This window comes from Sporosarcina sp. P29 (assembly GCF_002743265.1).
In the GTDB taxonomy this organism is placed as follows: Bacteria; Bacillota; Bacilli; order Bacillales_A; family Planococcaceae; genus Sporosarcina.
In genome coordinates this window covers 173,014-230,684 of sequence record NZ_PDYX01000001.1, presented here as the reverse complement: position 1 = coordinate 230,684, position 57,671 = coordinate 173,014, and the positions used below count along the sequence as shown (strand labels likewise).

Genomic DNA, 57,671 nt, shown 5'->3' with positions numbered 1-57,671 from the left:
AGTCGACCATGCACCGATGCCTCTTCCGGCTATCGAAGAATATTTTGCTTTTATTGAAAAACATAAAAGCGCAGGGTGGGTTGGGCACCATGTTAGTTTTGATGAAATGGTCATTAAGAAAGAATTAAGTCGTCAGAAATGTACATTTCAAACCCCTACATCATTCGATACGATGCATTTGATTAATTATTTGAATCCTACGGGTGAACAGCAGGACTTGGAAGACTATGCACGTTTATTCGGCACAGAGATTTTTGAACGCCATCGTGCATTAGGTGATGCGTTGACGACAGCGCATGTATTTACAGCATTACTAAGAAAACTCGATCGTCAAGGCGTGAAGACGCTGGCAGATTTACTACGTATTAAAAATGGTGGAGCACATACATTTGTTTCTCAATCTTAAATTCAGTGAACGGGTTCGTCATTCAATGAAACGTGAGTGACGGACTCGTTTGTTTATTATGATATAGTAGAAAGTAGAGAGTCGAATGGGTGGGGGACGTGAAGTAATGAATAAACGTCAAGCGATTTTATTGATCATCATTATAGTGGCTATTGCAGTGTATTGCTGGATACTATTTTTTGAGTTACCGACTAAGACAGTGGAAGGTGCAACAACATACATAGAATCACTAATTAGTTGATTCGTATAGAAAGGGAGCAGATACAAATGGATATTATCATCATTACAGGCGCTTCAAAAGGAATCGGTCAACAATTACTTAGTCAATTTAAAGAGACGGGAGCAACAGTGTACGGTATGGCACGGACGAATCCAGATCAGTTACATACGATGTATGAAGTAGATCTCGCAGACTGTGAGAGAGCGACTGCCATTCTTGGAGGAATAGTGAGTCAACATATGGATGAAGCTAGTTCATTCACATTGATCAATAATGCAGGTATGGTAGATCCGATCAGTTTGGTAGGTTCATTGGATGCTCAAAAAGTGGAGCAAGCGATTAAATTGAATTTAACGGCACCGATTCACTTAATGAATACATTTATCGATACATTGAAAGATTTCAAGGGAACAAAAAAGATCATGAATATTTCTTCTGGAGCCGGGCGCAGTGCGTATGAAGGTTGGGGGATTTATTGTACGACGAAGGCTGGACTTGATCAGTTTTCACGTGTCGTTGCAGAGGAGCAGAAAATGGCGGATTATCCAACTGGAATTGTATCGATTGCACCAGGCATTATCGATACAGGGATGCAAGAGACGATTCGTTCATCATCTGAACACCAATTTCCACACTTGAAGCGTTTTGAAGCGTATAAGCGGGAAGGCCAGTTAAGCTCAGCCTTTGAAACTGCAGAAAAACTAATGCGATTTGTGAATGAAGTAGACTTTTTAACAATTGATCCAATTGCAGATATCCGTAAATTTGATTAACTAAAACCCGTTGCCACCATGTTAGGTGGCAACGGGTTTTATGATTCTCCAGCTTCTACTGTACGCACTTCTGTAAAATCTTTCATTTTCTCGAGTGCAAGTAAAAATGGAGGGTTTCTTCTTTGATTTAGCAATTCATAGCGGATCGCATGCACATCACCTTGGTGCAAAGTCGAGACATAGTCAAGCAGTGCATCACGTTCTTCAGCTCCACCTTCATGCCCATCGTATACGGTGATTGTGATAATGCCGGACTTTTTTAGTAAACCAAGTAACGCATCGAGTGCGGCAATCGTAGATGAAGGCGTCGTGATGATACTGGGATCTTCACTGTATGGTAAATAGCCTAAGTTGAACATAGCTCCGCTAATTTCGCCCTCTACGTATTGACGGACATTCGCATGGCTATCATGAATGAGTGTAGCGCGACTGGCTAGCTCACCAAGATGTTGCTCCGTTGTTTTAAGGGCTTGTTGCTGAATATCAAATGCTAGTACTTGTCCTTCGTCACCGACTAAGTCAGCTAAGAAGAGTGTGTCGTTGCCGTTACCAGCGGTCGCATCGACGACTGTATCTCCAGGCTGCACGCGTTCAGTAATTAGCCGTTTCGCTATCGGCAATACGCGGTGCAGCAATATGTTTGTCACATTATTTCACCTCTTGCAAATATTTTTTCCCTTGCCAACTATTACGTCTCTCCAGTTCTTGATCAATTCCATTCAATACTTCCCATTTCGTGACGCTCCACATCGGTCCAATTAATAAATCGATTGGGCCGTCACCCGTGATGCGATGCACGATCATTTCAGGAGGCATGATTTCCAGTTGATCGACGACTAAATTAATATACGCTTCCTTCGTTAGGAATTCTAGTTTGCCTTTTTCGTATTGTTTGACCATAGGTGTTCCTTTTAATAAATGCAGTAAATGAATTTTAATACCTTGAACATCAAGTTCAGCAACGGCTTGAGCGGTTTCCATCATCATTTCCTCGGTTTCACCAGGTAAGCCGTTGATGATATGACTGCAAATATTAATATTATGTTTACGTAACTTGTCGACGCCTTCTTTGTAGCATTCGAAATCATGCGCGCGGTTGACGAGTTTTGCGGTAGATTCATGAACCGTTTGCAAGCCGAGTTCTACCCATAGATAGGTGCGTTCATTGAGCTCAGCTAAATACTCTACTACGTCATCCGGTAGGCAGTCAGGACGCGTCGCAATTGATAATGCCACAACGCCTTCTTGTGCCAACGCTGCTTCGAACTTTTCTTTTAGAACGGGAAGAGGGGCGTGTGTATTCGTATAGGCTTGAAAATACGCCATGTATTTCGCATCTTTCCATTTTCGTTGAGAACGTTCTTTGATTTCGGCAAATTGAACTTCAATGGCATCTACGCGATCGCCTGCGAAATCACCTGAGCCTGCCACGCTACAAAACGTACAGCCGCCATGTGCAACCGTACCGTCACGATTCGGGCAATCAAACCCCGCGTCGAGCGCTACTTTCGCAATTTTACAACCGAATGTATCCTTTAAATGTCTTGACCATGTATGGTATCGTTTCCCTTCACTTGGAAACGGAAGATTGATTTCATTCATTATGTACAGCTCCTTTACATCAGACATTGTACCACGGAATATACAGGGATATCACACAACAAACCGCAGGAACTATTTAGTATACGACAAAAAGCAACAGAGAAGGCTTGTATTCAGCTTGCGTTTCGGGTAAACTGAATAAAATAATGAAGGCCATGATGAGGAATAGTACTTCTTACGCTACTTTTTAGAGAACAGACGGTTAGTGCAAGTCTGTATGAGTGAAGAACGAACTCGCCTTTGAGCCTGTATTGGTGAATACTTGTAACTAATACCGTACTCCGCGTTAAGGAATCAAGTTGGACGGCATAATCCGTCAATTTGGGTGGTACCGCGGGAAACTATATAGACTCTCGTCCCTTTACAGAGGGACGGGAGTCTTTTTTATCTGTACGCGCCAATACATGAAGCAGAAATTGAATCTTATTGGAGGAGTTTTGGACATGAGTTATCAACACACGAAAATTGAAGAGAAATGGCAGAAGTATTGGAAAGATCACGATACATATAAAATGATTGATGATCCATCCAAGCCTAAATTTTATGCATTGGATATGTTCCCTTATCCGTCAGGCGCGGGTCTGCATGTTGGGCATCCGCTTGGCTATATCGCGACAGATATTTTAAGTGCATTCAAACGTAAGCAAGGATATAACGTATTGCACCCTATGGGATGGGATGCGTTCGGATTGCCTGCCGAGCAGTATGCGATTGATACAGGAAATGATCCAGCTGAATTCACAGCGAAGAACATTGCAACGTTCAAACGCCAAATGCAGGATCTCGGATTTTCTTATGACTGGTCTCGTGAAATCAATACAACGGATCCAAGCTATTACAAATGGACGCAGTGGATTTTCATTCAACTATATAAGCGTGGTCTCGCGTATATCGATGAAGTAGCTGTCAACTGGTGCCCAGCACTAGGGACAGTTCTTGCGAATGAAGAAGTCATCGATGGCTTGTCTGAGCGTGGAAATCACCCAGTTGAACGTCGTCCGATGCGCCAATGGGTTTTGCGTATTACGGAATATGCAGACCGTTTGTTAGAAGACTTAGATGATTTGGATTGGCCGGAGAGCTTAAAAGATATGCAACGTAACTGGATCGGTCGTTCTGAAGGTGCACAATTAAAGTTTGAAATTGCGGATACTGAGCATTCATTCGAAGCGTTCACTACACGTCCAGACACGATATTCGGCGCGACATATGCAGTATTGGCACCTGAACATAAATTAGTCAGTTCGATTACTACCGATGCACAGCGTAAAGCAGTCGAAGAATACATTGATTCAGTAAAATCAAAGAGTGATCTTGAGCGTACAGATTTGGCTAAAGACAAATCAGGCGTATTCACTGGAGCGTATGCAATCAACCCAGCAAGCGGTGAGAAAATGCCGATTTGGATCGCGGATTACGTCTTGGCTACTTATGGAACAGGTGCAATCATGGCGGTTCCTGCACATGATGAGCGTGACTATGAGTTTGCGAAGAAATTTGATTTGCCAATTGTGGAAGTAGTGGCAGGCGGCAACATTGAAGAAGAAGCCTATGCAGGGGAAGGCGAGCACGTGAACTCGGACTTCTTGAATGGTTTAGGAAAAGAAGAAGCCATCTCAAAATCGATCGAATGGTTCGAAGAGAATGGTACGGGCGAACGCAAAATTACGTATCGTCTGCGCGACTGGTTATTCTCCCGTCAGCGTTATTGGGGCGAGCCAATTCCTGTCATTCACTGGGAAGATGGCACGATGACTACTGTCGATGAATCGGAATTGCCATTGATGTTGCCGGTAACAGACAATATCAAGCCGAGTGGAACAGGTGAATCACCACTTGCAAACATTACGGAGTGGGTCAATGTAGTCGATCCGGAAACAGGTATGAAAGGTCGTCGTGAAACGAACACGATGCCACAATGGGCAGGAAGCTGCTGGTATTACTTGCGTTATATCGATCCGAATAACGATGACATGATCATTGATCCAACATTGGCTGAGCGTTGGTTGCCGGTTGATATTTACGTAGGTGGAGCGGAGCACGCGGTACTGCATTTACTATACGCTCGTTTCTGGCATAAAGTATTGTTCGATATCGGTGTTGTACAAACGAAAGAGCCGTTCCAAAAGCTCTTCAACCAAGGGATGATCTTAGGCGAAGGACACGTGAAAATGTCTAAGTCACTAGGTAACGTCATCAACCCGGATGATATCGTTCATTCACATGGTGCAGACACGTTGCGTATTTATGAAATGTTCATGGGACCACTTGACGCGTCGAAAGAATGGTCAACGAATGGTTTAGACGGATCCCGTCGTTTCCTAGATCGCATTTGGCGTCTCCTCGTTAATGAAGATGATACATTGACGGATAAATTGACGGATGAAACAGGTGGACCTCTAGAGAAAATCTATAATCAAACAGTGAAAAAAGTTACGGAAGATTACGAAGCTATGCGTAACAACACAGCAATTTCTCAATTGATGGTCTTCATCAATGAAAGCTATAAAGTGGAGAAGTTGCCAAAAGCATACATCGAAGGATTCTTGCTATTAATTTCACCGATCACGCCTCACTTAGCGGAAGAACTGTGGTCGAAACTAGGTCACACGGACACGATTGCTTATGCACAGTGGCCGACATTTGATGAAACAAAATTAGTAGACGACACAGTGGAAGTGGCGGTACAGATCAACGGTAAGATTCGTGCGAAAATTACTGTAGACAAAGATAGCTCGAAAGAAGAGTTAGAGCAAGTAGCTTTAGCGAACGAAGACGTGAAGCAGTGGATGGAAGGTAAGGAATTGAAGAAAATCATTGCGATTCCTGGACGCCTTGTCAATATTGTAGCGGGTTAATGAAATGCGGAAAGCCGGTTGGAGATTCATTTCTCCAACCGGCTTTTTTTGTTGTGATCGTATTTTTCGGTTATGTGCTCTAACATGCTGGTCAAGCGCTCTATCGGCCGGGCTAAGCGCTCAATGTGTCACGCTATCCGCTCTATCGGCGGGGCTGCTCGCTCAATGTGTCGTGCTATCCGCTCTATCGGCTGGGCTGCTCGCTCAAAGTGTCGTGCTATCCGCTCTATCGGCGGGGCTGCTCGCTCAAAGTGTCGTGCTGTCCGCTCTATCGGCGGGGCTAAGCGCTCAAAGTGTCACGCTATCCGCTCTATCGGCTGGGCTGCTCGCTCAATGTGTCATGCTATCCGCTCTATCAACCGGGCTGCTCGCTCAATGTGTCGTGCTATCCGCTCTATTGGCTGGGCTGCTCGCTCAATGTGTCGTGCTGTCCGCTCTATCGGCGGGGCTAAGCGCTCAATGTGCCATGCTATCCGCTCTATCAACCGGGCTGCTCGCTCAATGTGTCGTGCTATCCGCTCTATCGACCGGGCTGCTCGCTCAATGTGTCGTGCTATCCGCTCTATCAACCGGGCTAAGCGCTCAATGTATCACGCTATCCGCTCTATAAAACGATCCAACCGCTCATAAGACAATTCAAAGTTACTCCAATAATCCAGCATTCATCCCGGCCAGACGTCCTGTTACAAGCGCTGCGGTAATATTATAGCCGCCCGTGTATCCATGAATATCCAATATCTCTCCACAGAAAAACAAACCGATTTTCTTACGTGAAGCCATCGTCTTTGGCTCCACTTCTTTTACTGAAACACCGCCACCTGTAACGAACGCCTTCTCGATCGGTTGTGTCCCTGTAATATGGACAGGGAACGTCTTCAGAAGTTTGGCGAGTGTTCGTATAGCTTCACGTTTAATATCTATGCCGATTTCAGTTTCTTCGATTTCTGCTTTCTTCAATAAAAACAGCAACCACCGTTCAGGCACGAGACCTTTCAATGAAGTTTTCACTTGTTTTTTCGGTTCATCCTTTAAAATCTTCGCAATCGTCTGCGTTAATTGTTCTTCATGTTGATCAGGTATTGAATCAATTTGTAGTAAGACAGGCTGCTTGCCATTCTTCATCTGCTCTTTGACAACATATTGACTACAACGTAAAATCGCAGGACCACTTAATCCGAAATGGGTGAAGAGCATGTCCATGTGATGTGTCACAAGTGTTTTTCCCTTTTTATTCAATACGGATACTTTGACGTCGCGTAACGCAAGGCCTTGTAAATCTTTTGAGACGATAAATGGCTCGCGTGACAGTAACGGCACTTCTGTCGGATACAATGTCGTTACGGTATGACCCGCTCGTTCAGCCCAAGGGTATCCATCTCCTGTGCTACCTGTTTGTGGAACGGCTTTGCCTCCGACGGCAACGACGACTGCGTGTGCGCGTACTTCTTCACCGTCTTCTAACCGAACGCCTAGGATCTTTTCGTCATCCATTAATAATTTTTGTACTCGGCTTTCCAAGCGTATTTCCACGCCTAGTTCATCCATCTGATTCAAGAGCGCGTTTACGACATCTTTTGACTTATTGGAAACAGGGAACATCCGTCCGTGATCTTCTTCTTTTAAAGGCACGCCAAGGCCTTCGAAGTAGTGAATGATATCCTGGTTGTTAAAGACAGAGAACGGGCCATATAAAAACTTTCCGTTTCCTGGTATATGTTTAATAATTTCTTCTTGAGAAAGTCGATTTGTGACGTTACAGCGACCGCCGCCTGAAATGGCTAGTTTATTGCCGAGCTTCCGTCCTTTTTCAATTAATAGAACGCGCTTTTTTTGTTCGGCTGCTGCAATGGAGGCCATTAAACCTGAAGGACCGCCACCAATTACGATTACATCATACATTATAGAACCACTCTTTCATTTCATTTTGTCTCTCATTATACACCATATGGGCATGGTTGCTTTTTGATTTGGACTTTAGATAAAGATTGTGCAAAAGCGTGTCGAGGGGTAAACTATACAAGAATCTCTTTAGGAATGGAAGGAATCAATTATGGCATCGAATTTATTGAAAGGCACAGCCATTTTAACGATTGGCTTATTTTTATCGAAGGCACTCGGTTTGCTTTATGTAATTCCGTTTTACGCAATCGTTGGAGAAAAGAGTGTCGGTCTCTATCAATACGCATACATACCGTATAATCTAGCGCTGGCGGTCGCGGTATCCGGGGCACCGCTCGCCATATCGAAGTTTGTTTCTAAATACAATGCGTTAGGCGATTATGCGACCGGACGGAAGTTGATGAAATCGGGTATGGTCGTCATGTCTGTAACAGGCTTGCTGTCGTTTCTTGCGTTGTTTTTCCTTGCGACTCCGATCGCGGAACTTGTCATCAAGGACGAGGAACAGATTTTCACAGTTCAAGATATTGCGACTGTTATTCGCTGGGTTAGTTTTGCCTTGCTTGCGGTACCGTTACTTAGTATCGCTCGAGGATTTTTGCAAGGATATCAAAAATTCGAACCTACATCTGTCTCTCAATTAATTGAACAGATCGTACGGATCATCGTTGTGCTCGTTGGAGCGTTCGTGGTCGTCAATGTACTGGATCTATCCCCACGAATCGCTGTACAGTTTGCAGTGTTTGCTGCGTTTATTGGAGCGCTTGCTGGTTTATGGAGTCTCTACTATTACTGGAAAAAGTATCAGGATGAATTCGATTATTTGTTATCGAATAGTCCACCGGCGAGTTCGGTTTCCTTAAAACAAATTTATACGGAAGTCCTTGCGTACGTATTGCCGTTTGTATTGGTCGGAACGATTAATCCAATCTATCAATTCGTCGATATGATTACATTTAACGGCGCTATGAAATCAATCGGACTTTCCAGTGTCTCTGATTTATATTTAACAAAACTGAACTTTTTAACACATAAGATTGTGATGATACCTGTGATGGTCGCGACAGGATTTTCGATGGCGCTGATCTCTATTATCACGAAGGATTACACATCTAACAATCAAAAGGGCATCACACGTTCACTCGATCAGACGTATCAAATTATGTTGTTCTTGACGATTCCAATGGTTATTGGATTGATTGTCTTAAACAATGAAGTCTATCAATTCTTGTATGAGTATGATGTGGCGGGAGCAAGCGTCTTAGCTGCCTACGCACCGGTTGCGATTTTATTTGCGATGTTCACGGTAACGGCTGCAATCTTACAAGGAATCGATCATCATAAATGGATCGTCTTCACTTCATTGCTCGGATTGTTAGTGAAAATGCTGATCAATATTCCATTGATTAAACTGTTTGAAGTGAACGGCGCAATCATAGCCACCGCAATTGGCTACACGGTAGCAGTATGTATCAACTTGTTCGTTATCAAAAGAGCATTGAATTATAAATCTGAAATGGTCATTAGACGCTTGTTCTTGATTTTGGCTTTCAACGCAGTGATGTTTGCAGGTGTTTGGCTGACGAATAAAGGCTTGAACATGGCGCACATTCCAGTAGGACGTTGGCAAGCATTATTGTATGTCATGATTGGATCAGGTGTGGGAATGGTGATCTATGGATTCCTGGCTTTCAAATCAGGACTTGCACAACAATTATTTGGAGATCGTCTGACACGTATAATGAGACGTATCGGGTTTGGAGGCTAATACATGAGGTTAGATAAATTATTATCGAATACAGGTTATGGTTCACGTAAAGAAGTTCGGCAGTTGTTGAAAAAAGGAATGATCCGGGTGAATGGGGCAGTGGAAAAAGATCCTGCACAGCACGTGGATCCGGATGCAGACGCGATTTCATTGCTAGGTGAAGAAGTCATCTATAGGGAATTCATCTACTTGATGATGCATAAACCGCCTGGCGTGTTATCTGCGACAGAAGATAACCGGGATCAAACAGTCGTGGATTTACTTGGAAGTGAAGAACGTCATTTCGAACCGTTTCCGGTAGGTCGTTTGGATAAAGACACAGAAGGGTTATTGTTGCTGACGAACGATGGGAAGCTTGCACATAATCTGTTGTCACCGAAGAAAGAAGTGCCGAAAACGTATTATGCGAAAGTGGCGGGAGTTGTAACGGAAGAAGATACTGAAGCTTTTGCGCGCGGTGTAATTTTAGATGATGCCTACGAAACAAAGCCGGGCATTTTACACATAATACATTCTGCCGAAGAGTCGGAGATTGAACTGACGATTACAGAAGGAAAGTTTCATCAAGTGAAACGGATGTTTGAAGCGGTAGGAAAAAAAGTGGTATATTTGAAACGTTTAACGATGGGGCCGCTTGTTTTGGACCCAGATTTGGAATTAGGGGAATACCGCGAGTTAACAGAAGAAGAATTGCTGCAATTAAAAGAAGTAGATCGTTCCAAGCAAAAAGGCTGATGCAAAAGCGTCAGCCTTTTTGCTTTGTACACTTGTATATAGGAGGCTAAATCAGGAAGGTAATTTCACTTTCTTGGACGTCGTCGTCCATTCGCCGCGGACTGAGCTCTTAATCAATTCATTGTACTCCAGAACGTTTAAGTCACGTTGTGCCGTGCGTGATGAAATGTTGAATTCATCTGCCACGTCCTCCGTTGTTACTTTTCCGTTATCCCGAATGAACAGATAGACATCTTTGATACGAATTAACATGCGATCGGTAGCTGGGTTCATCTAAGAAACCACTCCTTCATCTTCATATTTTCACGCCAACATTGCAAAAGAAGACTGTTGGGGTATTCTCTGACATTACCTTTCCTGAATCGCTCCTTATATCTAAGTTATGCCAGAATAGTATGTGAATGATTCTGACAATAGTAGTATAACGTATTTTATGTAAAAGCGCACATGTTTTCGCTTATACTTTTGAATTAATTAGAATAAATAGATTACTAGTTACCTAGTTAGCACTAGTTTTGAAATGATTAAAAAAATGGTCTTCACTCTATTAAGGTCTAATTGATTTTATTCCATAAACATGTGAAAATAGAAAAAGAGGAAACTGGCAGTAGTTTGGCTTGAGGTTTCATAATAGAAGGGTGGCGGTTGTGTGATCTTTTTCAAAGATGGGGAATTCCTAACAGAAGATAAACTGAATGTGTCCGTGAATGATCGTGGCTATGTATTTGGCGATGGAGTCTATGAAGTAATTAAAGTGTATGATGGTGCTTTGTACACGGCGAAAGAACATTTGGAGAGATTACTTGAGAGTGCTGAAAAAATCCGCGTAAGCATGTCATATACACTTGATGAGTTACTGGAAATCGTACAAAAGCTTCAGTCCGATAATCAAATATCTGTTGGACATATTTACATACAAGTCACACGCGGTGTGGCGCCACGTGCCCATCATTTCCCGGAAGACAGTGTTCCTGTCATGATTGGCTATGCTGTAGAAAATGCACGTCCGTTAGAAATCCTTCAACAAGGTGCGGCTATGAAGTCTGTTGAAGATATGCGTTGGCTTCGTTGCGATATAAAAAGTTTAAATTTACTTGGCAATGTCATGGCGAAACAAGAGGCATTTGATCACGGATGTCAAGAAGCATTGTTTGTTCGAGACGGCTTAGTACGTGAAGGTTCTTCTTCTAATGCATTTGGTATTAAAGACGGAATTCTTTATACACATCCTGCCAATAATTTTATTTTGAACGGAATTACTCGTCGTGTCGTTTTACAGATTGCAGAGAATTTAGCGATTCCGGTTAAAGAGGAAGAATTCACATTGTTGCAAGCGCTAGATATGGATGAGTTTTTCTATACGTCGACGAATGCTGAAATTACACCGGTTGTAACAATAGATCAGCAACCTATTGGACAAGGAGTTCCTGGGCCGTTGACGAGAAAGTTGCAAACAGCATTTGAGGCGCAAATTCCGAAGTTGGTGGCTGCTGGTCATAATGAGGAAAGAGAATTAAATGGCCCAGCTAGTTAAACTCGCGGATTATATTTCCCGGTACGAGAATGACTTAACTCGCTACCCGACACAATTCATCCGTCTGAAACGCTATCAGTGGAAACGTATCAAAAACCAATGGGAGCATGGTGTTGATTTATATGCGGAGCAAGCGGCTACTTTTCCTGAGGATGTACAAGTGCCTTCGAAATGGTATACGTTATTATTCAAGAAATGGCGTAAGCAAGCAGATGTGGAATTGACAGATGAGGCCCCTGTTTCCGAGGAAGCAGTAGAAGATCGTGAGAATGATAGGAGTTTTTCGGCTTCGATTTCAGGTCAACCTTCGAATATTGAACAGTTAAAGAAAGCTTATCGTGATCAATTGTTTCAATTCCAATTAAAGTGGGCGAGTTCTACATTGTATGACCGGTCTCGTGTAGATCCAAAGTATTTCTCTGACCCCTTATTGAAACAGCTACTACTGCGTTTACCTGATAGCTTTTTGTTGTTATATTATCCAATCGTCAAAGTCAGTAAGGCACCTGTTGAGTTGGATATCATTTTATTGGCACCTACTACATGCTATTGCATCACGGTGCTCGAAGATGAAAGAATGGCCGCGTACATAGGTAGTGGCGAAAGGTTTTGGCTGAAGAAGTTCGGTGAGGAAGAAGTGAAAGTACTGAATCCTACTATCGCGCTTAGTAGGATGGAGAAAGTGGTTTCATCATTTTTCAGAGCGGCGAAAGTGGAGATCCCGATCAAGAAGCTGATAGTTTCTAGAAACGGCTATATTGATTATCCCGGAACTCCATTTGAAGTGACAACGATTGATCGCAAAACATATGAACAATGGCTGACCAAGTTATGCAGTAATCCGAGTCCGATGAAGCATACGCAATTTAAAGCGGCACAAGCGATTTTGGATCATGCACAAACTACAGCGATGAGTCGATTGTTTGATGCAGAAGAAATTGTGGATGAGCAATAGAATAGAAATTACAGAAAAAGTGAGAGTGTACTGATTATGCGTTTACGAAATAAGCCATGGGCTAAAGATTTCATGGCAGAGCATCCGGATGTATTGATTTTGGATCCGGAAGGTAAGAAAAATCGTTGGACTGAAGAGTTTGGAAACGATGCGCCAATTCATATTGAAGTAGGTACGGGTAAAGGGCAATTTGTTATTGGAATGGCATTGGCTAATCCAGAGATTAACTATATTGGCATCGAACACTTTGATAATGTAATTGTGTCCGCGTTAGAGAAAACAATTGAAGCAAAAAAGCCTTCAAATCTTCGTTTGATGCGTGTCAATGGAGAAGAGTTAGCTTCCATTTTCGCGGAATCAGAAATTGATCGTGTCTATTTAAACTTTTCTGATCCATGGCCAAAAGATCGCCATGAAAAGCGTCGTTTGACACATCCAAACTTTTTGGCGAAATATGAAGGTGTTTTGAAGGCCAATGGAGAAGTGCACTTTAAGACAGATAATCGTTCGCTGTTTGAATATTCTCTTGTCTCCATGACGGACTATGGAATGAAATTACAATCCGTTTCACTCGATTTACATGCAAATATGCCAGAGGATAATGTGTTAACCGAATATGAAGAAAAGTTCTCAAGTAAAGGTCAACCAATTTATCGTTTGGAAGCACAATATCAGAGCTAATTCTGGTGAGATAGAAAGCTGTTGGACGTTGTACTTTTCTGCTGGATCTTAAGAGTTCCGTGGAAAAGTACAACGTCAATACAACAGTTACTAAAGGATGTAGGGAGGAATTTTTTTGGATCAACTAACTTTTCATGATATGAAACTAACATGGCTAGACGGTGGCGTGAACTATTTAGACGGTGGTGCGATGTTCGGTGTCGTTCCGAAGGCTCTATGGTCAAGGCGCTATGAAGCAGATGAAAATAATGTGATTGAATTACGAACAGACCCAATCCTCATTCAATATCAAGGGACAAACTATTTAATTGATTCAGGTATCGGTAAAGGTAAGTTGGACGACAAGAAAAAGCGTAACTTAGGTGTACGGGCCGAAACACGCGTAGAGGAAAGTTTAGAAGAACTCGGTATGACACCGGATGATATCGATGTTGTGTTAATGTCTCATCTTCATAATGATCACGCGGCAGGTTTGACGCAGTGGGAAAACGATGAGCTTGTGTCGGTATTTAAGAATGCCAAGATCTACACATCGCAAGTCGAGTGGGATGAAATGAGAGAGCCAAATATCCGCTCACGAAATACGTATTGGAAAGAAAACTGGGAACCGATTCAAGATCAGGTTACGACGTTTGAAGAAGAGATTGAAGTGGTGCCAGGCATTAAGATGATTCATACGGGCGGTCATAGTGACGGTCATTGTGTGATTAAGCTGGAGCAAGAAGGCGAGACGCTGATTCATATGGCGGATATTATGCCGACGCATGCGCATACGAATCCTTTATGGGTACTTGCGTATGATGATTATCCGATGGACTCGATTTTTGCAAAAGAGCGCTTGATGAAGGAAGCGCTTCCAAATAACTATGGTTTTATTTTCTATCATGATGCGGTGTATCGCATGGCGAAATTTAGTGAAGATGGCAAGACGATTGTGGATAGCTTGCCACGTACTCGATGAGGTTTAAGTTTAAGTTCAAGTTCAAGTGATTTAGTAAGGGGAGTGCGCAGTTGATCGACGTTCCAGGCCGACGCTTTCCCATTATCCATTGAACGCCACTTCCGCCAGCGCCGAAGTGGCGTTCAATGTACTCTCCACTCCCATTGCTAGTCAAACTACAAACTGCATGTAGTGCTCGAATCGAAAATGCTCTCAATAGACCACCATATACTGCCGCTTCTTACTTACCAGGATGAAACGCAATACAACTCGCACTTAAAATTGACTCAAACAAAAAAAGAGGCTATCGCAAGAAGTAGATACTTCTCGGATAGCCTCTTTACGTATATTTGATTATTGATTACTGACGAACTAGCTCTACGACAGTGCCTGTTTTCGCATCTGCTGCGAATTCGAATTGCTCGAGCTTGCCATCTTTCATGCGTGAAACGCCACCACGGTAAACATCCATAGAAATTACGTGGTTTGTGAAAGGTTCTGGTTTCATAACGATCCAAGAACCATCGATTGGTCCTTCTTCTTTAAAAGCGTCTTTTACTTTTTTCAATACGTTGTCAGCAGGTACTTCTTCATTGTAACGATTAAATGCCTCATTCACTACTACGCCTGCAGCAACTCCGGTTAAAATTCCAGCTAAAAAGTCTTTTACTCTCATGGCTAATTGCAGCCTCCTTCGCAAATCTTTTCTTATAGTGTAACATAGTTTAAAAGTGCATGGCGATTCAAAAGTGTTTTCGACTTTATAAATCGGTAGAATATGGCACTTTTGTGTAAAGCAAATGCTTAACCTAATTAGTATTCATCTGTTTGGTATGTGGATATAATACATATAGACAATAAAAGAAGTGAGGGATTTAGATGAAAAAAGAAACGTTAGAACTATTTCGTACATTGACTGAACTTCCGGGCGCACCTGGTAATGAATACCGTGTCCGGGCTTTTATGCGTGAGCAGTTAGCACAGAACTCGGATGAGATTATTCAAGATGGTCTGGGTGGCGTGTTTGGTGTTCGGCACGGAAAAGAAGACCAGCCGAAAATTATGGTTGCGGGACATATGGATGAAGTCGGCTTCATGGTAACAGGTATTACGGATAACGGGATGCTTCGTTTTCAGCCTTTAGGTGGCTGGTGGAACCAAGTGCTACTTGCACAACGAGTCCAGATCATCACAGAAGATGCAGATATCCCAGGCGTCATTGGCTCTATTCCGCCGCATTTATTGAGTGACGCAGAGCGCAGCAAACCCATGGATATCAAAAACATGCTGATTGACGTCGGTGCTGACGATAAAGCGGACGCTGAAAGTTTCGGCATTCGTCCTGGTCAGCAAATCTTGCCGATATGTCCATTCACACCGATGGCTAATCCGAAAAAAATTATGGCCAAAGCATGGGATAATCGCTATGGTTGCGGACTCGCAGTGGAGCTATTGCAAGAAGTGAAGAATGACACGTTGCCGAATACATTGTATTCAGGTGCAACGGTTATGGAAGAAGTTGGGTTGCGTGGTGCGCAAACGGCAGCACGTATGATAGATCCAGATTTATTCTTCGCACTCGATGCGAGTCCTGCAAATGATGCAAGTGGCAATAAAAATGAATTCGGTCAGTTAGGTCAAGGAACGTTGTTGCGCATTATGGACCGCTCGATGGTCACACACCGTGGTATGCGCGAATTCATTCTAGACACTGCTGAAACTCACAATATACCGTATCAATACTTTGTCTCCCAAGGCGGTACGGATGCAGGGCAAGTCCATATCGCGAATGACGGCGTGCCAAGTGCTGTCATCGGAATTTGTTCTCGCTACATCCATACTGCGGCTTCCATTATCCACACAGATGATTATGCAGCAGCGAAAGAATTAATTACAAAATTAGTAAAAGCATGTGATAAAACGACTGTGGAAACGATTAAACAAAACTGCTAAACGATTAGAAATGAAATGAGGGTGCTGAATGAAATTTGTTCTTGGCTCTGAAAATCAGGCGAAAAAACGTGCGGTAGTTCGAGTCGTTGAACGCTATATGGAGAACAGTATCATTTCCTCAGCGCCCGTTCCGTCGGGTGTCCGCGCGCAACCGATGAGTGAAGAGGAAACTCGGCAAGGGGCTATCAATCGTTCAATCTCTGCAGCACACCATGCTTTTGGTATCGGTTTGGAAGGTGGTGTCCATATGATTGGTGACACGATGTACCTCTGTAATTGGGGCGCCCTCACCACGCCGGAAGGCAAAACGTTTACTGCGGCAGGTGCACAAATCCCTTTACCTGAGGACTTGGCCAATGAAATTCGTTGCGGCAAAGAGCTAGGTGATGCGGTCGATGCCTATTTTACAAAGCAAAATATCCGAATGTCTGAAGGGGCTATGGGTATGTTGACGGCACAACTCGTTCCAAGAGATGCGTTATTTGAACATATCATGCAATTATTGATCGGCCAGCTCTTGTATAGCACGTCACTACAGAGCTGACGATTGCAATAGCGTCGGGGTGCGATTAGAATAGGACTGATAGAAAATTGAACGAAAGTAGAGAAGGGGGGAACCTGAATGTTGCGAAGTGGAAAGGTTTTCTTGCTGTTGCTACTAGCTGTCGTATTGGTAGGCTGTAATCAGAAGGTGGAAGTCCGTACTGACGATGCATTTGTTTCAGCAAAAAAAGTATTCGAACTTAATAGTAAAAAAGCGAATCAAACGGTGGGCGATATTGAATTCTATAAACCGCCAACTCTACGAATAGATAAAGAATCAGTTTCACAAAAGATTGTTTTAACTAAACGAAATGATTCATTTTATCTAACCGTTAATCCGAATGAAAAGAAAAACAGTCAAGTGTATTATGATGTTCTATTGACGGATGAACCGGATCATTTAGTAGGTGCACAAACATTTTCTAAAGATGATGCATTTGGCTTCGTTGCGGTTATTCAAAAAGGTGAGAAGCAAGTAGAGTTAATTGCAAACGTAGGTGGAGCGAAAGTGGAAACCGTCACGAATGAAGAAAACACGGACGCTTATTTAGAAAAGATGATGGAAATTGCTCGTTCGGCTCAGCATAACGATCAGTAAGTAACTTAGAGTAGTGAAGGAGAGGGTTAACGAATGGAAGCTGCAGATTTGGTAGAAGAACTAAAGAAACGCTTACCTAAAGAGAACTTTGATTGGCAATTTGACCGACAGGCGGACAAGTTGCGGATTGTCCACCATACTCTTCATAAAGGTATGGATATTTCATTACCTGAAATTTTATCCAAGTATGAGCAGAAAAAAGATCGTGCAATTGATGAAGTGGTGTATACCATTCAAGAAACATTTCGCGCTATGGAGCAAGAACAAGAAAAAGGCTTCGTAGGAGAAAATACAATCTATCCTGTCATCCGTTCGACTTCATTCCCAACAGAAAGTTCTGCGGGACAACCTTTCTTAACGAAAGATCATACAGCTGAAACACGGATTTTCTATGCGTTAGATCTAGGGAATACGTATCGCTTGATTGATCATGGGATGTTGGCCGATATGCAGATGACAGAACAAGAAATACAGGAAATCGCAATGTTTAAAGTGAAGACGTTACCGACTGCTTATAAACAAGATATCGTTTCCGATAATATTTTCTACTTTATCAGCAACAACGATGGCTATGATGCGAGCAGAATATTAAACCAGCCATTCATGAAAGAAATGGAACAGAAAATTGAAGGTCATATGGTCGTTTCCGTTCCGCATCAAGATGTGTTAATTATCGGAGACATCCGAAATGAAACGGGCTATGACGTCGTGGCACAAATTGCTATGCAGTTTTTCACAACAGGAGCTGTTCCTGTTACGTCTCTGTCATTCATTTATGAAGATGGTAAACTAGAACCTATTTTCATTATGGCGAAAAATAGATTAGCTAGAAGGGATAAGAAAAAATGAACCTATTTTATAATCCAGAAGGTGTTGGCGATGTATTGTTCGTTCAACTTACAACAGAAAGACCCACAGCAATTACTGCTGAAAGAAAAAACAATGTTACATTGATCAAAAATGAAGAAACGGGAACTGTAGTTGCGTTCAATTTATTTGATGCATCCAGTTATTTCCCTGTTTCAGCAGTTGGTCAAGTGGAACTGACAGAAGAGCTTGGCGAACAACTACAAACAGCATTAAAGACAAATGACATCGATTTAGAATTGGAATTGGATTTCACGCCAAAGTTCGTTGTCGGCTATGTTGCTGAAAAAGAAAAGCATCCAAACGCAGATAAGTTGAACGTTTGCCAGGTAGACGTAGGGGAAGAAACATTGCAAATCGTTTGTGGCGCTGCCAATGTGGAAGCTGGACAGAAGGTTGTTGTAGCAAAAGTAGGGGCTGTAATGCCTTCAGGTATGATCATTCGTGATGCGGAACTTCGGGGAGTAGCTTCATCAGGTATGATCTGTTCTGCTACAGAACTTGATCTACAAGACGCACCTGAAGCAAAGGGAATCCTCGTATTAGAAGACGATCGAAAAGTCGGGGAAGCTTTCAAAGCGTAAGTTGTAAATATATCCATAGAAAAAAAGCTTTTGCACAAGCCTCATTAAGCTTGTAGCAAAAGCTTTTTTGTATTATTGTTACAAAGGGTTACAAATCATCATTTTATACAGAAAGAACATAGAACTGTTTGATTTCCTTATAGGTAACCTGTTAAAATGAAATGATTGATATGAAAAGAGTGATATATTTGAGCTGGCTACGGAATATGAAGAGACGCCTTCAGCAAATGCAAGAAGGCTCTGAAAAAGAGAACCCATTATATGAACAATCAACTACTGAAAATAACATTGAAAAAAATAATGAAAACCAAAACCAAAATCAAATTAAAAACCAAAATCTAAACGAAGATCTTGATGAAAATAAAAAAACAAACTTTCGATTTCCGATAGTTTCTGACTATGAAATTTATGGATGGGAACCACAAATCCATCATGATGAATATACAAAAGATTATTTACAAGAAGAAGCAGCGACACAAGAAGATGCATATGAAATACTTCCTTTGGAACAGAATGAACGTTGGCCAGGTCGTTATGAGCGAGGTGGAAATGTCTACCGTGCAGAAGCAAAACGAGATTTTGCTCACATCATTCCACCTACATCAAGTCCACTACCTCTTCCATTTTCCGGAAGAAAGCATGACCGTACATTGCACGCGGAGCCGCAACGAATTGAACCCTATGAATCACGGCGTCCTGAACTAGAGGAACCGTATCAGCCGAAGGAAGAACCCGTGAAGGTTGAGAAGCCGAAGAAATTTAGAAAGCCGTTTACACCTACTCATGTTCCTTCACCTATCTACGGATTGAACACTAGTTCTCCAATCAGTGAGGCTATGGAGTCGGTCATAGAAAAGAAAGATACGAAAGATCAAGTGTTGCATGATCAATTAGAAGATCATGATGATGAATTGCCATTGTCCTTGATTTCCAATCAACAACCTAATGAAACACCATTATTTGCTAGTTCATCAGAAAAAAGACAGTCTGAGGTGTTTTCAGCGCCAGAACAAGCGCAAGAAGTAGAAGCACCTAAATCAGAAGTATCTGAAGAAGCTACGCAACTAGTAGAACAGACTGAAGAAATACCAGTGATAGAAGAAGAATCACTAGAAGTAGCTGAACACGACTTAGTGCAAGATGAAACCGAAGAAACTGAAGAAACAAGTGAAGAGTTAGAAGAAGTACCAGTAACAACGGTAGAACGAGAGGAATCGCAGGAAGTCTCTGCCCAAACGGAAGATGTAGAGCGTCCTCTATCGGTAACGGAAGTTGAAACAGAAGTAGAAAAGCATGAGGATGTTGAAGCTGAAATCGAAGAAATTGTAGTAGATTCAGAAGCGCCAGTGACTGTTACGATTGAAAAAGAAGTAGAAGTAGAAGTAGAAGTAGAAGTAGAAGTAGAAGAAGAAGAAGAAGAAGAAGAGGTAAAAGAAGAGATAGAAGAGGAAATAGAAGAAGTAGAATCCGAAATGGATGAAATAGAAGAACAAGCGCAACCAGTTAAAAAAGAAAAAGTCGTACCATTTAATGTGTTGATGCTTAAATCTGATAAAGAAAAATTAGCAGCAAGAGTAGAAGAGTTAATTGCAGCTAATGCAGCAAAGAAAGAAGTAGTAGTGGAAGAGCCAGTTGAAATAGAAGCGGATCATATGAATCGCGAAGTGGCGGAACCATCCGAAGCGGTAGGGGATATACAACCGGTAGAGCAAGAACTACAGAAGAATAGTATAGAACCAAGCGTGGAAGAACCAAGTTCCATCGAAGAGCCGCAATCCATTGCGGTAGAATCTTATGTCGAAGTAACCGAGACTGTGTCGACGACTTCTGAAACGATTGTAGAAGAGCCTGAAGAGGAAATAATCGAAGAAGAACCACCACATTACGGATTCCCGACGATGCAGTATTTAGCACCACCGGAGGAAGAAATCATTGATGAAGAGTGGCTTGCGTCGCAGTCCGCGACATTAGAAGAAACTCTTTCTCACTTTGCTGTAAAGGCGACTGTCGTGCAAGCTGTACAAGGACCTGCAGTTACGATGTTTGAGTTAACGGTAATGCAGGGGACGAAAGTAAGTAAAATTCGAAATCTTACCGACGACTTAAAATTGGCTTTGGCTGCTAGAGATATTCGTATCCAGGCACCGATTCCAGGTACAAGTATGATTGGTATTGAAATCCCAAATCGCAAAACACGTGCTGTTCGAATTTCAGAGGTTATTGATAGTGATTCCTTTATGAACTCAGACTCGCCCTTAGAGGCTGTACTTGGACTGAGTTTGACTGGTGAGCCGCAAACACTTGACCTACGCAAGATGCCACACGGAATGATTGCGGGTGCAACAGGCTCCGGTAAATCCGTCTGCATCAACTCTATACTGATCAGTTTGCTATATAAAGCTTCGCATCATGATCTGAAACTATTGCTCATTGATCCGAAGATGGTAGAACTAGCGCCATATAATGGTATTCCTCATTTGTTGAGTCCCGTTATTACGGATGTAAAAGCGGCGACTGCAGCGTTGAAATGGGCAGTTAATGAGATGGAAAGACGCTATGAACTGTTCGCGCATTCCGGCGTACGTAATATTGAACGCTATAACGAAATGGTCATGGAATCACGTCGTTTCTCTTTAAAAATGCCTTATATCGTAGTAGTGATTGACGAGTTAGCAGATTTAATGATGATGGCACCTGCAGATGTTGAAGTGTCCATCAGCCGAATCACACAAAAAGCTAGAGCGTGTGGTATTCATTTAATCATCGCAACACAGCGACCTTCTGTTGATGTCATCACGGGAACGATCAAAGCCAACATTCCAACTCGCATAGCATTTGCTGTATCCTCACAAGTGGATTCTAGAACGATTTTAGACACAGTAGGTGCAGATCGTTTACTTGGTAAAGGGGATATGTTGTATTTAGGCAATGGCCAATCGGCTCCTGTCCGTCTTCAGGGGACATTTGTCACGGATGATGAAATCGAGCGTATAATAGAACATGTTCGTAATGAAGCAGAACCGAATTACTTATTCGGCCAAGATGATTTGCTGGCGGCCGCTGTCCGAGAAGAGGAATCGGATCCGTTATTTGAGCAAGCTTGCAACTTTGTCATCGAGCAGGGGAGTGCATCTACCTCGTCATTACAGCGCCATTTCAGCATCGGCTACAACCGGGCGGCAAAGTTAATCGACCGAATGGAAGCAAATCAATTTATATCTGAGCAAAGAGGAAGCAGAGCGCGCGACGTCTTTTTGACTGAACAAGCATTTGAAAGCTTCATGAAATAATAAATCCAAAGTTCGTATCCAAAGGTTTGTGCGAACGCGTGGTATACTATGACAGGAAATAATCTTCTGGTCTACTATTGGACAATTGAAGATAAAAAGTGGGATGAAAGAATTCCCGGGAGGTTTCAATATGACATTGTTACATTTTACTGGTATAAAAGGATCGGGAATGAGTTCCCTTGCCCAGTTGCTGCATGACTCTTCTTATACAGTTCAAGGTTCTGACGTGGAAAAATACTTTTTCACAGAAGATCCCTTACATGAAAGAAATATAAAAGTACTTCCATTTGACGAGAATAATATTCAGCCGGGCATGAAAGTGATTGCGGGAAACGCATTTAAAGATGATCATCCTGAATTACTGCGGGCAAAAGAACTGGGTGTAGAGGTTATTCGTTATCATGAATTCCTTGGTGACTATATGGAACAATTTACTTCCATTGGTGTGACGGGGACGCATGGTAAAACATCTACAACGGGTTTGCTTTCACATGTATTGGGTGGCTTTGCGCCAACATCTTATTTAATTGGAGACGGTACAGGTAAAGGTGTCAAGAATGCGGAGAATTTTGTATTTGAAGCATGTGAATACAAACGTCACTTTTTGGCATACCATCCAGACTATGCAATCATGACGAATATTGATTTTGATCATCCGGATTATTTCACAAGTTTGGACGATATCTTGGATGCTTTCGGAGAGATGGCGAGTCAAGTGAAGAAGGCATTAATCGCTTGCGGTGATGATGATAATCTTCAGAAACTCCAATGTCAGGTTCCGATTGTTTATTATGGCTTGGATCCATCCAATGATTTTTACGCAGCGAATATTGAAAAAGATCAAAATGGCTGCTCATTTGATGTATTCATCCGAAATGAATTCTATTATCGTTTCACAATTACATTAACAGGCGACCATGCCATTCGAAATGCGTTGAGTGTTATTACGCTTTGTCATTATGAAAATATTCCAGCTGAAATTGTAAATGAACGCTTTGCGACGTTTACCGGTGTGAAAAGACGTTTTACTGTCTTGGAATTAGATGACCGCGTCATTGTGGATGACTATGCGCATCATCCAACTGAAATCCGTGCGACATTGGATTCCGCACGTCAAAAATATCCGAACCGTGAAGTGATTGCGGTGTTCCAACCGCATACCTTCAGCAGAACTGCTGCGATGTTAGATCAATTTGCAGAAGCTCTGTCTGAGGCAGATCATGTGTACTTATGTGATATTTTCGGATCTGCAAGAGAGCAAGTCGGAAGTTTAACCATTCAAGACTTGATTGATAAAATCCCGAACTCCCAACATTTGAAAATAGAAGATATGTCAGATTTAGAAGCACATCACAATGCGGTAATCTTATTTATGGGAGCCGGAGATATCCAATTATATTTAAAACAATTTAAATCAGATATTACGAAAGAAGAAACAGCCTAATCTTTTATGAGAAGGCTGTTTCTCTTTTTTTTTTAGAATTTATTGGTTTCAATAAAGGATATCACCTAGTTATGTCGAACAGGAGTAATAGGACGAAAAGTTTAGAAACTCTGAAAGAGGGGTAAAGTTTTCGTAAGAATATGCTCTAGGAGGATAACGTAAGTGATCAATTTACTTTACGTTGCAGCAGTAATTGCAGCAATCGCATTTCTTATTCTTTGTGTAAGTCTAGCTATGACACTGGGGTCGTTAAAGACATCTTTACAAAGTGTCTCGCATACAGTAGATGACTTATCAAAGCAATTAGAGGGAGTGACTACAGAAAGTACACAGCTTCTTCAAAAAACCAATCAGCTGGCCGAAGATTTACAAGGAAAAGCGGACAAGCTGAACACTGTGGTGGATGCGGTAAAGGGAGTAGGCGACTCAGTGAACACGCTCAATCAATCCGTTCATCGGATCTCGAGTTCAGTAACTACCCAAGCCGAACAAAACAGTGACAAAATCGCGCAAGTAGTACAATGGGGAACCGTTGCATTTGGTCTATATGATCAAGTAAAGGAACGGCAACCTAAAAAGTCCGCTGGTTGGACGGTATACAAATCGCGCTCCTAGTACAAGCATTTTCCTTTAAAACATACAAAAATAGTTAATTCACAGGAGGAAGAAAAATGACAGAAAACAAACCGAACTACAACGACAATCAAGGTAACTACTCAAACACTTATGGACAGCCACAATATCCGGCGAACTACTCATACCGTTCTACAAATGATCTGTATGACGAAGATAGCAGCGGTACAGGAAGCTTCATTGCCGGCGCAATCATTGGTGGGGTAATCGGAGCGGCAACTGCATTGTTCTTGGCACCGAAGACTGGCCGTGAAATGCGTGAAGATTTAACTACACAAGCTTCACAATTTAAAGACAAGAGTATTGAATTAAGCTCAACAGCAAAAGATAAAGCGGTAGAGCTATCAAGCACAGCAAAAGATAAAGCAGCCGAGTTATCAAGTGCAGCAAAAGATTACACAGCTGACTTCACGGATACGGCAAAAGAAAAAACTACAGCTTTCACTACAGCTGCAAAAGAGAAAACTTCTGAGTTGTCACATAGCTTACAAGAGCAATCAGGACAACTAGTAGACAAAGTGAAAACTGCTACATCAAAAGCTAAAGTTCCAATGGATGATGGTACAGTATCATCTGAAGGTGAAGAAGCAACTGATTATAAAAGTGCAAAAGAAAACAATGAAAAATCTGGAGAACTTTCAAAAGTAAAAGATTCTTCAAACAAAAATGAAGATCAAGTTAAAGCTGACAAATCTTCAAACAAAAACAATACCAATACCAATACCAATAACAACAAATCTCCTAAAGCAGATGTTTCAGCTAAAAAGGATACGAATCAGTCTAAAGCAAACAACTCAACTTCAAACAACAACAACAACAAAATCCATTCAAAATAATAGTGAAAACCTTCCTTCACGGGAAGGTTTTTTTCTATGCGTACTAGTAAATGAAAAGAGTAATAGAAAAAGCTACGCCATGCGATTTCCGCAAGGCGTAGCTTTTATTCAAATATAATCTCAAGTTGATCTCCGCCGAATATCAATTCATTGAAGCGAATGGATTCGCCATTCCGCATTAATCGATAGGCGGCCGTAGATTGAGAGGGTAATGAAAAATCAGTGAATGAAAATATGTCACTGAATAGTATAGGCGAATTGGATAACGATTTGAATTCAACCTGATCGTTACATTGTACTTGGTAGTCAAGGTTCGCCAGTTGTCCGTTTACATAAGCGGCAGTACGTGGTTTTTTGATCACCACGGGTTCTTCATTGAATGTAACATCGGCGCGCTCTTCTAGAACGATATCTAAATCCCTTGCTATTTCCTTTAAGGAAAGGGAGGCAGGTTGCAGCGTTTCAATGATATCGTTCGCGCAAATCTCATATTGGTCTGATACTTCTTGTCCGTTTGCAATGTAGACGGTCTCACGCTTCCTCAGACGGTGGGGGGTTCCGTTCCATGTAACAGTGAACGAATCTGTTCCCGGACTTACATGAGAGGTTATCGCATCTCGTATTCTATTCGCTGCATACACTGTCAGTTCTTCTCGATCAGCAATCTCCGTATCCATTGTCACAGTCTTTCCATTGAGTAAAATTTCACCTATAACCGTCCGTGTCACTCCGTCTAGCTGATAATGAATAGGTTCAGGCGCCTCTACCAAGTCCCTGACTGTCGCTGAGGCGTCTGTACCGTCTTTGCCGAACAATAGCTCAACATGGTCTTGGTTACCTACCCGATCCTTCGTGCCTGCTTCAGCGCCGTTTAACAAGATGGTCGTAGGTGAGCCGTGCTCGCCAGGAAGTGTTCTCCATTGTCCGTTTACTTTTACGGTTAGTGCGAGTCCAGGTCTACCGTATAACTGACGGGCAGTAATGCGGGCCGCGAGTAGCGTGTCACCTACAGTAAGCTCTTTTAATTCGAATAATCGAATGGACTGCTCGTTGACGGTTAGGGAAATATAATGAATCGGCGCTCTTTGCGCTGCGATCGCAATACCGATGGGTGTAACGAGTGCAGGAGAAGCTTCGATATGATCAGCGAGTGTAACCCCTGAGAGTGCGTCGAGACTTCGAATGGCTACCCGATTTTCCGGAAGATCTAGTTGCATACTCACTTCTTTTGTCAGTGTAGGCGTTAACCCTCCACCTCCGACAATCATGACGGCTTGTGGAGAGGAGTTGTGATTCAAGCGTTTGATTTCATTGGCGATGGATAACGCGAGATGTTTCACTGACGGTCTAATGACATCGATCACTTCTTGTGAAGGTATTTCTTGTTCGAATCCTAAAATATCTTGAACCGTCAAGATCTCTTGATCATGGATTTGACGTTTCAATTGTTCAGCTAAAGGAAAATCGAGCAAGTAATGTGAACTTAGTGCTTCGGTCATTTCGTCTCCCGCCACAGGTACCATTCCATAAGCCGTCACGGTGTTTTCTCTAACAATGGCAATATCTGATGTGCCAGCGCCAATATCAACTAATGCGATGTTCAATCTTCTCATAGAAGGAGGAACGAGCACATGAATAGCTGCGATCGGTTCAAGCGTTAGAGCTTCCATTTCTAAATCGGCACGCTGTAAGGCGGCGAGTAAGGATTCCACCACTACACGTGGTAAAAATGTAGCAATGACTTCTACAGTCGCTGATTTCCCGGTTTGATCTATTAAACTACCGATCTTTTCATCTTGCAATTTATAATATAAGACTGAATAACCTACGCAATAATAGTGATCATCCTCTTGCGATTGATGAGCGGCTAGTAATTTTTCCTGTGCATGTTGGACAGCTAATAACTCCAATCGGTTAATATCCTCTTTTGATACCAATGTACGATCTGAAATATCTACCGTCACAGTTCCTTCTGCTGTTTTCAATGAACGACCAGCTGCCGCAACACTGACATGTTTCAGAGGACCATGAGTTTGTTCCAATTCTTCCTTAATTTCTTGAATAATAGACGCCACGCTTAAAATATTATGTATTTGTCCATCAATCATCGATCGCTCTTTATGTTCTTTAGAAATCAAGTCTACAATATGGAATGAATCGTTATGTTCTTCCAGTATAATGCCCACAACGGAGCGAGTCCCGATATCAAGAGCGAATAACTTAGTAACCAGGATTTCCAACCTCTTTTCAAGTTTTTTCTATGTGAAAATAGTGAATATTTATTTATTCGATGAAATTGCGTGACTTTTCTATGAGTATTCATTATACTAGGTCTATTATATAAAAATGTACCATAGATTCCGGTGTTAGCAAAGGAAGATATGTACGGGGAGGAGACAGGTATTATGAGCAAGCAAGATTTAGGTGAGTTGAGAGGTACTATTGATCAGTTGAACCTAGATATACTTAAATTGATCAACGAACGTACAGGCGTTATCCAAGAAATTGGTAAGTTAAAAGAAAAGCAAGGTGTTAATAGATATGATCCGGTTCGCGAACGCGAGATGCTCAACGTCTTAAAGAAGGCAAACATTGGTCCTTTACCAGACGGTATCCTTGAACAGGTATTTAAATCTATTTTCATGTCAGCACTTGAAGTACAGCAAGATGAGCAGAAGAATGCATTGCTCGTATCCCGTACTAGAAAACCTGAAGACACGATTGTTGACGTAAACGGCCATAAAATCGGAGACGGACATCCATCTTTCGTATTTGGACCTTGTGCAGTAGAATCTTACGAGCAGGTTTTGGCAGTTGCCAAGTCAATCAAAGCAAAAGGATTAACGATGATTCGTGGAGGAGCTTACAAGCCACGTACATCTCCATATGATTTCCAAGGTTTAGGCCTGGAAGGTTTAAAAATTCTAAAGCGAGTTGCGGATGAAACTGGACTTTCTATCGTCACAGAAATCATTACACCGTCACACTTGGAGGAAGCACTCGAATATATCGATGTAATCCAAATCGGTGCACGTAATATGCAGAACTTCGAATTGCTGAAAGAAGCTGGAATGGTCAATAAGCCAGTACTTCTAAAGCGTGGAATGTCTGCAACGATTTCTGAGTTCGTCAATGCAGCTGAATATATTATATCTAAAGGTAATACGGAGATTATGCTATGTGAGCGAGGAATTCGTACATATGAGACGGCAACTCGAAACACGCTGGACATCTCTGCTGTTCCCATCTTGAAGCAAGAAACGCACTTACCGGTATTCGTGGACGTTACACACTCCACTGGCCGTAAAGATTTATTGCTTCCGACAGCGAAAGCAGCAATTGCAGTAGGAGCAGACGGCGTTATGGCAGAGGTTCATCCGGATCCAGCCGTAGCATTATCGGATTCAGCGCAGCAAATGGATATTGAGCAGTTTGACAAGTTCTACGAAGAGATTACTCGCTTCATGAACACACACCAAACGATCTAAAACATCCAACACCGATCCTTTATTCGTAAAGGTCGGTGTTTTTCTGTATAGAATGACGGAATTCTGTACAGAAAAACACAAAAGTCCAGTAGAACACGGTATACTAGTAAAGAATAAAGACAGGAGGAGCAAAAATGGCGATCACTATTTACGATGTAGCAAGAGAAGCGAACGTATCGATGGCAACGGTTTCACGTGTAGTGAACGGCAATCAAAACGTGAAGCCGGCGACTCGCAAAAAAGTATTGGACTGTATTGAACGATTGGGATACCGGCCAAACGCCGTCGCTCGTGGACTAGCTAGTAAGCGTACTACCACGATCGGAGTAATTGTCCCGGATATGTCCAAGAGTTACTACGCAGAGCTATCCAGAGGGATTGCAGACGTGGCCACGATGTATGAGTACAATATTATCATCTCGAATTCCGACAAGAGTACCTCTCGAGAGGTTGAGTTGTTTGAAGATCATTTAGGTAAGCAAGTAGATGGACTGATCTTCATGAGTGATTCTATTTCACCTGAAGTACGTAAAGAAATGAAAACAGCGAACGTTCCAATCGTCTTGGCAGGGACGTTGGATTTTGAAAACAACTTACCCTCTGTCAATATTGATCATGAACAAGCCGCATATGAAGTAACTAAGAAGTTAATCGACAATGGCCACAAGCGTATTGCATTTGTTTCGGGACCGTTTACGCGTGACATTAATCGTGTGTGCAAGCGTGTTGGGTATATTCGTGCGTTGGAAGAAGCGGGGATGATGATCGATGAGTCATTGATCGTGGAAACCGACAATACGTATGATGATGCTTACGAAAGCTGGAATGTGCTAGGTAAGTTGTCTGACCGTCCAACGGCTGTCATGACGAGCAGTGACGAAGTTGCAATTGGTATTATGAATGGTGTGCGTGATGAGAATCTTAGAATACCTGAGGATTTAGAGATTATTTGTTTCCAGCACTCTATTCTTGCGCGTATTGTTCGTCCGCAGCTGACTGCGATTGTGGTGCCATTGTATGACTTAGGTGCCGTATCGATGCGTTTGTTGACGAAGTTGATGAATAAGGAAGAAGTAGAAGAGACCGAAGTTGTTTTACCTTATTATTTGGAAGAGCGGCAGTCGGTTAAGAAGTAAGGTAGGAGTTGCCTCCTGCGACGAAGAGTAACGGGTATTGTGTTCAGAACTTTGAGCACTACTACCTTATTTTTGAAAACATCAAGATAAAAAAGCAACTTATCTTCGCGATAAGTTGCTTTTTATTATGCTTTTCGAATGACGTGCAACGCTCTCGTTAGCATTTGCTCGTTTTTTTCATTGATGTCATGTTTACGAGGGACTGGCTCGTATAGGTCCTCAGGGTCTTCCCACGTCTCAATAAGAGGAACAGGGGATTCAGGTTGCCATTTGTTTAGCCAGGCTTCTGGCAGGCGTCCGGTTGGTGTTGGGATGTCCTTCATAGTCAGCCATAGATGAGACCATGCGCGCGGTACTACGCGCCATATATCGTATCCACCACCGCCTATTGCAATCCACTTCCCATCACAGAATTCTTCTGCGAGTTCTTTTGCTAGTTTCGGAATTTCTTCGTAAATCTTCATGGTGCTATACAGATGCGTTAATGGATCGAAGTAGTGCGCATCTGCTCCATTTTGGGTAAGAATAACGTCTGGCTTGAAGTGTTCTGCTACTTCCCGCAAGGCCGTTTTATAGATATGTAGGAATGATTCATCTTCCGTAAATGCGTCGATAGGGAAGTTGAATGACGTGCCATAACCTGCGCCATTGCCTCGTTCAGTTACATTACCTGTACCAGGGAACAAGTAGCGACCTGTTTCATGGATCGAGAATGTACAGACATTTGGATCATCGTAAAACGTCCATTGCACGCCGTCGCCATGGTGCGCATCGGTATCTACGTATAATACGCGAGCGCCATATTTTTGCTGTAAGTATTTGATAGCTACTGAACTATCATTGTAAATACAAAAGCCAGAAGCTTTCCCTTGGAATCCGTGATGCAAGCCGCCGCCGAGGTTCAGCGCGTATCTGGAACGGCCTTCCATTACTTCTTCAATTGCTGTAAGAGTACCACCGACGAGCAATGCGCTCGCTTCATGCATGCCAGTGAAGAATGGTGTATCTTCGGTACCGATTCCGTATATACTACCGATGTTTTCGCTAACATCACCTTTACTCGCTTTTTTCACGATTTCGATATACTTTGCGTCATGAGCCAGAAGCAATTCTTCGTCTGTCGCTGTGCGCGGAATCACGATTTCTTCAGGTTTGATCGTATTCATGTTATCTAGTAAATCTTTTGTCAAAATGATTCGCTTCTGATTAAACGGGTGGGTATCCGAAAATTCATAGTTTAGTTGGTCGGGAGAAAAGATAAAACTCGCTTGTTTTTTCATACGCCCATCTCCGGTTCACTTGGCCAAAGAACTTCGAATCCTTGCTCTTTTAATCCTTCGATGATCGGAAGAGGATTCATTCGTTTGATGCGGATCGCTAGAATTTTGTACTCTTCATTATCTTGATAAGGATAAACCAGTACACTTAGCACATTCGTATTGTGGTCGTGAAATACTTTAGATGCTTCATATAAAATACCAGGCGTGTTTGGAACGCGAATTTGAATATGCGAACTTGGCTGATTGGCACCTGTTAATTCAATATAGTTATAGAGTAAATCTGTTTTAGTAAGAATTCCGACTAGCTGATAATTAGAAACGATTGGTAAACAACCGATTTCATACGTATAAAACATTAACGCAGCTTCTTCCGCAAAGTCTCGCGGATGTCCAATCAATAAGTCGGTTTTCATAATTTTATCAAGTGTTGTTTCATAAAGTGAAGGTTCCAATCTCTCTGAAATGCTGGAAGGAGAGGCTTCTTTGACGTCACGATCTGTAACTAGTCCTTCTATCCGCCCATCTTTCACAATAGGGATGTGGCGGATTCGTTTTTCCTTCATCAGTTGTACCGCATCTGCAATCGTATGCGTAGAATTAAGCGTAATCACATCTGTTTTCATAATGTCCTGTATTAGCATGATCATTCCTCACTTTCAGTAATTAACACGATTTTTGAAACGCACACGATCAAAACGTTCGATGGATTCTTGATCGACTCGTTTTCCAATTCTCGCCATTAGTGCATTTGCGGGATGGGAGCTAACTTCTGGATCATCGGTTGAGAAAAATTCCATGCCACCTGCACGCATCATTTTCTCCATCATTTTACGATACTCCCATACTGTCAACCCAGTTCCTTTCAAATCCCAATGCCAATAATATTCGGTTGTAATAATAATATAATCTTCCACCGCATCATCGAGCATCGATAATTCCAGTAAAGATTTGCCGATGCGTGCACCACGATAGGCAGCAACTACTTCAACGGCACCTAGTTCAATTAAATTATCCATGTTTGCTTCATACCAGCGTTCGAGTGGATCGGGATATAGATAGGTAACGTACCCAACGACCATATTATCGATTCTCGCTACATTGATTCGACCTTCAGGAAACGCAGCGATTTTCACCAATGCTTCTTGTTGTTGTTTAGATGGACGGAATGCTTTTAGTCCTTCGTGAAATTCGAACGCCGCCAATCGCTCTGGTGAAACGGGCCCTTCAATGACCAGTTCCCCTTCGTCATGCGGAAATGATCTGGAAAAGTAGGTCTTTTTATGTTCCACACAGTTCACCTCTTCCTAATATTTCTATCCATTGTACGCTCAAGTACTAGTTGTAAGTTCGGCACGTGTTGCTCTTTGTTAAGTATACAATTGATAGGGTGGAAAAGTATATTATTATCATTAAAATCACTGAATTGTCGGTAATTATAATGGATTAGTAAAAAGTGTGGAAAGTAATGAAGAGGGGAGTTTTATTACTTTCCACACATTTTTTATAGACAAAAAAAGCCGGATTACAATTTCACCTTGTAATCCGGCTTGTGCGTTATTCTTTTGCTGCAGGAGCTGCATCTGGCTTTGGTTCAGGTGTAGCTTCCGGCTTTGCTTCTGGTTTTGGTTCTGGTTTAGATTCGGGTGTAGCTTCTGGTTTCGAATCTGGTTTTGATTCAGCATCTGTTTCCGGTTTTGCATCCGGTTTCGTTTCTGGATTAGTTCCTGGTTTTGTTCCAGAATTCGTATCTGATTTCGGCTCTGCTTTTGGTGCAGGTGCAGCATTTGTTACCGTGTTTGAAGGCCCTGATAGTTGGCCGGTAATATCAACTGCGCGCACATAGTAAGAACCATATCCGACTTTATACGATCTAGAAGCTCCGTCATGAACCGTACCGATTCTAGCACCGTTCTGATAAATGTAATAACCAATTACATCATTTGAAGAGGAGCCGGTCCATGTAAGAACTGAACCATTTTGTCCTGCCGATACGGCTGCTGGTGGTACATTGTCAGCAGGGAATGTGCCGCCTGCGACACTGCTTGAATAACTGCCACGACCTGCAAGTAGTTTAGAAGCATCTCCACCTAAACGTCCAAGCATCCGCTTTCCATATTCAGAAGTTACGCCAATGCCACCAGACGTGACAAATTCACGAGGAGTAGAAGCTAACGCCTGATATAGTTTTCCATTTACTCGAACAGCCGCTGATGAAACGATACTGTCATCCGCTTTTGATGGAACCATCTTTTTCGAATTAAATAAATCCGATCGAACGAGTCCTGCTGATGAACATGCAGCAGAAGGAGCGAGTCCTGAAATGCCACAGAATGAACGTGTGACAACGCCGTTAGGGCGCTTAAAGGTATCTCTTGCTTTAATCGTTTCTGGTATCACGGTATTGGCTGTATTCATCAATTGTCCGTACAATCGTGCTGTCCGTTCTGATGGATGCATTTGACCACTGTTGTAGCCGTGATATAACGGAGTATTTCTGTTTTTATAACCCATCCACACACCAAGCGATACATTTGGATTATAGCCGACTAGCCAAGCATCACCGTAATGCTGGGATGTTCCTGTCTTGGCAGCTAAATCTGGACGAATATTCATGAGGCCAGGTAATCTTGCAGCCGTACCGTTTCCTTTTAGTACATCACGCATCATATCGGTGATGATATAAGAAGTTTCCGGGCTGAACACTTCGACTGGTTCCGCTTTGTGTTCGAATACTATATTACCTTTCATGTCTTCAATTCGTTCAATCATATACGATTCAATGAATTGACCGCCATTGGCAAATGTAGCGAAAGCATTTGTGTTTTCCTCTACAGTGACATCCATCGTTCCTAATGCTGCAGAAAGACCACTACCTGCTTGATCTGTAGCATTTTTGAATTTCATTTTCTTAAGAAAATCAATTGGGTTTCTATCTATAATCTGGTCATATAGACGTATAGTAGATAAGTTTTGTGAACGTGCTAGTGACTCACGCGCTGGCAATACTCCAAGCTCACGGTCGAAGTAGTTACCAGGTGCATAGGTCCCTCTTCTAAACTTCACATCGACTAGCGGACTCCCTGCACCAATCACGCCATATTCAATAGCGGGTGCATAAACCAATAATGGTTTCATAGAAGATCCATTTTGTCGGTATGCTTGTGTGGAGTGATTTAATGCTTCGAGTTCATAATCACGTCCACCGACGAATGATAGGACTTTCCCTGTATGGTTCTCGATCAACGAGGCACCGACCTGTACAGGATTTTGTTTCGTAATCGTTTTGCCTGATTCGTCATCTACTGTTTCGGATGTATACGTATATCCGTAGTACTGGAAGCTGTCAGCCACTTCATTCATTTTGTCATACAGCTCTTTGTTGATCGTAGAGAAGATACGATAGCCGTCTGTTCGCATGGAACGGTCTGCCATGATTTCGTATTTTTCTTTGATCTTGGAATCACCTTCAAAACGGTCCGCGTCGATGCCATCTTTTTCAGCTAATACTTTAGCTAAAATTTCGATGGTACGATTTTGAATTTCTTGTGTGACATACGGATAACGTTCCGTCGCACGGCGTGAAGGTTGTCTGAAGTCTTTCGTTACATCGTAAGCCTTTGCTTCCTTCCATTCTGCGTCCGTAATATAACCTGCATCACGCATTCTGAACAATACCGTTTTCATTCGGTTAACACCGTACATAAGTTTTTCCCGTTCTTTAATCCCTTGATTTTTACTGTAGAAGGGCGTGTATGTATAAGGTGCTTGTGGAATACCCGCAATATATGCAGCTTGCGGCAAACTTAAATCAGCGGCTTTAATGCCGAAGATACCGCGTGCGGCTGTTTCGATACCTGCGATATTCTGTCCCGAAACATCACGACCATAAGGAATGATATTCAGGTAAGCTTCGAGAATTTCATCCTTCGTCATGAAGTGTTCCAAACGCATAGCTAGCAAGATTTCTTTGGCTTTACGTTCGTACGATACTTCATTCGTCAGAATCTGGTTTTTGACTAATTGCTGTGTGAGTGTTGATCCACCCGTTTGACTGTCTGAGTTCGTAACATCTTGGAACACGCCACGGAATATCGCTTTTGGCACGACACCTTTGTGTTCTTCAAAATATTCATCCTCAGTAGCAAGCACAGCGTCCAGTGCATACTGTGAAACTTTATCTAGCGTAATTTGTCGGCGCTCGATGTCCGAGTTGATCTTGCCTAGATAAATACTGTCTGCAAAGAACATTTCAGATGTTTCTTCATAAGTAAACACCTGGTCTCGAAGTTCTTCTTTCGTTCGTAACGGTTCTTTCGCAACGAGAGAAGCGAAATAGCCTGCACCAACTGAACTCGCAAATACGGCCCCAATGACGGCGAAGATAATGAGTAAAATAAACAAGTTCCAAAGTACGCCGGTACCGATGCGAAGTTTTTTGGCCCAAGGCTCTTTTTTCGCTTGTTCAAACTTATCTTCAAGTTGCTTAATTCTATTATTCTTTTCGTTATTCAAAGTTTTTCTCCCCCCAAAAATCTTTCTCATTATATCACAGATTCAAGAGGAAATATGCATTAATTGTTGACTTTCATTGGAAGATAGGTAAAATTGAACTCATACGAAATTACATGTCGAAGAAACCGAAGTAGTGGTAGTGAGTTCCGTCCTAGAGAGACAGCGGTTGGTGGAAGCTGTTCGGTGCACTATACATGAATTACAGTTTTGGAGTGTACGTTTTGCGCAACGTTACTAGCGCCTCAAAGCCGGAGAGTGTTTACTCTCAAGCCGGGTGGTACCGCGTTATGAATTACTCAACTAACGTCCCTGCATGATCATTTATTGATCGTGTGGGGACTTTTTATGTTGAAAATAGGAGGAAATAAAAAATGTCGAATGAATTAATGGATGATTTACGTTGGAGAGGTTTGCTATACCAGCAGACGAATGAAGAAGGACTTGAAAAGCTTCTAACAGACGAGAAAATTTCTCTATACTGTGGGGTAGACCCAACAGCAGATAGTATGCACATCGGTCATATCGTACCGTTGCTGACACTGCGTCGCTTCCAGTTACACGGACATCAACCGATTCTATTGATCGGTGGCGCTACAGGGATGATCGGGGATCCATCTGGACGCTCTGAAGAACGCCAATTGCAGACGACAGATCAAGTAGACGACAATGTTCGCGGAATCAAAAAGCAACTAGAAATGATCTTTGATTTTCAAACAGAAAATGGTGCGAAGCTAGTAAATAATAATGACTGGATCGGTTCCATGTCATTGATCGAATTTTTGCGTGACTACGGTAAATTGCTAAGCGTCAATTACATGCTAGCAAAAGATAATGTGGCGTCTCGTCTAGATCAAGGGATTTCGTTCACGGAATTCTCGTACATGTTGATGCAAGGTGCAGACTTTAATCACTTATTTGATAACCACAACTGCCGTGTGCAAATCGGTGGATCCGATCAGTGGGGGAATATTACGACAGGTCTAGAAGTCATCCGCAAAATGCATGACGAAGAAGTACAAGCATACGGATTCACAATTCCGTTAGTAACGAAAGCGGATGGCACGAAATTCGGTAAATCTGCTGGCGGTGCAGTATGGCTTGATGCGAAGAAAACTTCTCCATATGAGTTTTACCAATTCTGGATTAACGCAGCAGACGCGGACGTTGTGAAATATTTGAAAATCTTCACATTCCTAAGCCGTGAAGAAATTGAAGCACTTGAAGTATCCGTACAAGAAGAGCCACACTTACGTAAAGCACAGAAGACGTTGGCAGAAGAAATGACGCGCCTAGTTCACGGTCAAGACGCACTAGATCAAGCACTACGTATTTCTGCAGCACTATTTAGCGGTGACTTAAAAGCATTAACAGCTACTGAAATGAAAGATGCGTTTAAAGACGTACCGACTGTAGAAATGGAAAAAGTGGATCAAAACATCGTCGATTTCATTGTACAAGCGGGTGTATCTCCATCGAAACGTCAAGCGCGTGAAGACGTAACTAACGGTGCCATTTCCTTCAATGGAGAGCGCATTACAGATACGGCATTCACGGTAGGGGCAGAGCAACGCTTGGAAGACGCATTCACTATTGTGAGACGTGGGAAAAAGAAATATAGTATGGTGAAGTTTGTTTAACTGGGAGATCATAAATTGAAAAAAGAGTATATGATGTACGCGATGACGTTAGGTTTAATAGGCGACGCGATTAATGAAATGATCGATGCGGTGGAAGAGGATAGCCCAGAAGGTGTTAAACGCGCCGCTAAGCGATTTACTACTGTAACGACAACCATTAAAGAAGAAACGCCACCAAACATTTTCGCGATTGAGCATCAAGAACTGGTTGAAGCTTTTACACTGTGGAATGTAGCGAACAAGCAAGCGACCGCTATGCGATCTGAAAACATCGTGGAAGCTGCATCAGCCGCTTTAGATAAGCATGAAGGTTTCCTAGTGAGTATCATGGATTGAATTTATGATACGTTACGGAATTAATAGTTGATGAAAAGGCATCTCTTCGGAGGTGTCTTTTTATGTTGGAAATAGTAATTCTGTTGATATAGGGAAGGGAATATAAATGAAATAGCAAATTTTAGTAAAAGTACCTATGTGGTAAAACAGCTATAACTGATTACCTCATAGGCACTCTACTTTATTGTGTGCTTATTGTATTAACATTTTTTTGATGATGCGAATGTCTGTATCGTGATCATTAACAAGGCGTTGAGTCATGTGCATTTCATCTAATTTTTCTGTATTCCGTGAGACGTTTTCGGTTAAAGCGTCAATTTTCTCATCAGTCGAAATGGAGCGTGCATCAAGTTCAAATATAGCCTGTTTCATAAATCTTTGTTCTTCTTTAATGGAAGCAACATCCGACTTGAGTAAAGAGACGTCCGTTTTTAGTAAAGAGACATCAGTTTTTAATGAAGAAATATCAGGTTTTAGTGAAGAGAAATCGGTTTTTAAAGAAGAAAACTCATCTTTAATATCTTTTTTAAAGACGGATAAAACCTGTTCCATGTTCGTCATTTTATTAACCATAAGTTCTAGAAGGTCTCGATCCGTCATATAATACCTCCTCATAGTTTTTGTATGTGTTTTTTAATAGATATCTAAATTAAATTTGCTTATTGTATATTTGATGTCTATCATATCATGTTTTAAACAATTTGTACAGAACGTATATTCGTGTCTGGTATATTTCTATCGGAGTTATTTGGGTGATGACAACCCTAAACGTTCAAGAAAGCACAAAAACTTAGCGCTCACATCCTCAACTTAAAAGGGTTTTCCTTCTCTATGTCGAATACTGTAGATAGAGGGAAGTGAGAAGTTTGAAAAAATACAGAGTACATTACCACTTTGCAGGCGCTGAAAGTATTGTCAGAATCGTTGAAGCAGAAGATCAAGAAGATGCGTTAGGGATGGCGACAAGTTCTCGAAGCAATGATATTGTTTTTACAGATAGTAAAGGAACGTTATATTGTTTCTTTTATAGAGACGTAAAATATGTTTCAATTGTAGAAGACAGATCATAAACAACAGAAGTATAAAACTTTTGTGAAATATTAATTCGGAGCGTCCTTTCTTGGGACGTTCTTTTTTTATATATTTTTTAATTCCTCATAAAGAAGATTTGCTTCCATGCATCATATAATAAAAAACCACATGTACATATAGCTTTTTAGCACGTTTCAAAATGGTACGACGGATGTTTCATTTTGAAACGAAGGTGCCTATCAATGTGAAACGACACATCGTATCATATTGGTACGGCCTATAACCAAAGAACTTAAGAACTAAAGAATAAAGATATTGTCGAGAAGCATCTCGACGTCGAGTATTTCTCGATTCCTTTTCGGCTGAGAAAACTTTTTACACCTAGTATCCTTTTTGCTTCTCAGCTCTATATAGTGTGCAAAGCTAACCTGGTGGTATTTTGTAACTTGAAGTCACAATCTACGTCTACGTTTAAAAGGAGTGGAGAATTATGACAAAAAGAATGCTGCTACTTCCTGTTTTATTATTGCTGACAGCTTGCTCTATCAACCCATCCTCGCAGAACACGATTATTGACTGGGTAGATTTTGTGAAATGGAATGATGCGACGTATGAAGCGAACTATGAAATGAACGAGCTTGAAAAGGACTGGGAAACTACTGAAGAAGTAGGAGAAGTGAAGTATATGTTGGATGGCCATGCAAGTGCCAATCATCAGTCGAAAAATGGAGATGCTGCTTACTTGCCGAAAGGGACGAAAGTATTCGCAATGAAAGGATATGATCCGGCATTTCGAATTATAGCGGACGGTAAGGTATACGAAGTCACTGAATCGGATACGGCTGAAACAGTTGGAGATTTTTTAGATATAGAAGGGAAGGTACAGCGAGTCATTTTACAAAGCGAGCAAGATTTATCGTTCATTGGGGAATTTTCGGATGAGCATGCAGAGCAGCTGATTGAAGAGTTGCTGATCATGCCGTATGAACCGGATAGAAGAGCGACGGAAGGAAAGCGAGTGTTTTTTGGAATTGAGCTAGTAGACGGGACTATGACCCGATCGCTTTATTGGCCGGAGACGGGTTATGTTCATTATGGTGGTGTGGCTTCGGTGGAAGTGAAAGGGATATTTGAAGTGGAGATGGGGGAGTATGATTACTAAAGAAAATTGATGAAAAAAATGTGAGGCGAAATCATGAATGTTTAAACAAAACATGAAAGTTTAGCGCGCAAGTACTCGACATAAACGGTTAACACTTTGACCAAAGGGGATAAAACTGAAAAAGGGCATTAAGATACAATTACGTATAACACCCCCAAGAAGCACCTGTAAAGTAAGATGTATTTTCATTAGTAAAAGAGTCATCCAAGGCTCTAGTGATATTCTTTAGATTTCTTTAGACACTCTTCAAAATGCAAAACGATATCGTTAAAAGAAAACTCGTTATCTTCAATGGTGTATACAATGATGTTTGCATCGCTGTCGTATCTCTTATTGAAAACCGACTTTACATGGTTATTCTGGATTAAAGCTTTAGCAAGTTCAACTGCCAACCTTTTGTTTCCATCCCAAAAAACACCTCCTAGGTGATTATATTTGAATGAATAGGAGAATATGAAAAAACGTATATTTTGTGATGGGTGGACAGAGTAGATAATGAATTTGTGAATAAAAAACTACGCCAATCGAGATGGAAAACTCAGCCAACAGGGTTTCCTAATCTGTCTGCAATAGTTTACAGGGATACCCGTTGGCTAATTAAAATCGTGGCATGTGTATGACGTAATCCGTGCGGTGTGATTTTCTTTAAATCAACTTGCTTATTGATTCTTCCAAAACGATAATTCAAAGTGTTATCAGCGATAGGGGTGCCATCCTGATAAGAGATAAATACATTGTCTTTTACTTCATGCTGCTTGCCAATCCATAGCTTCTTCTGGATGCACCATTTACGGTATGATTCCAGTTGGCTAATCAGCACATCATCATTACGGATGGTCCGATAACTTCTTTTCGTTTTCGGCATTCTATCACCATATCGATCTCTTGTGTGACTGACAGTCAATAGCTTTTCACTGAAGTCTATATCTGACCTTTTGAGACCTTGTAGCTCACCACGACGTAATCCAGTGTAGGCTGAGGTAAGGATGGACGTGTAATTCGCGACATTCTCCAGTCATATTGCGGATTCAAGAAAAACAAGCAGCTCATCAGCCGTATAGAAGTTATCTTTCTTCTTACCACTTTCAATAGTGATATTATTGAAACGGTTCCGAACGATAATCTCATCTTCTACTGCAGCGTTGATCGCTATCTTGAATAGTCTATGAAATAATTGAACAGTACCAGGTTCATATTTCTTTAACAGGACGTCAATGAACTCAGGTTTGTATGTGGACTTATCCAAAGACATTAGTTTGTATTTTCCGAGAAGGGGTTTCATCTGATATTTGATAGCATTTGCACGCTGCAACTTTGAGGTGATTTTCCAATCTTTTTGATATGTTTCGAACCATACATCTAACCATTGCGAAATGGTCACGTTTGATTGATCAATACGATGGATGTGGGCATTAATTAAATCAGACTTTACTTCCGATAGATTAAGCAACGCCATCTTTTCAGTTGCTAAGCCTGCTGACCTTGCTCACGACGTTTACCAAGCGCATCATAATAGCGATACCGGAATCCCTAGAGCTTTTTACCTTTCACATTCAGATAGCTGAACACTTCAGGTTCTTTTTTTGAATCCACACGTACTGGTTTATCTGTTTTCTTTTTGCTCATCATTATCATCCTTTATTTACGTGGACAGACGCTGTGGGGGGTGATAAGGAATCATCTCCTTTTGAGAATGTATGTTCTGTAAGTATAAGCGAAACATTGCTAAATGTCATTTTCTGAATTACAATAAATATATAATGTAAACTGAAAGGGGGTCGCAATTTGAACAAGAAAACCATTCTAATCGCTGTATGGGGAGCTTCTATTATTATTGCGATTATATCAATTCTCAAAAATCCTAATTCATTTTACACGAATGGAACTATTATCGCTGGTTGGTTACTTTTTGCTGTGCAATTGACTTGGAATCAATCTGAACGATTTTATATGAAGATAAAAAACATGTGGTTTATTGCTAAAAATCCTGATTGTATATGGAATATGCAAGTGGAGTTTACGGGGGAATTTGATAAAGATATCTTTAAGGAAATTGATAAAATATTTTGTTCGAAATCAACAGATTATAAAATAATACAGCTAAGTAATGCTAGAAAAATATACAAAATCAAAACTTTGTCCTATGAAGTTGTAACCAGTCCTCATCAAATTCGTTTAATTGTCGAAGACCTAGAAGTATCATATAGAAGATCCAAGACTATAATTCAAAAAGAAATCGGAATCTTGCTGGAAAGCCTGTCAAGAGTACTCAAGGAAGATAAGAGTGATTACTACTTGACGATTGACTTCAAAGAGTACAATCCTTATTTCGGCTTCTTCGTTAGAAGACTAAACGCAAATGAAGTAAATACATTCAACGTGAAATTTAAAGTTGATGGTGAAAGAGTCTCAATTAATAAAACATCAATTGAATTGCATACTGAAAGTCTCCAATCTTTTAGAAGCTTTTCAGAAGAATACCTATCGTTATCCCCACGCTGATTATAGGTGGGGTTTTATTAACTTTAAGTATATTTCGTTTACAATGTCCAATTCCTCTTCTAGTGTAGGAAGTGTATCATAAATTGTTAATGAGCCTTTTTTTGAAATATTAATAGTGTGTTCGTTGCCCGTACTCTGACTGATATACTTCATCATTATGGACGAGACATTCCCTTCCGAAGCTGCTTCCTTATACTCTTCGCTTTTATGGACGTCAGGGCCAAAGTAACCTGCTGTTTTTAAGTGAGCACGATTTAAATCGGCAATCCATGCGCCAGCCACTTCTGTGATTAAAGGAATCATTTTTTCAAAGTTCATTACTACTGTAGACAAATTGTATTCTTTGGTACGATTAATTTCTTTTTTAAAATCAATGGCTGCTTCTGTTCTTGTTTGTATTAACGCTAAATTGTTTTCATTATTATAATAAGTGTAAAATTGCATAGGTTCGAAGTAATGCGTGAATGGTCTATTGAATACAATTCCAGATTTATTGTGAACGTAATCATAATGGCATAAATATTGATCAAAGCCTAAGTGGAAACTTTTATGATTCATACTCAAGGAAATTTGAGCTGTACCTTCGTCTTCAAGTTCCTCAAGTTGTAATTGAGTCGGTATTAGATAATCTTCTACTTTAAAAATGTTAGTTTTGCAAACTAAAAATGATTTAGCCAAGTTAATGCCTCCTGTTCTAATCAATCCACTCCAATGTCCCTAACTTCCCACGCGATGCCACAAACCCATCCAGCTTATGCTGAAACTCCAATTCTATCCGATAAGCAGCCGTTTCATCTGTCACCAGAAAGTAATCTGCAATGTCCGAGATCACTACAGGCGCTTCGTACGCGTCGGCATACACATCTTCAATGAATCGTCCTGGCATTGGCAGATAGGCAGCCATACGCTTCGCCTGATTCTCACACTTGCCAATAGTGTATTGATCCAAACTGAGTTGCGACTGGTAATGCGCATATAGGTGACGGAACTCTTCCGCAAGCAACAGTTTCTTTTCAATAGCGTCCAAACCATCTTTAATGAAGATGGTGCCGCGTCGTGCATGATCCTTCGGTATAGAGAAAGCCTTTAGATGTTTATTAATTGCTATTCCTTCTAAGGAGAGTCCAAGGGCAACACTCGGATACCGTAACGCCAACAGATGTCATACAAATCGATTTCATCTGGATATGTATAAGAAAAGTGGGAGAGGACCTTGTCGGCCCGTTCCTCACAGTAATCGGTGTGGTTTCTTAGCTGCATAGATCTCACAACCTTTATTTAATCATTGTTTAGTTAATCCATATTGTAAGTTTTTTGTGTAATCCGCTTTTACATTCTTATATATACCTGGATGAATCCAGTAAGTGTCTGACTCATTCAATATTCTCCAAGTCTGACTATAAGATATCTCTAAAAACTTCTTAAGATTTAGCTCTTCAAAGGAGTTTTTGGTGTAGTTAAATTTCACGATGTCCTCTAAAGATTCGTTTCCTTTGTTGTCTACCATTCCGGTAGTGATTACCATCTTCACTACATTGACAGAGGGGTCACTAAAACCTTCTCCTGCAGCTTCAAATAAACTGTAAACGTTTTGTTCCAAAATAGCCGTTTCATCCCAATAGTTTTTCGCTTCTTGTTCTAGTGTCAGTATTCCATCTTCTGAAAGCGTGGCCGTGTCTATATCTTCAATATCTTCAGCTAGCTTCTGATCTATCGAACGATTTGCTAGTCTCTCTTTTTCCTTTATCTCATCATTCTGCTGTTTTTCCAATTCTAAAGCCACTTCTTGTTTACGCGTTTCTTGCGATTTTGCTCTTTCTTCGTTCTTTTCTTCTCTTTCTTGCTGGATAGAAATCTCTTCATCTAATTTAGCTTGTTTTGATTCCTCCGACTCAAATAAGTCCATTACAAATCCTAGCGCTACAATTGTAAAAAAACCTATAAACCACCAACGCTTATAAAAAGGCTTTTTCGTTTTCTTTTCCATTTAAATCACCCCCTGAGTAATTTGTCTCGAATACGTAAATTAGTGAAATACTACTATGAAGTATGTAGTTATAAACACGGCTACTTATACCGTGGTATAACCGTACTTATCATCTATATTCTTTATAATATACTCGTAAATAAAGTACAATGGTGTGAGCACTTCATCAGAAACATCGTAATCAATTTCGTTAACTGTCATTCGATTATTTATAACCGTGCTAAATGCCATTCTGTAAATTGGGTGTCTATCAATTCTTTCATCAATATGCTCAAAATGATTACGGCTGTCTGCATGATACTTTTTCAATTCGCAAAAGTAAGGAGTCTTTTCAATCCGCAGTTGCTTTATTAATCTTTCAGCAAGCATCATGAATTTATGCGCGCAGCTAAATAAGAAATGGATGTCACCAAAATACAAAAGAAATTCTTGTTCTTGTTGTTTATCATCTAACGCTTCAAAATCGGTTTCATCAAAAACCTTTAGACGTTTTCTTTGAAGTACAGTTAGATTCAGATAGTCTTCAGTGACGTGAAGTAAATCTACTATCCTTTTATAATCTTTTATCTCAGGACTTAAATAACTTTCAACTCTAGCCGCCTCTTTGTATAACTTCATGAAATACCTCCTGGACAACGAAAGGATGATTAACGTGTAATTAAGACTCACAGCGAAAGCCGGATTTGCACTAGATCCATAATTGTCAACTTATCTAAATCCTTTCTTATAATTAGAGACTTTCTGATTAAGAATGCTCATTTCTTTCGGTAAACTCAGTTTGTTTCAATCCTCATTTTTCACGTAACTAACGAAGCCCGTGGCCTAATTGTATAATTAATCCTTCCATATATAACTATTGTATAACAATTTTTGATAGGAATACACAAAATATACAAAGGTTTTACAAATCTAACAAATTATACGAAGTGAGAATGTTAATTAGATTGAGCTTCTTGATTTATATATAAATGTAGGCCATGAATCTAAACATTCATGAAAGTGTTAAACAGGTTCTAAACAAAGGAAATATCACACAAAAGGATTTTACATAACAGTTTGGTGTTTTTAGCGAACTCTAAAAATTCCGGATGGTCGGAGAAAAGAAGAAGTTTAATATCATTTACGATTGCTAGGGCAAGTAGATTATGTAAATAAAAAAATTTTAGAAAAAATCAAAGAAGGTATTAAGAATAAAAGGATGGAGATCGGTTCAGTTCCTTTAGAAGTTCTAAAAGAATTTGCAACATTACAGATTAAAAACTTATTTAGAATAGATTAGTATTTTTTAGTAGGGGCATTTGCGATTTGAAATATAAAAACCCCGCCAGCCGAGATAAACATCTCAGCCAACGGGGTTTCCTTGTTATTAACGAGAGTAGAATTCAACGATCAATGCTTCGTTGATTTCAGCAGCTAATTCGCCGCGCTCTGGAAGGCGTACGAATGTACCTTTTTTCGTATCTTTATCGAAAGTTACGAAATCTGGAACGAAGTTGTTCACTTCTAGTGCTTCTTCGATAGCAGTCAAGTTTTGAGATTTCTCACGAAGAGAGATTTCAGAACCAGTTTTTACTGCGAATGAAGGGATGTCAACGCGCTTGCCGTCTACCAAGATGTGACCGTGGTTGACTAGCTGACGAGCTGCACGACGAGTGCGTGCAAGACCCATGCGGTACACAACGTTATCCAAGCGAGCTTCAAGAAGGATCATGAAGTTTTCACCGTGAATACCTTGCATTTTACCAGCTTTGTTGAAAAGTGTGCGGAATTGACGTTCGTTCACTCCGTACATAAAGCGTAGTTTTTGTTTTTCTTGTAATTGCATTCCGTATTCGGAAAGTTTTTTACGTTGGTTTGGACCGTGTTGTCCTGGTGCGTATGGACGCTTTTCAATTTCTTTACCAGTGCCTGTTAGTGAGATACCTAAACGGCGTGACAGTTTCCAAGATGGACCTGTATATCGAGCCATGAGAGACTCCTCCTCTGTTGGTTTTATTTTGTTGTAAAATAAGACCAGATATGTTCAATCCATCTGCCATTCTATAATCTTGCAACTTCGCCCCTGCAGCCTCGAGGTTACGTGGTGCACCTTTAAAAAGGAATAGACTGGACAAAATAGAACACATAACTGCTGCGAATATTTTACACAAAGCATAGCATACCAATTTATTGACTATTGGTCAAGCATTTCATTTTTGGAAGTTGGATTAGAGGATTTTATTTCACTTTACAAAAAGGCAGAGGATATAGCTCTTTCGTTTTTCAAACAATCGATGTACACTAGACTAAAGCGCTTTCATAATAATTTGAATACGTTATAACAAGGAGGAATCAGCATGAAAAAGAATAACAACTGGCATAAAGAGACGGCCATGATTCATGAAGGATATGACAGCAAAGATCATCAAGGAAGTCTGGCTGTGCCACTGTATCAAACCTCAACGTATGTATTTGATTCGGCTGAACAAGGAGAGCGGCGTTTTGCTGGCGAAGAAGCGGGGAATATTTATTCTCGTTTAGGAAATCCGACGGTCGCTGTGCTTGAAGAACGTATTGCCAAGATGGAAGAGGGCGCTGCGGGACTTGCATTTGCATCCGGTATGGCAGCGGTCAGTGCAGTGCTCGTTCATTTAACAAAAGCCAATGATCATGTGATTTGCTCTCGCGGAATTTATGGTTGCACATTCGGATTCTTAAAAATATTAGAAGAGAAGTATAATATTACGCATGATTTAATTTCCATGAAGACAGAACAAGAGATTGAAAAAGCGGTGAAGCCTGAGACTACATGTATATATGTAGAAACGCCAATCAATCCGACAATGGAGCTAGTTGATCTTGAAGCTGTAGTCAATGTAGCGAAGCGTCATAATTTGAAAGTGGTAGTGGACAATACATTTTGCTCGCCCTACATCCAAACACCCTTAACATTTGGCGTAGATTATGTGTTGCATAGCGCGACGAAATACATTAATGGGCACGGTGACGTGATCGCAGGGCTGCTCGTAGGTAAAGATGCAGACGACATGGCCAAACTTCGTGGTACAGTGCAAAAAGATTTCGGTGGTATCATTTCACCATTCGATGCGTGGCTGTTGTTGCGTGGGATTAAAACATTGCCTATTCGAATGGATCGACATTCGGCCAATGCTAAGATTATTTTTGACTATTTACAGAAGCATCCGAAAGTAGAAGAAGTATTTTATCCGTTTGACGATCAGCATCCGCAGTATGCGATTGCGAAGAAGCAGATGAAAACGGGTGGAGGATTGATTTCCTTTACGATTAAAGGTGGAAAAGAGGATGCGCAGAAGTTGTTGAATCATTTATCGCTCATCAAGTTGGCGGTTAGTCTAGGGGACGCAGAGACGCTCATGCAGCACCCAGCGACGATGACACACTCAGCTGTGCCGAAAGAAGATCGGGAGAAGATGGGCGTGTCGGATACGTTATTACGCTTATCTGTAGGTTTAGAGCATATGGATGACATCATGGCAGACTTAGATCAAGCGTTTGAAGCCATTTGAATTGAAAAAAGCGAGCGTCCCATATCGGGGAGCTCGCTTTTTGTAATAGGATCTCTAATGTTACGTTTGACAACGATTATATGTGTTGATTTATATAGCATGTAGATTCTGATTGGACCTCTTTTGCCGCGGTCGTGTTCTACTGGTTGTTTCCCTTAAGCAACGCAAACCCTACCTACTTTTGCGTCCTTGCGACCCTATAGTCGCGCCAGTGATGAATAAGTGTTCCGAATAAACATCTGCAGAACGCCTTTTCTTAATGTCAGATCTGTTATCAATCCCAAACAATAACTATACAGGAAATGTAATTGTTTGTCAAGGACATTCTACACTACCGAAATCGTATAGTTTACAAACAAGTGAAGAGGGAACAAGTAAAATAGAGCCTGTTGTTGTATACAGGAAATTATTATTGGAGGGATTAGGATGAACGTAGAGATTGTAAACGAATTTCCCCATGAGTTTTTGATGGAGCAAGCGGAGACATGTATTTCCATTTATCAGCCGACCCACCGGTATCGACCTGAAAATCAACAAGACCCGATCAGATTTAAAAACTTATTACAGAAAGTGCATGAAGAGTTATCTAAAAAACACTCGGCGAATGAAGTGAAGAGTCTATTGGCTCCGCTAGAGAAACTAGAAGGCGAGCGTCCATTCTGGGCACACGCAGGAGATGGACTGGCCTTATTTGCGACGAAAGATCGCATCATAGCCTATCGACTGCAACGTCCTGTCCCTGAATTGGCGATTGTGTCAGATAGTTTCCATATTAAACCGCTTATTCGCGTATTCCAATCTGCAGACCGCTATCATTTACTTGGCGTCAATAGACAAGAGTTCAAACTTTTTGAAGGGAATCGCTATGGTATAGAGGAAGTAGAGATCCCTGAGGAATTGGCGAAAACGAAGGACGAAGCAATTGGCGATCAAGTGACGGAGTCCTATTTAGGTACTGGTAACGCGGGTGGAGCTTCTGGAACTGCGATGATGCATGGACATGGCGGTAAAAAAGATGAAATCGATATCGATATTGAACGTTATTTCCGATACGTCGATCGAACGGTGGCAGAACATTACTCTAAACCGATGGATCTTCCTTTATATTTAGTAACACTTTCTGAATATCAGACGCAGTTCAAAGAGCTTAGCCATAATCCACACTTGCAAGCGGAGGGAATTAAGTCCGATTTCGATGCTTTGAGTTTAGAACAATTACGTAAACAAGCATGGGAATTAGTAGAGCCGACGTATTTGCAGAAAACAAAAGATTTAGTAGAGAACTTTGAAAATGCCAAAGCGAGCGATCAAGGTTCTGGAAACATCGAAGAAATTGCTAAAGCGGCTAGTGAGGACCGTATTAGACGACTTGTATTGGAAGACGGTTTTCAGTACCCAGGTAAAATCAATCTAGAAACGGGAGAAATTCAGACGAACAATCTGGAAGAATCCACAGTGGATGATGTACTGGACGACTTAGCAGAAACCGTCTTTAAAACGGGAGGAGAAGTCGTAGTTCTTCCGAAAGAACGGATGCCTGTTGAAACGGGTGCAGCTGCAATTTATAGATGGTAAGAAAAAATCCGGCCTAGAGAATTCTCTAGGCCGGATTTTGCTGTCATTTTTCTTGTTCCAGTATTTCTTTAGCTGCAGTCAACGCAGTTTGTACACGTGGAAATCCAACATACGGAATGAGTTGCATCATACTTTCTACGATTTCCGTTGTAGTTAAACCCACCGTCAATCCACGCTTTACATGCGTTTGAATTTGTGTAGTTGCTCCTTGTGTGACGAGTGAAGCGAGAGTTACCAATTGTCTTTGTTTACTGTCGAGTCCTGGACGTGAATAAATCTCACCATACGCGAACTCCACTATGTACTTCCGTAAATCCGGAGCCAGTTCTTTTAATGCATCAGCTGTCATCATGCGTTCGGCTTCTTCTTCACTCACATATTCCCTGATTTTGACTAAACCTGCTTCAATACGTTCTGTTGACAATGAAATAGCCCCCTATTTTTTATTTGAATATAAAGAAAGTATAGCATATTCCGACTATTACGTTGTTTTTCTTTCTAAAAATTACGTAGTTCTTATCAGTTTAAAACAGAATAATGGTTCTAAGGATGTGAAATTCAACATTATTGTTTAAGGAGTGTCGAGAATAGGTATAGATGAATAGAACAAAAAAACAAAACAAGTATATGTGGAGGTTATGATAAAATGGATAAGTTTTTCCTAGAGAACGCAGTGCAAGCTAAAAAGAAGATTGAAGAATTGGTGACACAAGGCTATACGCATGATGAGATTTATGTTTTCGCACATAGTGAAGATCGTGAAGACAAAATTTCAGACGCATTAGATTCAGAGCAAGTAGGTATGGCGGAGATGGGCTTCCTTGAAACAATGAAGAACATGTTCACATCTCGCGGTGATACATTGCGCGCGCAGATGGAAGCTGTAGGTCTTTCAAAGGCAGAAGCTGAAGAAGGCGAAAGCGAACTAGACAAAGGTAGACTATTATTAGTTGCAAAAAAATAAGATAGTCAACAAACCGGTCAAAGGATTCCGTTCCTTTGACCGGTTTTATTTTTGTATACATAACGAGTAGAACATTTTCTCTATCACTTACTTCTCTTCAGTCGCAATGGCCGCGTAATAAGCATCTACAGGAATGAACAACCCCACCTTCCCGTGCGTCTCCTCATCTAACGTAGCAAACACAATGCCAATCACTTTACCTTTTTCATTAATAACAGGACTCCCACTATTTCCTCTATAAACAGGTGCCTTGATCATGACGACCGGAATATCCCAATCGGCTAGCTGTTTGTAGTCAATTGTGTGACCTTTATTCGCTATTCCTGAAAAGCTCAAAGGATTTCCGATAAACGTAATGGGCTCGTGATCATAAAAGGTCGTTTCTTCCGCTAAAGTTAAGTAAGGAAGATTCGTTCCGTTCACTTCAAGTACCGCAAGATCGATGTCTGGAAACACTTTTGTGACATCTGCGGTAAATCGTTCGCCTTTAGGGAAAGAGACGATCATGGATTCATTTCCTTCTACTACATGATAATTCGTAATAATCGTACCTTGTTCATTAATTGAAAAACCTGTACCTTTAGTATTTTCTGTAGCTACGACAACTACTGCTTCTTTATATTCGGCTATTTGTGGATCTGAAGATAACTCTGACGATGCTTTTAGAAACTCCAATGCTGGAATGGAGTATATCTGAAAGACAATGGCGAACGTGCTAAGAGCTAAAGTAGTTGCCATGATCCAAAACATCCACTTAGGGAAAGGACGATAGGTGCGTCGGACATTTTTTTCAGCAGCTGCTTTTTCTAATGCTTCCCGCTGTGCTTCGAGTACGAGATCTTGTAGTTCATCATCATCCAAATCTTCTTGATACGGATCTTTGCTATCCACTAGTCCCACCTCTTTCTCGTACATAGTTTACCAGATAATGAATGCAAAGAAAGCTAACCGAGTTTTCGTTATAAGAAGACTTATACGAGGTTTAAGAAGTCAGAAAACATAGTTAAAAAGAATCTATTCTATGCTATACTATATATGAAGATAAAGAACTACATAGATGGAGGTGGAAATATGACCAGATCCATTACAACGCAAGCTGAAACGGTAGGAGAGGCGATTAATGAAGCGCTTGAAATTCTGCAATTGACGATGGACGAAGTTCACATCCATGTAAAACGGCCTGCGGGCACATCGATGTTTGGACTGAAAAGAATCTTAGCAGAAGTAACAATTAGTGAAAAGGAAAAATCAAATAGTAAACAGCAAGAGCCAGAAGAAATTCCTGCGGGTGTCCGTATTCGCAATGGACGTTTAGAAGCCCGATTCGGTAAACAAACCTACCCGATTATTGTGCCTTCACTTGGAGTCGAACTGCTGATCAACGGAATCCAATGTACAGATCGGACCGTCTTATTACCGACAGATAGCATGGAGTGTGAGGCAGTTACCGAAGAAGTGAGTGCTCAACTCGTCATACAACTGAATGACGATCAGATGATTGCGACTGCCATAGTGACTCCTGGGAAAAGAATCACACGTACATTGGAGAATACGTCTTGGGAACAAGTTCTCAAAATCCAGGCAACCGAAAAAGTAGATGTAAGCAATGAGTTGACAATCGATTTATTAGTAGAAGAACTGCATGCAATAGGGGTTGATACTTCGTATATGTCTATGAATGCTATTCGGCAAGCCGTGAATACGCAGGAGTACGCAGAGTTTGTTGTCGCCCAAGGAGTTTCTCCTATTGAAAGTCAGGATGCTCGGCTCGACATTCATTTGAATTTCAAAAAACAAGAAGATGATGATCATGAAGCACCCATTGATTTCCGCGAACATAACTTTATTCCGACTGTGAAAGCCGGTCAGCTGATTGCTACATATATCCCAGCGGTGCAAGGGGTCAGCGGCAGGAATGTTCTAGGGAAAACGTATAAAGTGAAACCGCCCAAAGATATTATTATCCGTCCTGGTACTACTGTAGATAGTGTACTGCATAAGCTATATGCGAAAATTGATGGAAGGCCTGTTATTGAGTGGCGGGGGAAGCTGGCTAAGATTTATGTGAATCGGGAATATCGGCATGCTGCAGATGTGAGCTTGGAAAGTGGCAATATTCATTTCGAGGGAGATGTATGGGTTGGTGGGAGTGTTCATCCATCGATGTCTATTGCAGCTTCAGGGTTGATCACGATTATGAGGAATTGCACAAAGGCCTCCATTCGCGGAACCAAGTCTGTATGCATTCAAGGTAGTATTTTTTCATCCACTGTCACAGTAGGTGTAGAGGAAAAGGTTATTACGATGATGGTCAATGATTTGAAAGAAGTTCTCGCTTACTTACGCAATATCGATTCAGCACTTGTTCAAATCTTTGCATTACGTGGCGAGAAACCTGAAGAAGTAGCGCCCTTTATATTGAAACAAGTCATTCATTTATTATTGGAGCAAAAGTATGCCGAGTTCACAGAAATGAATCGACACTTTATCCAATTAGTGAAAAATCAAACGAAACGACTGGATCAAGAGTGGCTAGATCTGGCTGACCGTTTGTATCAGTTATTTGTCGACCCGCTGAGAGAAGAACAAACGAATATTTTGTATTTACGTAAATTGATTAAGGAAGCCAATCAATTAATAGAAATGTATAGCGAAGACATTCGTCCGGAATCCGTATTACAAGCTGCCTTCGCATTAAATAGTATTTTATATAGTAATGGAGATATCCATATCCGCTCGAAAGGTGTCTATAATTGTTCCATCACGGCGCTCCATGATATTACGATTAAAGGAGTGTGTCGTGGCGGCGAAGTCATTGCAGGTAGGAATATTGAATTGGATGAAACCGGCTCAAGTGCTGGCGTGAAGACATTCATTCAGACGAATGAAGAAGGGATCATACAAATTACAAAAGCGCATCCTGGGACATTGATTCAAATCGGTTTGCAACGTCATGAATTCTTGCAGATTCGTCAGCAAGTCACAGCAAAATTAAATGAGGATGGTCTTTTATCCATTTTATAAATGAATTGTTCGCAGAATTTGTAAGAAAAGAATATGAAAATACAAGAATTTCTCTTGAAATATCCTAGGATGTGATAAAAAGTTCGTTGTTTTTTAAAAAAGATGTGAATAGAAGACGAAAATGCTTTAAACATGTTACGATATACTATAATATCTAAAGTAGTCACTTTATGCGCGAAGTGTGGGATAGGGGGATCATAGTGAGATGATATACGTCATCATTCCATTAGTTATCATCATTGTTTTAACAGTGATGGCATTTCTGTCTAGGCGAAAGCATATACAAGAAATCAGTGAAATGGAACAAGAAAAATTACAAATTCAAAACGAGCCAATATTCGAAGAAATGACGAAAGTAAAGCAGTTGAACATGACCGGCGAAACAGAAGAAATGTTCGAGAGATGGCGCAATAATTGGACAGAAGTAGTAGATGATCGCCTTCATAATGTAGATATGCTTTTACTGGATGCTGAAGGGCAAGTGGATCGTTTCCGCTTTAAGAAAGCAACGGAAACAGAAAAACAAATCCGCGAAATCTTGAACGAATGTGAAAAAGAAATGCGAACGATCTTGCAGGAACTAAACGAACTGATCGGCAGTGAAGAAAGAAATCGGTTCGAAATAGAAACGGTAAAAGAACACCACCGTGCCGCGCGCAAAAAGATCTTAGCTCATCAGTACGCATTTGGACCAGCAGTGGAGCCTTTAGAAAAAGAGTGGGAATCCTTCAATCCAAGATTTGAAGAATACGATGCTCTTATTGAAAATGGTAACTACTTACAAGCGCGTGAAATTGTCATTGTACTAGGTGCAAAAGAAGAACGCTTTTCGTTTTTACTTGATGAGATTCCTGCATTACTTAATGAGCTGCAGACGAAAATCCCAGCGGCTTTGCGAGAATTGCGTAAAGGAATTATCGAAATGGAAGGTCAAGAGTATTACTTAGGACACTTGAAAATGCCTTCACGTTTCGACAAGATCGAACAGCAAATTGCGGATCTTCGACAGTTATTAGCGCGTTTGGATGTGGAAGAAGTAGCAGCGGAAGTGAATGAAATTCATGATGAAATCGAATCGTTCTACGACGTATTGGAAGAGGAAGTTAGTTCCCGTCATTACGTAGATGAGCATTTGGATCAAATGTTGGATCTGTTTGAAGAACTTCAATATGCGATTCCAGATACGATCGAAGAAGTGAAATTCGTTCAACAAAGTTACCGTCTTGATGAAAATGAAGTCGTTATTCCACAAATGGCATTGCAAAAGTTGAACGCATTGGCGAAACGAATTGAAATATTCATCGAACGTCAAGATGCCAAAAACTTGGCTTACTCCGCTCAACAAATTGAGTTGCAAGAGCTAGTGGAAGAATTGGATTCAATTTCTGAAGCACATGCTAAGTTCAGTAACCGTATCAAAAATCTTCGCATTGATGAAAATCTGGTACGCTCCCGTATTGTGACACTTGCACAACAACTTCAAATTGCGGATCGTAATTTACACCGTGCCAATATCCCGGGAATTCCGGATGATATGGAAGTACAGCTTGAAGAAGCGGACGAACAAATATTTATTGTGAAACAAAGTTTGGAAGAAGTGCCACTTAATATGGCATTGGTTGAATCATATGTTCAAAAAGCAGATACAGTAGTTACAGATGTTTGTGCGAAAGCTGCAGACATGATTGAAAACGCGTTGCTTGTAGAACGAATCATCCAATACGGTAACCGTTACCGTGCGTCTCATCCGGAAGTTCACACTAAATTGTTGAAAGCTGAAGAGTCCTTCATGCAATGTCGCTACTTGAGAGCATTGGAAGAAGCAGGTACTGCGGTTGAAGAAGTGGAACCAGGAGCTTTGAAAAAAATTCAAGGCATGATTCAAGTGAAAGTATAACTATATTCCGACAAAGCCACCGGTTTTCCGGTGGCTTTGTTTCGCTCATTCATATAGAAAGGAGAGGATTACATATGTATTTTGATCATAGCGCCACAACTAAGCCAGATGAAAGAGTTCTTCGCACCTTTATGGATGCATCTACGTCGTATTTTGCCAATCCTGCATCTCTTCATGCGGAAGGAAAACGTACAGAGAAGTTATTAGAACGTGCGCGCACTCAACTGCTGGCAACGATCGGACTAGGCCTGACAGAAGGAATTTTCACTTCAGGCGGAACAGAATCCAATAATCTTGCCATACTAGGTTATGTATACGTCAATCAACATAAAGGTCGTCATCTACTCACGACAAGTATTGAACATCCTTCTGTATTGAATGTTTTTCAAGAACTGGAAAAGCAGAACTTCACTGTGGATTATTTAGCTGTAGATGAAGAAGGAAGAATTTCGTTGGACGAACTCCAAGAAAAGTTGCAAAGAGATACGATTTTAGTTAGTATCATGCATGTTAACAATGAAATAGGGACACTTCAGCCGATTGAAGAATGTGCAAAAATCATCCATTCTTCTTCACGCGCCATGTTCCATTCTGATTGTGTGCAGAGCTTTGGGAAATTTCCGCTTACTGATTTCACGGAGGGACCTGATCTTGTTTCATTATCCGCTCATAAAATTTATGGAATTAAAAATAGTGGGTTTTTAGCTTACCGTAAAAATATTCGACTGCAACCAATGGTCTTTGGAGGCGGGCAAGAACATAAATTGCGCAGTGGAACCGTGTCGGTACCGCATGCGGCAGCACTTGCGAAAGCTGCTCGTTTACTCGTCGAAGAGGTGGATATGCAGCAGTTCCAACAATGGCGGAATGATCTGGTTGAGTTCTTCTCGGAAATAGATGAATGCAAAGTATTGGCGCCAAACGCAAGTGCCCCGTATATACTATCCGTCGCATTTGCACATATTACAGGAGAAATTGCGATTAATTTCCTACAACAACAAGGATTGATCGTCTCGACTTCCAGTGCGTGTTCGTCAAAGAATTCGGATGTAAGCCATGTGATTGAAGCGATTCATGTACCTCAAGAGTTCGAAAAAGGTGTTATCAGAATTAGCTTAGGTAAGAGTCAAACAATAGAAGAAATCGAACAATTGAAAGTAGCGGTTCGACAATTAGTCGAGCTGATTAGAAAAGGAGTGGGGAAATGAACTGGAATACCATTTTAATTCGATATGGTGAAATGTCGCTCAAAGGGAAAAATAAGAGTAAATTTATCCGTAAACTGAAAGCGAATATAAAGGCAGCTTTGTCCGATTTAGGAACAGTTACGATGCGTGCAGAACGTGACCGGATGTTCATTTATACAGAAAAACCTGAAGAACTGGATCGTGCAGTGGAAATATTGCCGTCGATTTTTGGCATTCAATCATTCAGTCCGATTGTGATTTGTGAACCTACATTAGAAGACATCAAAGAAACTTCATTAAAAGTTCTTGGTAAAACGGAGACTGCTGGCAAGACGTTTAAAGTAGATGTTAAGCGTGCAGACAAACGTTTCCCACTCAATACGGGAGAATTGCAACAAGAATTAGGCGGTCACGTATTGAGAGTGTTCCCTGATTTAATCGTTCAAATGAAGAAGCCTGAAATTTTATTATATGTAGAGATCCAGCACGAAGCAGCTTATATCTCTTCGCACACCTATAAAGGTGCAGGCGGCATGCCAGTTGGCTCTAATGGCCACTCGTTGCTGTTGTTATCGGGAGGAATAGACAGTCCAGTCGCAGGCTATATGATGATGAAACGCGGTGTGTCTTTTGATGCCATTCACTTTGCTAGTCCACCGTTCACAAGTGATTTAGCGATAGAGAAAGTAGAAGACATCGTCAGACAGCTAACAAAATTCGGGGCAGTTATTCGCTTGCACGTCATTCCGTTTACCGAGTTGCAGCAAACGATTGTGAAACAAGTTCCAAGCAATTTGTCCATGACGACTACAAGAAGAATGATGATGAAAGTTGCCGAACAAGTACGAAAAGACACGAATACTCTTGGTTTGATCACGGGTGACAGCCTTGGACAAGTAGCGAGTCAGACACTCGAGAGTTTAACGACTATTAACGAAGTGACGAATACACCGATTTTGCGTCCGCTGATCGCAATGGACAAATTAGAAATCATTGAGATCGCGCAAAAAATTGGTACATACGATATTTCCATACGTCCATACGACGATTGCTGTACCGTATTCACACCACCGAGCAATAAAACGAAGCCGCAAGTGGAAAAAGTTGCGTACTACGAAAGCTTCCAGGAGTTTGACGACATGGTAGCAGAAGTAGCTAGTCAACGGGTTACGACAATCCCGAGCAAACAAACAGAAGAAGATTTCGAAGACTTGTTGTAAGAAAAAATTACCTATCACCTTCCTTGCATGATATTTTGAAAAATGACCATTCTAATGTCACAAGGAGGTGAACGACATGCCAAACA

The 57,671-nt window shown here is 41.2% G+C and carries 54 protein-coding genes and 1 other annotated feature (2 of these 55 only partly in view); of the genes, 34 read left to right on the top strand and 20 right to left on the bottom strand.

The window, feature by feature from the left end; genetic code table 11:
* The 3 genes from CSV68_RS01060 to CSV68_RS01055 form a co-directional block, all read left to right on the top strand.
* Positions 1-406: the 3' portion of a 3'-5' exonuclease gene (locus CSV68_RS01060; RefSeq protein ID WP_199168344.1), read on the top strand. The gene continues 260 nt to the left of window position 1, outside the view; 406 of the gene's 666 nt are visible here — the last part of the coding sequence; its start codon lies off the left edge, out of view; its stop codon occupies positions 404-406.
* A 106-nt stretch (positions 407-512) separates the two neighbouring features.
* Positions 513-647, top strand: coding sequence for a hypothetical protein (locus CSV68_RS17505; RefSeq protein WP_255397634.1), 135 nt, complete (start codon positions 513-515; stop codon positions 645-647).
* 26 nt (positions 648-673) lie between these two features.
* Positions 674-1,399, top strand: coding sequence for an SDR family NAD(P)-dependent oxidoreductase (locus tag CSV68_RS01055; protein ID WP_099632748.1), 726 nt, complete (start codon positions 674-676; stop codon positions 1,397-1,399).
* Between the two features lie 38 nt (positions 1,400-1,437).
* Here the strand turns inward: CSV68_RS01055 and mnmM are convergent, their stop codons facing one another.
* Together mnmM and mnmL are read right to left on the bottom strand one after the other, a co-directional pair.
* On the bottom strand, positions 1,438-2,046 hold the full coding sequence (mnmM, locus tag CSV68_RS01050; protein WP_369823451.1) for a tRNA 5-(aminomethyl)-2-thiouridylate-methyltransferase MnmM: 609 nt from the start codon (positions 2,044-2,046) through the stop codon (positions 1,438-1,440).
* A gap of 1 nt (position 2,047) precedes the next feature.
* Complete coding sequence (gene mnmL, locus CSV68_RS01045) at positions 2,048-3,001, bottom strand: tRNA modification radical SAM protein MnmL/YtqA (protein WP_029052824.1); 954 nt, start codon at positions 2,999-3,001, stop codon at positions 2,048-2,050.
* A 146-nt stretch (positions 3,002-3,147) separates the two neighbouring features.
* Positions 3,148-3,365, top strand: a binding site (T-box leader).
* 79 nt (positions 3,366-3,444) lie between these two features.
* Between mnmL and leuS the strand changes: the two genes are divergently transcribed.
* Positions 3,445-5,859: a leucine--tRNA ligase gene (gene leuS, locus CSV68_RS01040; protein WP_099661268.1), complete on the top strand. Its 2,415-nt coding sequence runs from the start codon at positions 3,445-3,447 to the stop codon at positions 5,857-5,859.
* Between the two features lie 642 nt (positions 5,860-6,501).
* On the opposite strand, the gene CSV68_RS01030 is transcribed toward leuS, so the two are convergent.
* A complete protein-coding gene (locus CSV68_RS01030) occupies positions 6,502-7,758 on the bottom strand; it encodes a BaiN/RdsA family NAD(P)/FAD-dependent oxidoreductase (protein ID WP_099632751.1) in 1,257 nt (418 codons plus the stop codon).
* Between the two features lie 151 nt (positions 7,759-7,909).
* On the opposite strand from CSV68_RS01030, the gene CSV68_RS01025 reads away from it, so the two are divergent.
* Positions 7,910-9,526: a putative polysaccharide biosynthesis protein gene (locus tag CSV68_RS01025; protein ID WP_099661266.1), complete on the top strand. Its 1,617-nt coding sequence runs from the start codon at positions 7,910-7,912 to the stop codon at positions 9,524-9,526.
* A 3-nt stretch (positions 9,527-9,529) separates the two neighbouring features.
* On the top strand, positions 9,530-10,261 hold the full coding sequence (locus CSV68_RS01020; protein WP_099632753.1) for a pseudouridine synthase: 732 nt from the start codon (positions 9,530-9,532) through the stop codon (positions 10,259-10,261).
* Between the two features lie 51 nt (positions 10,262-10,312).
* On the opposite strand, the gene CSV68_RS01015 is transcribed toward CSV68_RS01020, so the two are convergent.
* The gene (locus CSV68_RS01015) at positions 10,313-10,534 is read right to left on the bottom strand and encodes a DeoR family transcriptional regulator (RefSeq protein ID WP_099632754.1); all 222 of its coding nucleotides are present in this window, start codon (positions 10,532-10,534) and stop codon (positions 10,313-10,315) included.
* A 376-nt stretch (positions 10,535-10,910) separates the two neighbouring features.
* On the opposite strand from CSV68_RS01015, the gene dat reads away from it, so the two are divergent.
* The 4 genes from dat (at position 10,911) to CSV68_RS00995 (ending at position 14,392) form a co-directional block, all read left to right on the top strand.
* Positions 10,911-11,795, top strand: coding sequence for a D-amino-acid transaminase (dat, locus tag CSV68_RS01010; protein ID WP_099632755.1), 885 nt, complete (start codon positions 10,911-10,913; stop codon positions 11,793-11,795).
* Positions 11,779-12,750, top strand: a complete 972-nt coding sequence (locus CSV68_RS01005) for an NERD domain-containing protein (RefSeq protein WP_099661265.1) — start codon at positions 11,779-11,781, stop codon at positions 12,748-12,750. The genes dat and CSV68_RS01005 overlap by 17 nt, the downstream gene beginning before the upstream one ends.
* A gap of 36 nt (positions 12,751-12,786) precedes the next feature.
* Complete coding sequence (gene trmB, locus CSV68_RS01000; RefSeq protein ID WP_099632757.1) at positions 12,787-13,431, top strand: tRNA (guanosine(46)-N7)-methyltransferase TrmB; 645 nt, start codon at positions 12,787-12,789, stop codon at positions 13,429-13,431.
* Between the two features lie 115 nt (positions 13,432-13,546).
* Positions 13,547-14,392, top strand: a complete 846-nt coding sequence (locus tag CSV68_RS00995; RefSeq protein WP_099632758.1) for a YtnP family quorum-quenching lactonase — start codon at positions 13,547-13,549, stop codon at positions 14,390-14,392.
* A 340-nt stretch (positions 14,393-14,732) separates the two neighbouring features.
* Here CSV68_RS00995 and CSV68_RS00990 read toward each other — a convergent pair whose 3' ends face one another.
* The gene (locus CSV68_RS00990) at positions 14,733-15,047 is read right to left on the bottom strand and encodes a hypothetical protein (protein ID WP_099632759.1); all 315 of its coding nucleotides are present in this window, start codon (positions 15,045-15,047) and stop codon (positions 14,733-14,735) included.
* 203 nt (positions 15,048-15,250) lie between these two features.
* Here CSV68_RS00990 and CSV68_RS00985 point away from each other — a divergent pair, with 203 nt between their 5' ends.
* The 9 genes from CSV68_RS00985 to CSV68_RS00945 all read left to right on the top strand — a co-directional run bounded on the left by CSV68_RS00985 (position 15,251) and on the right by CSV68_RS00945 (position 25,119).
* Entirely contained in the window at positions 15,251-16,324 is a 1,074-nt protein-coding gene (locus CSV68_RS00985; RefSeq protein ID WP_099632760.1) for a M42 family metallopeptidase, read from the top strand.
* 28 nt (positions 16,325-16,352) lie between these two features.
* The gene (locus CSV68_RS00980; protein WP_099661264.1) at positions 16,353-16,868 is read left to right on the top strand and encodes a DUF84 family protein; all 516 of its coding nucleotides are present in this window, start codon (positions 16,353-16,355) and stop codon (positions 16,866-16,868) included.
* A gap of 78 nt (positions 16,869-16,946) precedes the next feature.
* Positions 16,947-17,465, top strand: a complete 519-nt coding sequence (locus CSV68_RS00975; protein WP_099632762.1) for a hypothetical protein — start codon at positions 16,947-16,949, stop codon at positions 17,463-17,465.
* A gap of 33 nt (positions 17,466-17,498) precedes the next feature.
* Positions 17,499-18,314 carry a DUF1444 domain-containing protein gene (locus CSV68_RS00970; RefSeq protein ID WP_099661263.1) on the top strand — a complete coding sequence of 272 codons (816 nt, stop codon included), beginning with the start codon at positions 17,499-17,501 and terminating at the stop codon, positions 18,312-18,314.
* A complete protein-coding gene (gene ytpR / locus CSV68_RS00965; protein WP_099661262.1) occupies positions 18,311-18,916 on the top strand; it encodes a YtpR family tRNA-binding protein in 606 nt (201 codons plus the stop codon). Before CSV68_RS00970 ends, ytpR begins: the two co-directional genes overlap by 4 nt.
* Positions 18,917-19,122: 206 nt before the next feature.
* A complete protein-coding gene (locus CSV68_RS00960; protein ID WP_233192829.1) occupies positions 19,123-22,206 on the top strand; it encodes a DNA translocase FtsK in 3,084 nt (1,027 codons plus the stop codon).
* A 130-nt stretch (positions 22,207-22,336) separates the two neighbouring features.
* Positions 22,337-23,650 carry a UDP-N-acetylmuramate--L-alanine ligase gene (gene murC / locus CSV68_RS00955; protein WP_099632765.1) on the top strand — a complete coding sequence of 438 codons (1,314 nt, stop codon included), beginning with the start codon at positions 22,337-22,339 and terminating at the stop codon, positions 23,648-23,650.
* 162 nt (positions 23,651-23,812) lie between these two features.
* Positions 23,813-24,265, top strand: a complete 453-nt coding sequence (locus CSV68_RS00950) for a DUF948 domain-containing protein (RefSeq protein ID WP_099632766.1) — start codon at positions 23,813-23,815, stop codon at positions 24,263-24,265.
* A 56-nt stretch (positions 24,266-24,321) separates the two neighbouring features.
* Positions 24,322-25,119 carry a YtxH domain-containing protein gene (locus tag CSV68_RS00945; RefSeq protein ID WP_099661260.1) on the top strand — a complete coding sequence of 266 codons (798 nt, stop codon included), beginning with the start codon at positions 24,322-24,324 and terminating at the stop codon, positions 25,117-25,119.
* Between the two features lie 104 nt (positions 25,120-25,223).
* Here CSV68_RS00945 and CSV68_RS00940 read toward each other — a convergent pair whose 3' ends face one another.
* Positions 25,224-27,359 (bottom strand): cell division protein FtsA, encoded by a 2,136-nt coding sequence (locus tag CSV68_RS00940; RefSeq protein WP_368665166.1) that lies wholly within the window; start codon positions 27,357-27,359, stop codon positions 25,224-25,226.
* A 165-nt stretch (positions 27,360-27,524) separates the two neighbouring features.
* Here CSV68_RS00940 and CSV68_RS00935 point away from each other — a divergent pair, with 165 nt between their 5' ends.
* Both CSV68_RS00935 and ccpA read left to right on the top strand, forming a co-directional pair.
* Positions 27,525-28,607, top strand: coding sequence for a bifunctional 3-deoxy-7-phosphoheptulonate synthase/chorismate mutase (locus CSV68_RS00935; protein WP_099632768.1), 1,083 nt, complete (start codon positions 27,525-27,527; stop codon positions 28,605-28,607).
* Between the two features lie 134 nt (positions 28,608-28,741).
* The gene (gene ccpA, locus CSV68_RS00930; protein WP_099632769.1) at positions 28,742-29,743 is read left to right on the top strand and encodes a catabolite control protein A; all 1,002 of its coding nucleotides are present in this window, start codon (positions 28,742-28,744) and stop codon (positions 29,741-29,743) included.
* A 125-nt stretch (positions 29,744-29,868) separates the two neighbouring features.
* Here ccpA and CSV68_RS00925 read toward each other — a convergent pair whose 3' ends face one another.
* The 4 genes from CSV68_RS00925 to CSV68_RS00910 all read right to left on the bottom strand — a co-directional run bounded on the left by CSV68_RS00925 (position 29,869) and on the right by CSV68_RS00910 (position 35,535).
* Entirely contained in the window at positions 29,869-31,023 is a 1,155-nt protein-coding gene (locus tag CSV68_RS00925) for an acetoin utilization protein AcuC (protein WP_099661259.1), read from the bottom strand.
* Positions 31,020-31,664 carry an acetoin utilization AcuB family protein gene (locus tag CSV68_RS00920; protein ID WP_099632771.1) on the bottom strand — a complete coding sequence of 215 codons (645 nt, stop codon included), beginning with the start codon at positions 31,662-31,664 and terminating at the stop codon, positions 31,020-31,022. The genes CSV68_RS00925 and CSV68_RS00920 overlap by 4 nt, the downstream gene beginning before the upstream one ends.
* A gap of 15 nt (positions 31,665-31,679) precedes the next feature.
* The gene (locus CSV68_RS00915; RefSeq protein ID WP_099632772.1) at positions 31,680-32,312 is read right to left on the bottom strand and encodes a GNAT family N-acetyltransferase; all 633 of its coding nucleotides are present in this window, start codon (positions 32,310-32,312) and stop codon (positions 31,680-31,682) included.
* Positions 32,313-32,577: 265 nt separating this feature from the next.
* Entirely contained in the window at positions 32,578-35,535 is a 2,958-nt protein-coding gene (locus CSV68_RS00910) for a transglycosylase domain-containing protein (protein WP_099661258.1), read from the bottom strand.
* 371 nt (positions 35,536-35,906) lie between these two features.
* Between CSV68_RS00910 and tyrS the strand changes: the two genes are divergently transcribed.
* Positions 35,907-37,172: a tyrosine--tRNA ligase gene (tyrS, locus tag CSV68_RS00905; protein ID WP_099632774.1), complete on the top strand. Its 1,266-nt coding sequence runs from the start codon at positions 35,907-35,909 to the stop codon at positions 37,170-37,172.
* Between the two features lie 15 nt (positions 37,173-37,187).
* On the top strand, positions 37,188-37,508 hold the full coding sequence (locus CSV68_RS00900; protein ID WP_099661257.1) for a hypothetical protein: 321 nt from the start codon (positions 37,188-37,190) through the stop codon (positions 37,506-37,508).
* A gap of 192 nt (positions 37,509-37,700) precedes the next feature.
* On the opposite strand, the gene CSV68_RS00895 is transcribed toward CSV68_RS00900, so the two are convergent.
* Positions 37,701-38,108 (bottom strand): hypothetical protein, encoded by a 408-nt coding sequence (locus CSV68_RS00895; protein WP_099661256.1) that lies wholly within the window; start codon positions 38,106-38,108, stop codon positions 37,701-37,703.
* 266 nt (positions 38,109-38,374) lie between these two features.
* Here CSV68_RS00895 and CSV68_RS00890 point away from each other — a divergent pair, with 266 nt between their 5' ends.
* Together CSV68_RS00890 and CSV68_RS00885 are read left to right on the top strand one after the other, a co-directional pair.
* Positions 38,375-38,578 carry a hypothetical protein gene (locus tag CSV68_RS00890; protein WP_099632777.1) on the top strand — a complete coding sequence of 68 codons (204 nt, stop codon included), beginning with the start codon at positions 38,375-38,377 and terminating at the stop codon, positions 38,576-38,578.
* Between the two features lie 452 nt (positions 38,579-39,030).
* On the top strand, positions 39,031-39,702 hold the full coding sequence (locus CSV68_RS00885) for a hypothetical protein (protein WP_099661255.1): 672 nt from the start codon (positions 39,031-39,033) through the stop codon (positions 39,700-39,702).
* Positions 39,703-40,276: 574 nt separating this feature from the next.
* Here CSV68_RS00885 and CSV68_RS00875 read toward each other — a convergent pair.
* Together CSV68_RS00875 and CSV68_RS00870 are read right to left on the bottom strand one after the other, a co-directional pair.
* A complete protein-coding gene (locus tag CSV68_RS00875; protein WP_233192839.1) occupies positions 40,277-40,690 on the bottom strand; it encodes a site-specific integrase in 414 nt (137 codons plus the stop codon).
* Positions 40,691-40,717: 27 nt separating this feature from the next.
* On the bottom strand, positions 40,718-41,158 hold the full coding sequence (locus CSV68_RS00870) for a tyrosine-type recombinase/integrase (protein WP_099661252.1): 441 nt from the start codon (positions 41,156-41,158) through the stop codon (positions 40,718-40,720).
* Positions 41,159-41,487: 329 nt separating this feature from the next.
* Between CSV68_RS00870 and CSV68_RS00865 the strand changes: the two genes are divergently transcribed.
* The gene (locus CSV68_RS00865) at positions 41,488-42,204 is read left to right on the top strand and encodes a hypothetical protein (protein ID WP_099661251.1); all 717 of its coding nucleotides are present in this window, start codon (positions 41,488-41,490) and stop codon (positions 42,202-42,204) included.
* Here the strand turns inward: CSV68_RS00865 and CSV68_RS00860 are convergent, their stop codons facing one another.
* The 5 genes from CSV68_RS00860 to rpsD all read right to left on the bottom strand — a co-directional run bounded on the left by CSV68_RS00860 (position 42,205) and on the right by rpsD (position 46,160).
* Positions 42,205-42,882, bottom strand: coding sequence for a hypothetical protein (locus CSV68_RS00860; protein WP_099661250.1), 678 nt, complete (start codon positions 42,880-42,882; stop codon positions 42,205-42,207). It lies immediately after the preceding gene.
* 16 nt (positions 42,883-42,898) lie between these two features.
* Positions 42,899-43,360 carry an ImmA/IrrE family metallo-endopeptidase gene (locus CSV68_RS00855; RefSeq protein ID WP_158233474.1) on the bottom strand — a complete coding sequence of 154 codons (462 nt, stop codon included), beginning with the start codon at positions 43,358-43,360 and terminating at the stop codon, positions 42,899-42,901.
* A gap of 126 nt (positions 43,361-43,486) precedes the next feature.
* On the bottom strand, positions 43,487-44,191 hold the full coding sequence (locus tag CSV68_RS00850) for a hypothetical protein (protein ID WP_099661248.1): 705 nt from the start codon (positions 44,189-44,191) through the stop codon (positions 43,487-43,489).
* Positions 44,192-44,275: 84 nt separating this feature from the next.
* Positions 44,276-44,809: a hypothetical protein gene (locus CSV68_RS00845; RefSeq protein WP_099661247.1), complete on the bottom strand. Its 534-nt coding sequence runs from the start codon at positions 44,807-44,809 to the stop codon at positions 44,276-44,278.
* 748 nt (positions 44,810-45,557) lie between these two features.
* Positions 45,558-46,160 (bottom strand): 30S ribosomal protein S4, encoded by a 603-nt coding sequence (gene rpsD / locus CSV68_RS00840; RefSeq protein ID WP_099632789.1) that lies wholly within the window; start codon positions 46,158-46,160, stop codon positions 45,558-45,560.
* A gap of 367 nt (positions 46,161-46,527) precedes the next feature.
* Between rpsD and megL the strand changes: the two genes are divergently transcribed.
* Positions 46,528-47,718, top strand: a complete 1,191-nt coding sequence (gene megL, locus CSV68_RS00835) for a methionine gamma-lyase (protein ID WP_099632790.1) — start codon at positions 46,528-46,530, stop codon at positions 47,716-47,718.
* Between the two features lie 426 nt (positions 47,719-48,144).
* A complete protein-coding gene (locus CSV68_RS00830) occupies positions 48,145-49,293 on the top strand; it encodes a baeRF3 domain-containing protein (RefSeq protein ID WP_099632791.1) in 1,149 nt (382 codons plus the stop codon).
* Positions 49,294-49,336: 43 nt separating this feature from the next.
* Here CSV68_RS00830 and CSV68_RS00825 read toward each other — a convergent pair whose 3' ends face one another.
* Positions 49,337-49,717 carry a carboxymuconolactone decarboxylase family protein gene (locus tag CSV68_RS00825; protein ID WP_369823454.1) on the bottom strand — a complete coding sequence of 127 codons (381 nt, stop codon included), beginning with the start codon at positions 49,715-49,717 and terminating at the stop codon, positions 49,337-49,339.
* A gap of 222 nt (positions 49,718-49,939) precedes the next feature.
* Between CSV68_RS00825 and CSV68_RS00820 the strand changes: the two genes are divergently transcribed.
* Complete coding sequence (locus tag CSV68_RS00820) at positions 49,940-50,257, top strand: YflT domain-containing protein (protein ID WP_099632792.1); 318 nt, start codon at positions 49,940-49,942, stop codon at positions 50,255-50,257.
* A gap of 87 nt (positions 50,258-50,344) precedes the next feature.
* Here CSV68_RS00820 and CSV68_RS00815 read toward each other — a convergent pair whose 3' ends face one another.
* Positions 50,345-51,148, bottom strand: coding sequence for a S1C family serine protease (locus CSV68_RS00815; protein WP_099661246.1), 804 nt, complete (start codon positions 51,146-51,148; stop codon positions 50,345-50,347).
* A gap of 180 nt (positions 51,149-51,328) precedes the next feature.
* Between CSV68_RS00815 and CSV68_RS00810 the strand changes: the two genes are divergently transcribed.
* The 5 genes from CSV68_RS00810 to CSV68_RS00790 form a co-directional block, all read left to right on the top strand.
* A complete protein-coding gene (locus tag CSV68_RS00810; RefSeq protein WP_158233473.1) occupies positions 51,329-53,281 on the top strand; it encodes a flagellar assembly protein A in 1,953 nt (650 codons plus the stop codon).
* Between the two features lie 205 nt (positions 53,282-53,486).
* Positions 53,487-55,178: a septation ring formation regulator EzrA gene (ezrA, locus tag CSV68_RS00805; RefSeq protein ID WP_099661244.1), complete on the top strand. Its 1,692-nt coding sequence runs from the start codon at positions 53,487-53,489 to the stop codon at positions 55,176-55,178.
* Between the two features lie 74 nt (positions 55,179-55,252).
* Positions 55,253-56,386: a cysteine desulfurase family protein gene (locus tag CSV68_RS00800; RefSeq protein WP_099661243.1), complete on the top strand. Its 1,134-nt coding sequence runs from the start codon at positions 55,253-55,255 to the stop codon at positions 56,384-56,386.
* Positions 56,383-57,585, top strand: a complete 1,203-nt coding sequence (gene thiI, locus CSV68_RS00795; RefSeq protein WP_099632797.1) for a tRNA uracil 4-sulfurtransferase ThiI — start codon at positions 56,383-56,385, stop codon at positions 57,583-57,585. The genes CSV68_RS00800 and thiI overlap by 4 nt, the downstream gene beginning before the upstream one ends.
* 76 nt (positions 57,586-57,661) lie before the next feature.
* On the top strand, positions 57,662-57,671 hold the 5' portion of the coding sequence (locus tag CSV68_RS00790; protein ID WP_085426568.1) for an alpha/beta-type small acid-soluble spore protein. Its footprint extends 194 nt past the window's final position; only the first 10 of its 204 coding nucleotides appear in the window; it begins with the start codon at positions 57,662-57,664; its stop codon lies off the right edge, out of view.

Excerpts from the sequence above, each read along its gene's own strand:
- CSV68_RS17505 (WP_255397634.1), top strand. The coding sequence starts at position 513 with ATGAATAAACGTCAAGCGATTTTATTGATCATCATTATAGTGGCTATT.
- CSV68_RS01055 (WP_099632748.1), top strand. The coding sequence starts at position 674 with ATGGATATTATCATCATTACAGGCGCTTCAAAAGGAATCGGTCAACAA.
- mnmL (WP_029052824.1), bottom strand. The coding sequence starts at position 3,001 with ATGAATGAAATCAATCTTCCGTTTCCAAGTGAAGGGAAACGATACCAT.
- leuS (WP_099661268.1), top strand. The coding sequence starts at position 3,445 with ATGAGTTATCAACACACGAAAATTGAAGAGAAATGGCAGAAGTATTGG.
- CSV68_RS01030 (WP_099632751.1), bottom strand. The coding sequence starts at position 7,758 with ATGTATGATGTAATCGTAATTGGTGGCGGTCCTTCAGGTTTAATGGCC.
- CSV68_RS01025 (WP_099661266.1), top strand. The coding sequence starts at position 7,910 with ATGGCATCGAATTTATTGAAAGGCACAGCCATTTTAACGATTGGCTTA.
- CSV68_RS01020 (WP_099632753.1), top strand. The coding sequence starts at position 9,530 with ATGAGGTTAGATAAATTATTATCGAATACAGGTTATGGTTCACGTAAA.
- CSV68_RS01015 (WP_099632754.1), bottom strand. The coding sequence starts at position 10,534 with ATGAACCCAGCTACCGATCGCATGTTAATTCGTATCAAAGATGTCTAT.
- CSV68_RS01005 (WP_099661265.1), top strand. The coding sequence starts at position 11,779 with ATGGCCCAGCTAGTTAAACTCGCGGATTATATTTCCCGGTACGAGAAT.
- trmB (WP_099632757.1), top strand. The coding sequence starts at position 12,787 with ATGCGTTTACGAAATAAGCCATGGGCTAAAGATTTCATGGCAGAGCAT.
- CSV68_RS00990 (WP_099632759.1), bottom strand. The coding sequence starts at position 15,047 with ATGAGAGTAAAAGACTTTTTAGCTGGAATTTTAACCGGAGTTGCTGCA.
- CSV68_RS00985 (WP_099632760.1), top strand. The coding sequence starts at position 15,251 with ATGAAAAAAGAAACGTTAGAACTATTTCGTACATTGACTGAACTTCCG.
- CSV68_RS00980 (WP_099661264.1), top strand. The coding sequence starts at position 16,353 with ATGAAATTTGTTCTTGGCTCTGAAAATCAGGCGAAAAAACGTGCGGTA.
- CSV68_RS00975 (WP_099632762.1), top strand. The coding sequence starts at position 16,947 with ATGTTGCGAAGTGGAAAGGTTTTCTTGCTGTTGCTACTAGCTGTCGTA.
- CSV68_RS00970 (WP_099661263.1), top strand. The coding sequence starts at position 17,499 with ATGGAAGCTGCAGATTTGGTAGAAGAACTAAAGAAACGCTTACCTAAA.
- ytpR (WP_099661262.1), top strand. The coding sequence starts at position 18,311 with ATGAACCTATTTTATAATCCAGAAGGTGTTGGCGATGTATTGTTCGTT.
- CSV68_RS00960 (WP_233192829.1), top strand. The coding sequence starts at position 19,123 with ATGAAGAGACGCCTTCAGCAAATGCAAGAAGGCTCTGAAAAAGAGAAC.
- murC (WP_099632765.1), top strand. The coding sequence starts at position 22,337 with ATGACATTGTTACATTTTACTGGTATAAAAGGATCGGGAATGAGTTCC.
- CSV68_RS00945 (WP_099661260.1), top strand. The coding sequence starts at position 24,322 with ATGACAGAAAACAAACCGAACTACAACGACAATCAAGGTAACTACTCA.
- CSV68_RS00935 (WP_099632768.1), top strand. The coding sequence starts at position 27,525 with ATGAGCAAGCAAGATTTAGGTGAGTTGAGAGGTACTATTGATCAGTTG.
- ccpA (WP_099632769.1), top strand. The coding sequence starts at position 28,742 with ATGGCGATCACTATTTACGATGTAGCAAGAGAAGCGAACGTATCGATG.
- CSV68_RS00925 (WP_099661259.1), bottom strand. The coding sequence starts at position 31,023 with ATGAAAAAACAAGCGAGTTTTATCTTTTCTCCCGACCAACTAAACTAT.
- CSV68_RS00920 (WP_099632771.1), bottom strand. The coding sequence starts at position 31,664 with ATGCTAATACAGGACATTATGAAAACAGATGTGATTACGCTTAATTCT.
- tyrS (WP_099632774.1), top strand. The coding sequence starts at position 35,907 with ATGTCGAATGAATTAATGGATGATTTACGTTGGAGAGGTTTGCTATAC.
- CSV68_RS00895 (WP_099661256.1), bottom strand. The coding sequence starts at position 38,108 with ATGACGGATCGAGACCTTCTAGAACTTATGGTTAATAAAATGACGAAC.
- CSV68_RS00885 (WP_099661255.1), top strand. The coding sequence starts at position 39,031 with ATGACAAAAAGAATGCTGCTACTTCCTGTTTTATTATTGCTGACAGCT.
- CSV68_RS00870 (WP_099661252.1), bottom strand. The coding sequence starts at position 41,158 with ATGGCGTTGCTTAATCTATCGGAAGTAAAGTCTGATTTAATTAATGCC.
- CSV68_RS00850 (WP_099661248.1), bottom strand. The coding sequence starts at position 44,191 with ATGGAAAAGAAAACGAAAAAGCCTTTTTATAAGCGTTGGTGGTTTATA.
- CSV68_RS00845 (WP_099661247.1), bottom strand. The coding sequence starts at position 44,809 with ATGAAGTTATACAAAGAGGCGGCTAGAGTTGAAAGTTATTTAAGTCCT.
- rpsD (WP_099632789.1), bottom strand. The coding sequence starts at position 46,160 with ATGGCTCGATATACAGGTCCATCTTGGAAACTGTCACGCCGTTTAGGT.
- megL (WP_099632790.1), top strand. The coding sequence starts at position 46,528 with ATGAAAAAGAATAACAACTGGCATAAAGAGACGGCCATGATTCATGAA.
- CSV68_RS00830 (WP_099632791.1), top strand. The coding sequence starts at position 48,145 with ATGAACGTAGAGATTGTAAACGAATTTCCCCATGAGTTTTTGATGGAG.
- CSV68_RS00820 (WP_099632792.1), top strand. The coding sequence starts at position 49,940 with ATGGATAAGTTTTTCCTAGAGAACGCAGTGCAAGCTAAAAAGAAGATT.
- CSV68_RS00810 (WP_158233473.1), top strand. The coding sequence starts at position 51,329 with ATGACCAGATCCATTACAACGCAAGCTGAAACGGTAGGAGAGGCGATT.
- ezrA (WP_099661244.1), top strand. The coding sequence starts at position 53,487 with ATGATATACGTCATCATTCCATTAGTTATCATCATTGTTTTAACAGTG.
- CSV68_RS00800 (WP_099661243.1), top strand. The coding sequence starts at position 55,253 with ATGTATTTTGATCATAGCGCCACAACTAAGCCAGATGAAAGAGTTCTT.
- thiI (WP_099632797.1), top strand. The coding sequence starts at position 56,383 with ATGAACTGGAATACCATTTTAATTCGATATGGTGAAATGTCGCTCAAA.